The sequence below is a fragment of the Streptomyces sp. NPDC090798 genome (assembly GCF_044768965.1).
GTDB lineage: Bacteria > Actinomycetota > Actinomycetes > Streptomycetales > Streptomycetaceae > Streptomyces.
The window spans coordinates 171,601-228,699 of sequence record NZ_JBIVXA010000008.1 but is presented as its reverse complement, the minus strand read 5'-3'; the positions used below and the strand labels follow the sequence as shown (position 1 = coordinate 228,699).

General features: G+C 70.5%; 47 protein-coding genes and 1 pseudogene (2 of these 48 cut by a window edge). 12 read left to right on the top strand and 36 right to left on the bottom strand.

What is annotated here, in order from left to right:
- Positions 1-502 carry the start of an MFS transporter gene (locus tag ACIQTP_RS19685; RefSeq protein WP_403401323.1) on the bottom strand. The gene continues 821 nt to the left of window position 1, outside the view, so 502 of the gene's 1,323 nt are visible here — the first part of the coding sequence; its start codon is at positions 500-502; its stop codon lies beyond the left edge, outside the window.
- 1 nt (position 503) lies between these two features.
- Positions 504-1,394 carry an alkaline phosphatase family protein gene (locus ACIQTP_RS19680; protein WP_402037113.1) on the bottom strand — a complete coding sequence of 297 codons (891 nt, stop codon included), beginning with the start codon at positions 1,392-1,394 and terminating at the stop codon, positions 504-506.
- Positions 1,395-1,730: 336 nt separating this feature from the next.
- Here ACIQTP_RS19680 and ACIQTP_RS19675 point away from each other — a divergent pair, with 336 nt between their 5' ends.
- The gene (locus ACIQTP_RS19675; RefSeq protein WP_403401321.1) at positions 1,731-4,727 is read left to right on the top strand and encodes a bifunctional [glutamine synthetase] adenylyltransferase/[glutamine synthetase]-adenylyl-L-tyrosine phosphorylase; all 2,997 of its coding nucleotides are present in this window, start codon (positions 1,731-1,733) and stop codon (positions 4,725-4,727) included.
- 118 nt (positions 4,728-4,845) lie between these two features.
- Here the strand turns inward: ACIQTP_RS19675 and ACIQTP_RS19670 are convergent, their stop codons facing one another.
- The gene (locus ACIQTP_RS19670; protein ID WP_403401319.1) at positions 4,846-5,814 is read right to left on the bottom strand and encodes a DMT family transporter; all 969 of its coding nucleotides are present in this window, start codon (positions 5,812-5,814) and stop codon (positions 4,846-4,848) included.
- Positions 5,815-5,904: 90 nt separating this feature from the next.
- Here ACIQTP_RS19670 and ACIQTP_RS19665 point away from each other — a divergent pair, with 90 nt between their 5' ends.
- Complete coding sequence (locus ACIQTP_RS19665) at positions 5,905-6,792, top strand: LysR substrate-binding domain-containing protein (protein ID WP_403401587.1); 888 nt, start codon at positions 5,905-5,907, stop codon at positions 6,790-6,792.
- Positions 6,793-7,115: 323 nt separating this feature from the next.
- On the opposite strand, the gene ACIQTP_RS19660 is transcribed toward ACIQTP_RS19665, so the two are convergent.
- From ACIQTP_RS19660 to ACIQTP_RS19630, 7 genes are all read right to left on the bottom strand, one after another.
- Positions 7,116-7,976, bottom strand: coding sequence for a phosphatase PAP2 family protein (locus ACIQTP_RS19660; protein WP_403401317.1), 861 nt, complete (start codon positions 7,974-7,976; stop codon positions 7,116-7,118).
- A gap of 110 nt (positions 7,977-8,086) precedes the next feature.
- The gene (locus tag ACIQTP_RS19655) at positions 8,087-9,121 is read right to left on the bottom strand and encodes a LacI family DNA-binding transcriptional regulator (protein ID WP_095858125.1); all 1,035 of its coding nucleotides are present in this window, start codon (positions 9,119-9,121) and stop codon (positions 8,087-8,089) included.
- A gap of 25 nt (positions 9,122-9,146) precedes the next feature.
- Entirely contained in the window at positions 9,147-10,850 is a 1,704-nt protein-coding gene (locus tag ACIQTP_RS19650) for a glycoside hydrolase family 13 protein (RefSeq protein ID WP_403401315.1), read from the bottom strand.
- 77 nt (positions 10,851-10,927) lie between these two features.
- Positions 10,928-11,833: a sugar ABC transporter permease gene (locus tag ACIQTP_RS19645; RefSeq protein WP_403401313.1), complete on the bottom strand. Its 906-nt coding sequence runs from the start codon at positions 11,831-11,833 to the stop codon at positions 10,928-10,930.
- A gap of 12 nt (positions 11,834-11,845) precedes the next feature.
- Positions 11,846-12,850 carry a carbohydrate ABC transporter permease gene (locus tag ACIQTP_RS19640; protein ID WP_402037125.1) on the bottom strand — a complete coding sequence of 335 codons (1,005 nt, stop codon included), beginning with the start codon at positions 12,848-12,850 and terminating at the stop codon, positions 11,846-11,848.
- A 705-nt stretch (positions 12,851-13,555) separates the two neighbouring features.
- The gene (locus ACIQTP_RS19635) at positions 13,556-14,845 is read right to left on the bottom strand and encodes an extracellular solute-binding protein (RefSeq protein ID WP_402037127.1); all 1,290 of its coding nucleotides are present in this window, start codon (positions 14,843-14,845) and stop codon (positions 13,556-13,558) included.
- Positions 14,846-15,141: 296 nt separating this feature from the next.
- Positions 15,142-16,524 (bottom strand): alpha-amylase family protein, encoded by a 1,383-nt coding sequence (locus ACIQTP_RS19630; protein ID WP_403401585.1) that lies wholly within the window; start codon positions 16,522-16,524, stop codon positions 15,142-15,144.
- A gap of 705 nt (positions 16,525-17,229) precedes the next feature.
- On the opposite strand from ACIQTP_RS19630, the gene pulA reads away from it, so the two are divergent.
- The 3 genes from pulA (at position 17,230) to ACIQTP_RS19615 (ending at position 24,715) form a co-directional block, all read left to right on the top strand.
- Entirely contained in the window at positions 17,230-22,638 is a 5,409-nt protein-coding gene (pulA, locus tag ACIQTP_RS19625) for a pullulanase-type alpha-1,6-glucosidase (RefSeq protein WP_403401583.1), read from the top strand.
- A 69-nt stretch (positions 22,639-22,707) separates the two neighbouring features.
- Complete coding sequence (locus ACIQTP_RS19620; RefSeq protein ID WP_403401582.1) at positions 22,708-24,327, top strand: SpoIIE family protein phosphatase; 1,620 nt, start codon at positions 22,708-22,710, stop codon at positions 24,325-24,327.
- 28 nt (positions 24,328-24,355) lie between these two features.
- Positions 24,356-24,715 carry a 5-carboxymethyl-2-hydroxymuconate Delta-isomerase gene (locus tag ACIQTP_RS19615; RefSeq protein WP_060902023.1) on the top strand — a complete coding sequence of 120 codons (360 nt, stop codon included), beginning with the start codon at positions 24,356-24,358 and terminating at the stop codon, positions 24,713-24,715.
- Positions 24,716-24,727: 12 nt separating this feature from the next.
- Here the strand turns inward: ACIQTP_RS19615 and ACIQTP_RS19610 are convergent, their stop codons facing one another.
- The 5 genes from ACIQTP_RS19610 to ACIQTP_RS19590 all read right to left on the bottom strand — a co-directional run bounded on the left by ACIQTP_RS19610 (position 24,728) and on the right by ACIQTP_RS19590 (position 30,048).
- A complete protein-coding gene (locus ACIQTP_RS19610) occupies positions 24,728-25,429 on the bottom strand; it encodes a TetR/AcrR family transcriptional regulator (protein WP_403401310.1) in 702 nt (233 codons plus the stop codon).
- Between the two features lie 56 nt (positions 25,430-25,485).
- Positions 25,486-26,538, bottom strand: a complete 1,053-nt coding sequence (locus tag ACIQTP_RS19605; RefSeq protein ID WP_403401308.1) for a PDR/VanB family oxidoreductase — start codon at positions 26,536-26,538, stop codon at positions 25,486-25,488.
- Positions 26,535-27,452: a metal-dependent hydrolase gene (locus ACIQTP_RS19600; RefSeq protein WP_403401306.1), complete on the bottom strand. Its 918-nt coding sequence runs from the start codon at positions 27,450-27,452 to the stop codon at positions 26,535-26,537. Before ACIQTP_RS19600 ends, ACIQTP_RS19605 begins: the two co-directional genes overlap by 4 nt.
- Before the next feature lie 94 nt (positions 27,453-27,546).
- On the bottom strand, positions 27,547-29,463 hold the full coding sequence (locus ACIQTP_RS19595; RefSeq protein ID WP_403401304.1) for a hypothetical protein: 1,917 nt from the start codon (positions 29,461-29,463) through the stop codon (positions 27,547-27,549).
- Between the two features lie 48 nt (positions 29,464-29,511).
- The gene (locus ACIQTP_RS19590) at positions 29,512-30,048 is read right to left on the bottom strand and encodes a tetratricopeptide repeat protein (protein ID WP_403401580.1); all 537 of its coding nucleotides are present in this window, start codon (positions 30,046-30,048) and stop codon (positions 29,512-29,514) included.
- 134 nt (positions 30,049-30,182) lie between these two features.
- Here ACIQTP_RS19590 and ACIQTP_RS19585 point away from each other — a divergent pair, with 134 nt between their 5' ends.
- A complete protein-coding gene (locus ACIQTP_RS19585) occupies positions 30,183-30,662 on the top strand; it encodes a hypothetical protein (protein WP_402037143.1) in 480 nt (159 codons plus the stop codon).
- Between the two features lie 113 nt (positions 30,663-30,775).
- Here ACIQTP_RS19585 and ACIQTP_RS19580 read toward each other — a convergent pair whose 3' ends face one another.
- From ACIQTP_RS19580 to ACIQTP_RS19540, 9 genes are all read right to left on the bottom strand, one after another.
- On the bottom strand, positions 30,776-32,341 hold the full coding sequence (locus tag ACIQTP_RS19580) for a DUF1996 domain-containing protein (RefSeq protein WP_403401302.1): 1,566 nt from the start codon (positions 32,339-32,341) through the stop codon (positions 30,776-30,778).
- Positions 32,342-32,566: 225 nt separating this feature from the next.
- Entirely contained in the window at positions 32,567-33,223 is a 657-nt protein-coding gene (locus ACIQTP_RS19575; RefSeq protein WP_402037147.1) for a LuxR C-terminal-related transcriptional regulator, read from the bottom strand.
- Positions 33,208-34,476, bottom strand: coding sequence for a sensor histidine kinase (locus ACIQTP_RS19570; protein WP_403401578.1), 1,269 nt, complete (start codon positions 34,474-34,476; stop codon positions 33,208-33,210). The genes ACIQTP_RS19575 and ACIQTP_RS19570 overlap by 16 nt, the downstream gene beginning before the upstream one ends.
- Positions 34,477-34,582: 106 nt before the next feature.
- Positions 34,583-35,581: an NAD-dependent epimerase/dehydratase family protein gene (locus ACIQTP_RS19565; RefSeq protein ID WP_403401577.1), complete on the bottom strand. Its 999-nt coding sequence runs from the start codon at positions 35,579-35,581 to the stop codon at positions 34,583-34,585.
- A gap of 99 nt (positions 35,582-35,680) precedes the next feature.
- Positions 35,681-36,277, bottom strand: coding sequence for a winged helix-turn-helix domain-containing protein (locus tag ACIQTP_RS19560; RefSeq protein ID WP_403401300.1), 597 nt, complete (start codon positions 36,275-36,277; stop codon positions 35,681-35,683).
- A gap of 119 nt (positions 36,278-36,396) precedes the next feature.
- Complete coding sequence (locus ACIQTP_RS19555) at positions 36,397-36,519, bottom strand: hypothetical protein (protein WP_402037153.1); 123 nt, start codon at positions 36,517-36,519, stop codon at positions 36,397-36,399.
- A 201-nt stretch (positions 36,520-36,720) separates the two neighbouring features.
- On the bottom strand, positions 36,721-37,749 hold the full coding sequence (gene glnII, locus ACIQTP_RS19550) for a glutamine synthetase (RefSeq protein WP_054230805.1): 1,029 nt from the start codon (positions 37,747-37,749) through the stop codon (positions 36,721-36,723).
- A 482-nt stretch (positions 37,750-38,231) separates the two neighbouring features.
- Entirely contained in the window at positions 38,232-38,915 is a 684-nt protein-coding gene (locus ACIQTP_RS19545; RefSeq protein WP_403401298.1) for a hypothetical protein, read from the bottom strand.
- 189 nt (positions 38,916-39,104) lie between these two features.
- Complete coding sequence (locus tag ACIQTP_RS19540; RefSeq protein WP_403401296.1) at positions 39,105-39,464, bottom strand: arsenate reductase family protein; 360 nt, start codon at positions 39,462-39,464, stop codon at positions 39,105-39,107.
- Positions 39,465-39,628: 164 nt separating this feature from the next.
- Between ACIQTP_RS19540 and ACIQTP_RS19535 the strand changes: the two genes are divergently transcribed.
- Positions 39,629-39,937: a hypothetical protein gene (locus ACIQTP_RS19535; protein WP_402037160.1), complete on the top strand. Its 309-nt coding sequence runs from the start codon at positions 39,629-39,631 to the stop codon at positions 39,935-39,937.
- Between the two features lie 182 nt (positions 39,938-40,119).
- Here the strand turns inward: ACIQTP_RS19535 and ACIQTP_RS19530 are convergent, their stop codons facing one another.
- Entirely contained in the window at positions 40,120-41,349 is a 1,230-nt protein-coding gene (locus ACIQTP_RS19530; RefSeq protein ID WP_403401294.1) for a winged helix DNA-binding domain-containing protein, read from the bottom strand.
- Positions 41,350-41,546: 197 nt separating this feature from the next.
- Here ACIQTP_RS19530 and ACIQTP_RS19525 point away from each other — a divergent pair, with 197 nt between their 5' ends.
- Positions 41,547-41,993, top strand: a complete 447-nt coding sequence (locus ACIQTP_RS19525) for a hypothetical protein (RefSeq protein ID WP_403401292.1) — start codon at positions 41,547-41,549, stop codon at positions 41,991-41,993.
- 83 nt (positions 41,994-42,076) lie between these two features.
- On the opposite strand, the gene ACIQTP_RS19520 is transcribed toward ACIQTP_RS19525, so the two are convergent.
- The 3 genes from ACIQTP_RS19520 to htpX form a co-directional block, all read right to left on the bottom strand.
- Positions 42,077-43,726 (bottom strand): phosphotransferase, encoded by a 1,650-nt coding sequence (locus ACIQTP_RS19520; protein ID WP_403401290.1) that lies wholly within the window; start codon positions 43,724-43,726, stop codon positions 42,077-42,079.
- A 57-nt stretch (positions 43,727-43,783) separates the two neighbouring features.
- Complete coding sequence (locus tag ACIQTP_RS19515) at positions 43,784-44,368, bottom strand: hypothetical protein (protein ID WP_403401288.1); 585 nt, start codon at positions 44,366-44,368, stop codon at positions 43,784-43,786.
- Positions 44,369-44,447: 79 nt separating this feature from the next.
- Positions 44,448-45,371 carry a zinc metalloprotease HtpX gene (gene htpX / locus ACIQTP_RS19510; RefSeq protein WP_402037567.1) on the bottom strand — a complete coding sequence of 308 codons (924 nt, stop codon included), beginning with the start codon at positions 45,369-45,371 and terminating at the stop codon, positions 44,448-44,450.
- Between the two features lie 361 nt (positions 45,372-45,732).
- On the opposite strand from htpX, the gene ACIQTP_RS19505 reads away from it, so the two are divergent.
- Positions 45,733-46,056 carry a hypothetical protein gene (locus tag ACIQTP_RS19505; RefSeq protein WP_402037171.1) on the top strand — a complete coding sequence of 108 codons (324 nt, stop codon included), beginning with the start codon at positions 45,733-45,735 and terminating at the stop codon, positions 46,054-46,056.
- Between the two features lie 80 nt (positions 46,057-46,136).
- Here the strand turns inward: ACIQTP_RS19505 and glnA are convergent, their stop codons facing one another.
- A complete protein-coding gene (glnA, locus tag ACIQTP_RS19500) occupies positions 46,137-47,546 on the bottom strand; it encodes a type I glutamate--ammonia ligase (RefSeq protein ID WP_099923052.1) in 1,410 nt (469 codons plus the stop codon).
- A gap of 199 nt (positions 47,547-47,745) precedes the next feature.
- Here glnA and ACIQTP_RS19495 point away from each other — a divergent pair, with 199 nt between their 5' ends.
- On the top strand, positions 47,746-48,216 hold the full coding sequence (locus ACIQTP_RS19495) for an RDD family protein (protein WP_403401285.1): 471 nt from the start codon (positions 47,746-47,748) through the stop codon (positions 48,214-48,216).
- A 95-nt stretch (positions 48,217-48,311) separates the two neighbouring features.
- Here ACIQTP_RS19495 and ACIQTP_RS19490 read toward each other — a convergent pair whose 3' ends face one another.
- The 4 genes from ACIQTP_RS19490 to lipB all read right to left on the bottom strand — a co-directional run bounded on the left by ACIQTP_RS19490 (position 48,312) and on the right by lipB (position 51,645).
- Entirely contained in the window at positions 48,312-49,013 is a 702-nt protein-coding gene (locus tag ACIQTP_RS19490; protein ID WP_403401283.1) for a DUF4191 domain-containing protein, read from the bottom strand.
- A gap of 88 nt (positions 49,014-49,101) precedes the next feature.
- On the bottom strand, positions 49,102-49,299 hold the full coding sequence (locus tag ACIQTP_RS19485) for a hypothetical protein (RefSeq protein WP_054229278.1): 198 nt from the start codon (positions 49,297-49,299) through the stop codon (positions 49,102-49,104).
- A gap of 316 nt (positions 49,300-49,615) precedes the next feature.
- Positions 49,616-50,581 carry a lipoyl synthase gene (lipA, locus tag ACIQTP_RS19480; protein ID WP_054229279.1) on the bottom strand — a complete coding sequence of 322 codons (966 nt, stop codon included), beginning with the start codon at positions 50,579-50,581 and terminating at the stop codon, positions 49,616-49,618.
- A 266-nt stretch (positions 50,582-50,847) separates the two neighbouring features.
- Entirely contained in the window at positions 50,848-51,645 is a 798-nt protein-coding gene (gene lipB, locus ACIQTP_RS19475; RefSeq protein ID WP_403401281.1) for a lipoyl(octanoyl) transferase LipB, read from the bottom strand.
- Positions 51,646-51,947: 302 nt separating this feature from the next.
- Between lipB and ACIQTP_RS19470 the strand changes: the two genes are divergently transcribed.
- Positions 51,948-53,387 carry a regulator gene (locus ACIQTP_RS19470; RefSeq protein ID WP_403401279.1) on the top strand — a complete coding sequence of 480 codons (1,440 nt, stop codon included), beginning with the start codon at positions 51,948-51,950 and terminating at the stop codon, positions 53,385-53,387.
- 1 nt (position 53,388) lies between these two features.
- On the opposite strand, the pseudogene ACIQTP_RS19465 reads toward ACIQTP_RS19470, so the two are convergent.
- Positions 53,389-54,750, bottom strand: a pseudogene (locus tag ACIQTP_RS19465) (NAD(P)/FAD-dependent oxidoreductase); the annotation flags it as partial.
- Between the two features lie 326 nt (positions 54,751-55,076).
- Positions 55,077-56,003, bottom strand: a complete 927-nt coding sequence (locus ACIQTP_RS19460; RefSeq protein WP_403401277.1) for a TIGR01777 family oxidoreductase — start codon at positions 56,001-56,003, stop codon at positions 55,077-55,079.
- A 71-nt stretch (positions 56,004-56,074) separates the two neighbouring features.
- Between ACIQTP_RS19460 and ACIQTP_RS19455 the strand changes: the two genes are divergently transcribed.
- Complete coding sequence (locus ACIQTP_RS19455; RefSeq protein ID WP_403401275.1) at positions 56,075-56,563, top strand: GNAT family N-acetyltransferase; 489 nt, start codon at positions 56,075-56,077, stop codon at positions 56,561-56,563.
- On the opposite strand, the gene ACIQTP_RS19450 is transcribed toward ACIQTP_RS19455, so the two are convergent.
- Positions 56,564-57,099: the 3' portion of a MarP family serine protease gene (locus ACIQTP_RS19450; protein WP_403401273.1), read on the bottom strand. The gene runs 649 nt beyond the window's last position; 536 of the gene's 1,185 nt are visible here — the last part of the coding sequence; its start codon lies off the right edge, out of view — the gene reads right to left on this strand; the stop codon is at positions 56,564-56,566.

Here is a 57,099-nt window from a genome sequence, read left to right as displayed (position 1 = left end):
CCATCGCCCGGTGCACGCCGAACGCGCGCCCCCGTGTCTCCGGCGTGCTCGACAGCGAGATCAGCGCGTCGCGCGGGGCCGTGCGCAGGCCCTTCCCGGTGCGGTCGGCGGCCAGGATCAGGCCGATCGGGGTGAGCGTGTGGGCCAGGAGCAGCAGGGGCTTGCAGGCCGCCGAGAGGGCGTAGCCGAAGCCCGCCACCCACTTGTGGCGGCCGCCACCGCGGTCGGCCAGGTGGCCCCCGATCAGCCGGACGAGTGCCGAGAAGCCGTTGTAGATGCCGTCCAGGAGGCCGAAGCCCAGCGGTGACAGGCCGAGGCCCGTCACCAGGTACAGCGGCAGTACCGCCGTGACCATCTCCGACGAGACGTCGGTGATGAGACTGACCGCGCCGAGCGCCAGCACCGTGGGCGCGACCGCGGCACGGCGCCGTCCGGCACGAAGCCGGACGGCGCCTTCCGCGGACGCCGCACTCGTGGAGGCGCGGCTGTCCGCCACGTACATCTCAGGACGTCCAGATGCCGGTGATGTCCTTGCCGGAGGCGGCGTTGCCCGCGTGTGTCGACACGCCCTGCGAGTCCTCCAGGGTGCGCAGCAGGTCGTAGTGGTTGTAGGTGGTCGAGCTGGTGGATCCCGCGGTCACCTGCTGGCCGTAGAACACGGTCGGGATCTTGTTGCCGCTGAGCCGGTTGTCCTCGTCGAAGGTGACGACGAGCAGGCTGTTGTGGGTCTTGGCCCAGGTCGCGTACGCGCCCAGCTTGTTCTTCAGCCAGGTGTCACCGGTCGACACCGAGCAGTCGTGCATGTCGCTGCACAGGTTGGGGACCACGAAGGAGACCTGCGGAAGCGTCGTGTAGTCCGTCGGGAACTGGGTGAAGGTCTTCGCGGTCGACGTCGGTACGTTGCTGAAGCCGAACCACGGGTTGTGCTTCTGCGCGTAGTTGCCGCTGCTGCACGTCGTGGAGCCCTGGCTGGGCAGCGTCTCGTTGTAGCTCGCCCAGGTCCTGCCCGCCGCGATCACCTCGGAGGCGAGGTTCGGGGCGGAGGAGAAGCCGGGGGTGACACAGCTGTCGTCGGTGACGCCCTGGGTGGAGCCTGAGAAGAGGGCGTAGTAGTTGGGCTGGCTCGGGTGCGTCTCGGCGTACGACGAGGTGAGGTTGGCGCCGCCGGTCTTGAGCGAGTTGATGTACGGGGCGCTGGACGAGCCGATCACCTGGCTGTACGCGTGGTTCTCGAAGACCACGACGACCACGTGGTCCGGGGTCGGCACCCCGGCCGCGGCGTGCGCGGTGGTGGAGCCGCCGAGGCCGGTCCACAGGCCCACCGCGGCTGCGGTGAAGGCGAGGGCGGACGCCACGACGGCACGACTGCGGCGGTACACGGTTCTGCCGGACACTTCAGACCTCCGGTGGGGGGAAGGCGACGGTGGCGGTGCGGACAGAGCATGCACACGCCAACATTCCCCCTCCCCAAGCCACCCAACCGGCGGGATGAAGACCTGATGAACTACTTACCCTCCGGCCTGCCCGGTCGCCGCCACCCCGCTCGCCTTCTTACTTTTCCTGCTCTCCCTCGCTGCTCGCACGAGGCACCTCTACGAGGCACTCCAAGGACACCTCCTACGGAAGCCGATTACGGCGCGGGGCGCCACCGTGGGGACCGGGGTTAGGCTCAGGCTCGTACGACCTTGATCGGACCGGTCGTGCGACCTGATCCGACGGGAGGGCCCAGGATGATGGCGCCGGGGCGCAGGAGCAGCACCTTCACGCGACTGCTGCGACACGGCTTCACCGATCCGTCGGCCGCCGAGCGCCTCCTGGACGGCGCGGAGCTCGAGCCCGTACGGTCCGATCCGGTGCTCCTCGACGCGCTCGGCGCCACCGCCGATCCCGATCTCGCGCTGCTCGGGCTCGTCCGGCTCGTCGAGGCGCAGGACGGCCACATCGCCGAGCGGGAACTCCTCGACACCCTGATCGCGGCCAAACCGCTGCGCGACCGGCTGCTCGGCGTCCTCGGTGCCTCCGCCGCCCTCGCCGACCACCTCGCCCGGCACCCGAGCGACTGGCAGGAGCTCGTGACGTACGAGCCCCAGGACCTCCACCCCGGGGTACGGGAGTTCGAGCGGGGGCTGGCGCAGGCGACCGATCCCGTCGCCCTGCGCGTCGCCTACCGGCGCTGTCTGCTGTCCATCGCCGCACGTGACGTGTGCGGCACCACCGACCTCGCCCAGACCGCCGCCGAACTCGCCGACCTCGCCACGGCCACCCTGCGCGCCGCGCTCGCCATCGCCGGGAACGCCGCGCCCGACGACGCCGCGCTGTGCCGGCTCGCGGTGATCGCGATGGGGAAGTGCGGGGGGCACGAGCTGAACTACGTGTCCGACGTCGATGTCATCTTCGTGGGGGAGGCGGTGGAAGGGGCTGACGAGCGCAAGGCGCTGCAGGCCGCCACCCGGCTCGCCTCCCACATGATGCGGATCTGTTCCGAGACCACCGTCGAGGGCAGTATCTGGCCCGTCGACGCGAATCTGCGGCCCGAGGGGCGGAACGGGCCGCTTGTACGGACCTTGAGCAGTCACCTCGCCTATTACCAGCGGTGGGCCAAGACCTGGGAGTTCCAGGCCCTGTTGAAGGCTCGGCCCGTGGCCGGGGACCTCGAGCTCGGCGAGGAGTACGTGGCCACGCTGGCGCCCCTGGTGTGGCACGCCGCGGAGCGGGAGAACTTCGTCGCCGACGTACAGAAGATGCGGCGGCGGGTCGTGGAGAACATTCCCGTCGCCGAGATCGAGCGCGAGCTGAAGCTCGGACCGGGGGGACTGCGCGATGTCGAATTCGCCGTCCAGCTCCTCCAGTTGGTGCACGGGCGGGCCGACACCTCGCTGCGCAGCGGAACCACGCTGGACGCGTTGGGGGCGCTCGCGGCCGGTGGGTATGTCGGGCGGGCCGATGCCGTGCAGCTCGACGACTCCTATCGGTTCCTGCGGTCCATGGAGCACCGGATACAGCTCTACCGGCTGCGGCGGACTCATCTGGTGCCCGAGGACGATGCCGATCTGCGGCGCATCGGGCGCTCGCTCGGCCTTCGGGCCGATCCCGTCGTCGAGTTGAACCGTGAGTGGAAGCGGCACGCGGCTGTCGTACGGCGGCTGCACGAGAAGTTGTTCTACCGGCCGCTGCTGGACGCCGTGGCCCAACTCGCCCCGGGTGAGAGCCGGTTGAGTCCGACCGCAGCGCGGGAGCGGCTCGTCGCCCTCGGGTACGCCGATCCGGCCGCGGCGCTGCGGCATTTGGAGGCGCTGGCATCCGGGGTTTCACGGAAGGCCGCGATTCAGCGGACCTTGCTGCCCGTGCTGTTGGGGTGGTTCGCGGATTCCGCCGACCCTGACGCCGGGTTGCTGAACTTCCGCAAGGTCTCGGACGCCCTGGGCAAGACCCCCTGGTACCTGCGGCTGTTGAGGGACGAAGGGGCCGCGGCGGAGAACCTGGCGCGTGTGCTGTCGGCCGGGCGGCTCGCTCCCGACCTGTTGATGCGGGCGCCGGAGGCCGTCGCGCTGCTCGGCGACGGGGACGCGGGCGGCCTCGAACCGCGCAGCCGTGCCCATCTGGAGCAGGAGATCCTCGCCGCGGTGAGGCGGGCCGACGGGGGCGAGCAGGCGGTGACCGCCGCGCGTGGTGTGCGGCGGCGGGAGCTGTTCCGTACGGCCGCCGCGGACATCGTCGCCTCGTACGGCACCGAGGAGACACCCGCCGTCGCCGATCAGGGCGCGCTGGTGGATCAGGTGGGCGGGGCGGTGTCCGACCTGACGGCGGCGACGCTGGCGGGGACTCTGCGGGCGGTGGTGCGGGACAGATGGGGGGACACGCTGCCCACCCGGTTCGCCGTCATCGGGATGGGGCGGTTCGGGGGGCACGAGCTCGGTTACGGGTCCGATGCGGATGTGCTGTTCGTGCATGAGCCCCGGGAAGGTGTCGACGAGCAGGAGGCATCTCGGGCGGCCAACGCGGTGGTTTCGGAGATGCGGCGGTTGCTTCAGGTCTCCAGTGCGGATCCGCCCTTGCTGATCGACGCCGATCTGCGGCCCGAGGGGAAGTCCGGGCCTTTGGTGCGGACGCTGAACTCCTATGAGGCGTACTACCGGCGGTGGTCGCTGGTGTGGGAGTCGCAGGCCCTCCTACGGGCCGAGTTCGTCGCGGGGGACGAGGACCTGGGGCGGCGGTTCATCGAGCTGGCCGATCCGTTGCGGTATCCCGCGGAGGGGCTCGGTGACGACGCCGTACGGGAGATCCGGCGGCTGAAGGCCCGGATGGAGTCGGAACGGATGCCCCGCGGGGCCGATCCGACGCTGCACACCAAGCTGGGGCGGGGCGGGCTGTCCGACGTGGAGTGGACCGTGCAGCTGTTCCAGTTGCAGCACGGGTGGGCGGAGCCGGGGCTGCGGACCACTCGGACACGGGAGGCGCTGGGCGCGGCGTGCGCGGCGGGGCTGGTGTCCGGGGAGGACGCGGCCATCCTGGACGAGGCGTGGGTGCTGGCGACGCGGGTGCGCAACGCGGTGATGCTGGTGCGAGGGCGGGCCGGGGACACGTTTCCCTCCGACGGACGTGAACTCGCCGCGGTCGGGCGGTACTTGGGGTACGGGCCCGGTCATGTCGGCGACATGCTCGAGGACTATCGGCGGACCACTCGGCGGGCTCGGGCCGTGGTGGAGGTGCTGTTCTACGGGGCGTGAGCCTTGGGGGCCTGGGGCCTGGGGCTTTGGTTTTGGGGCCTTGGTTTTGGGGTTTGGGTGCCTGCGGCTCGGTGGGGGTGGCGGGGCCGTGCCGGTACGTCAGCCCGTCGCCGCCGGATCAGGCGTTGCCCTGTGGGGAGCCGCTTCCAGGCCCGGACGTGAGCGACGGGCTTTGACGTACCGGCACGGCCCCTTCCGTCCGGGTGCGGGTGCGGGTGGCTGCCACTCCGGCCAGGACCACCGCCATGCCCGCCAGGGTGCGGAGGCCGAGCGTCTCGTTCAGGACCAGGGCGCCGAGCGTCACCGAGACCACGGGGAGCAGGTAGCCGACCGTGGCCGCGCTGGTGGGGCCCTCTTCGGCGATCATGCGGTAGTTGAGGTAGAAGGTCAGGCCGGTGGAGAAGACGCCGAGGACGGTGACCGCCAGCAGAGCCGTGGTGTCGGGGTGGGACGGGGCCGCCGTGGGGAGGGCCAGGCTCGTCCAGGCCGTGGCCATGAGGAGTTGGGCCGCCGATACGGCCAGGGGGGCGCCGCGGGGGGTGAGGTGGCGGGCCATGTAGGTGAAGGCGATCGCATAGCTCGCCGCGGCGGCCAGGAGGGCTCCGGCACCCCAGCCGGCCAGGCCGTCGTGCTGCCAGGGGGCGAAGATCAGCAGGACGCCCGCGAAGCCGAGGAACAGGCCGGTCAGGCGGAGGGGGCGGAGGACGCGGTCCGTGCCGAGGACCGCGCCCAGAAGGAGCGACCAGAGGGGAGTGGTCGCGTTCATGACGCCCGCGATCCCGGAGTCGACCGTCTGCTCGCCGAGCGCGAGGAGGGCGAAGGGGATCGCGTTGCAGAACAGCGCCGCGACGGTCACATGGAGCCAGAGGGAGCGGGAGCGGGGGAGGCGCTGGTGCGCCCCGCGGGCCAGGAGCAGGAGGACCGCCGTGCCCAGGGCGCAGCGGGTGAGGGTGAGGTGGGCGGGGGACAGGCCGTGCTCCAGGGCCAGTTTGATCCAGAGGAAGCCGGAGCCCCAGAGGAGCGCCAAGGTGGCCATGCGGAGAGAGGAGCGGAGGGGGGAGGGCGAGGCGGTGACGGGGCTTGCCATGCGTCCTACCGTCCGTGGTTTTTGGATTGAGGACAAGTGAAGTGTTTTGCATGCACTGTTAAGGTGTGCTTCATGCTTGATGTGCGGCGTATGCAGGTGCTGAGGGCTGTGGTCAGCAGTGGGTCGGTGACGGCGGCCGCGGCGGATCTGGGGTACACGCCGTCCGCCGTCAGTCAGCAGATCGGGGCGCTGGAGAAGCAGGCGGGGACCGAGCTGCTGGAGCGGGTCGGGCGCGGGGTGCGGCCCACCGCGGCGGGGCTGCTGCTGACCGAGTACGCGGACGCCATCGGGCGGCAGGTCGCCGAGGCGGAGACCGCCCTCGCGGATCTGCGGGCGGGGAGGACGGGGCGGCTAGCGGTGCGGTACTTCGCCACGGCCGGGGCCGCGCTGGTCGCTCCCGCCGTTGCGCGGTTTCGGCGCGAACACCCCGGCGTGAGGGTGGAGTTGAAGCTGATCGATGTCGAGGATCCGCTGCCCGACGTGAAGGAGGGGCGGGCCGATCTCGCCCTCGTGGTGCGCGCCGACGGTACCGGTCCCGAGGGCTTACGGCTGGTGCGTCTGCTCGATGATCCGTACCGGGTCGTGCTGCCCAGGGAGCATCGGCTCGCGGGGCGGCGGCTGCTCGAACTGGCGGAACTGGCCGATGAGCCGTGGGTCGGGAGCGAGTGGCCGGGGCCCTGTCTCGACGCGCAGTTGGACGCCTGTGCGGCTGCCGGGTTCCGGCCCTCGTTCGCGGTGCAGAGCGAGGACTACGCCACCGCTCAGGGCTTCGTGGCGGCCGGGCTCGGAGTGAGCCTGATTCCCCGGCTCGGGCTGGGGAGCCGGCACCCCGGTGTGGTGGTGCGGAAGGTGCGCGCCCCCGAGCCGGTGCGGGTCCTTTACGCGGCGGTGCGGGAGGCGGCTCCCCGTGCCGCGGATCGGCCGGCGTTGCGTGGGCTGCTGGATGCGCTCCGGGGTGCGGCCCACCCCGAGCGGTAACCGCTCACGCCGCCTGCGCCCGATCCCGAGGCGTACACCGCCGCCGTACGGCATCTGCACGCCGCCGGGGTCCCTGCGGCCACCCACACCATCGGTGACGCGGCCGATCGGCCGGTTCGCGCGGCTCGGACTGGCCGAGCGCCCCGTACGACGTCCGGGGGATGCTCGTGACCGCCCGCGAGCCCCCTGGGGGCCGCTGCCGCCGGGGGCGGTCTCGGCGGGATGCAGGCGCTGGAGGGCGGTCACGAGGGGACTGGGACGGAGGCGGACAGCGAACGGGCCCGTCGGTGACCGACGGGCCCGTGCGACGACAGCTCCGGGTGTCAGGTCTCCAGCGGCACCAGGGGCGCGCCGCGCGTACCTGGAACCCAGCGGGGCAGGGCGTACGGCAGAGCGCCGTACCAGAGGCGGGCGACCGTGAAGCCGAAGGTCAGGCAGAGCATGCCGCCCACCGCGTCCAGCCAGAAGTGGTTGGCGGTGGAGACGATGACCAGCAGCGTGGCCGCCGGGTAGAGCAGGCCCAGGACGCGGACCCACGGCACCGAGGCCAGGGCGAAGATGGTCAGACCGCACCACAGGGACCAGCCGATGTGCATCGACGGCATCGCGGCGTACTGGTTCGACATGTGCTTGAGGTCCCCGGAGGCCATGGAACCCCACGTGTGGTGGACGACCACCGTGTCGACGAAGTCGCCGCCGTTCATCAGGCGGGGCGGGGCGAGCGGGAAGAAGTAGTAGCCGAGCAGGGCCACCGCCGTGGTGGCGAAGAGCGCGAGGCGTGCCGCCGCATACCGGCCGGGGTGGCTGTGATAGAGCCACACCAGGACACCGAGCGTCACGACGAAGTGCAGCGTCGCGTAGTAGTAGTTCATTCCGATGATCAGCCATGTCACCGAGTTCACGGCGTGGTTGACCGACTGCTCGACGGCGATCCCGAGGTGGTGCTCCATGCGCCACAGCCAGTCGGCGTTGCGCAGTGCCTCCTGCTTCTGCTCGGGCACGGCGTTGCGGATCAGCGAGTAGGTCCAGTAACTCACGGCGATGAGCAAGATCTCGAACCAGAAGCGGGGGCGACGCGGGGTGCGCAGCCGGCGCAGGAACGCCTTCCCCGCGTTCTCCTCCGCGACGGGGCGTGGAGCGGCCCGGTCCTGGCCTTCCAGTGTCGTCACGGTCGTCTCACCCATAGGCGCAAAGTCTGCCAGAAAAGCGTTCCGCGACCGATCATCCCCTGGTTGGGTCCTGGCCGCACGTTCTACGCCAGGAGGAGTCCTACGCGCAACGTATGCGCTCCTCCTCAAGGACGATTCCGGTCCCCAGGGGCCGAAGCGGTCGAACCGCGCACCACCAGCTCCGGCATGAACACGAACTCACTGTGCGGCGCCGGAGTTCCACCGATCTCCTCCAGCAACGTCCGCACGGCCGCCTGACCCATGGCCGGGACGGGCTTGCGGATCGTCGTCAGGGGCGGGTCGGTGAAGGCGATCAGAGGAGAGTCGTCGAAGCCGACGACCGATATGTCCTTCGGCACCTCCAGGCCCCGCTGACGCGCCGCCCGTATCGCGCCGAGAGCCATCATGTCGCTCGCGCAGACCACCGCCGTGCACGCCCGGTCCATGAGGGCGGTGGCCGCGGCCTGACCACCCTCCAGGGTGTACAACGAGTGCTGGACCAGTCGCTCCTCGATGTCGGCCGGGCTCAGCCCCAACTGCTCCTGCATCGTGCGCACGAAGCCCTCGATCTTCCGCTGCACGGGCACGAACCGCTTCGGACCCAGGGCGAGTCCGATGTTGGTGTGCCCGAGAGAGACGAGGTGTGTGACCGCGAGGGCCATCGCCGCGCGGTCGTCCGGGGAGATGAAGGGTGCCTGGACCTTCGGCGAGAAACCGTCGACCAGGACGAACGGGACGCCCTGGGCGCGCAGCTGCTCATAGCGCTGCATGTCCGCCGAGGTGTCGGCGTGCAGACCGGAGACGAAGATGATGCCGGCGACGCCCCGGTCCACCAGCATCTCCGTCAGCTCGTCCTCGGTGGAGCCGCCCGGCGTCTGGGTGGCGAGGACCGGGGTGTAGCCCTGACGGGTCAGGGCCTGGCCGATGACTTGCGCCAGGGCCGGAAATATGGGGTTCTCCAGCTCCGGAGTGATCAGACCCACCAGGCCCTCGCTGCGCTGCCGCAGCCGGACCGGGCGCTCGTAGCCCAGGACGTCCAGCGCGGCCAGGACGGACTGGCGGGTGGTCGCGGCGACGCCCGGCTTCCCGTTCAGGACGCGGCTGACAGTCGCCTCGCTGACCCCCGCCTGGGCTGCGATGTCGGCAAGCCGTGTGGTCACAGGATTGGACTGTACCGGTCGCATCTCAGACTGCCCACCAGACCGTTGAATCTGCGGGCAGTTCGGTCGTTTCGGTACCCGGCTCGACGTCCACGCTGGCGAGCAGCAGGGTGCCCGGGGTGGGCAGCGGGAGGGGGACCGCGGTGAGGTTCACCGTGCAGACGAAGGAGCCGTCGGCGGTGTCCCGGCGGAAGGCGAGGACCCCGTCGGGGGTCGGCAGCCAGGTCACCTGGCGGCCCGCGCCGAGCGCCGGGTGCTCGCGGCGCACCGCGAGCGCGCTGCGGTAGAACTCCAGCGTCGAGGTGGGGTCGCCCTCCTGCGCCTCGACCGTGAGGTTCTTCCAGGAGGCCGGCTGCGGCAGCCAGCTCGGGCCGCCCTCGACCGGGCCGAAGCCGAACGGCGCGACCTCGCCGGACCACGGCAGCGGCACCCGGCAGCCGTCGCGGGTGCCGTCCTGGCCCGCGCTGCGGAAGAACGCCGGGTCCTGGCGGACCTCGTCGGGCAGGTCGACGACCTCGGGCAGCCCGAGCTCCTCGCCCTGGTAGAGGTACGCCGAGCCGGGCAGTGCCAGCATGAGCAGGGTCGCCGCCCGGGCCCGGCGCAGACCACGCGCCTCGTCCCCTTCCGCGAGACGCGTGGAGTGCCGTACCACGTCGTGGTTGGACAGGACCCAGGTCGCGGGCGCGTGCACGGCGTTCATGGCGCCGAGCGAGCGGTCGATGACGTCGCGCAGGTCCGCCGCGTTCCATCCGGTGGTCAGATAGGAGAAGTTGAAGGCCTGGTGCAGCTCGTCCGGGCGCAGGTACAGCGCACTGCGCTCGACGGTCGGCGTCCACGCCTCGGCCACGGCGATCCGCCCGCCCGTCTCCCGCCCCCGCCCTTCCAAGGAAGGCCCTTCGGGCCCTGTCTCATTTCCGGTGTACTCGTCGAGGATCCGCCGCCAGCTGCGGTAGATCTCGTGCACGCCGTCCTGGTCGAAGTACGGCACGGACTCGGTGCCGAGCAGCTTGACCTGCTCGTCGTGGCCGATGTCGGGCAGACCCGCCGCCTTGACGAGGCCGTGGGCGACGTCGATGCGGAAGCCGTCGATGCCGAGGTCCAGCCAGAAGCGCAGGATGGAGCGGAACTCGTCGTGGACGGCCGGGTGGTCCCAGTTGAAGTCGGGCTGCTCGGGCGCGAACAGGTGCAGGTACCACTCGCCGTCCTCGACGCGGGTCCAGGCCGGGCCGCCGAAGATGGACTCCCAGTCGTTGGGGGGCAGTTCGCCGTTCTCACCCTTGCCGGCACGGAAGTGGAAGCGCTCCCGGATCGGCGAACCCGGGCCCTCGCGCAGCGCCTGCTTGAACCACTCGTGCTGGTCGGAGCAGTGGTTGGGCACCAGGTCGACGATCACCCGCAGCCCCAGCCCGTGCGCGTCCCGCACCAGGTCGTCGGCGTCCGTGAGGTTGCCGAACATCGGGTCCACCGCGCGGTAGTCGGCCACGTCGTAGCCCGCGTCCGCCTGCGGGGAGGCGTAGAAGGGGGACAGCCACACCGCGTCGACGCCGAGGTCCTTGAGGTACGGGAGCCGGGCCCGGACGCCGGGCAGGTCACCCATGCCGTCGCCGTTGCCGTCCGCGAAGCTGCGCGGATAGACCTGGTAGATGACCGCGTCGCGCCACCACTCCCGGCGCCCGGAGGCGGCGGAGGAGGCGTCGGTGGGGAGTGCGTCGGTGGCGTGCTGGGTCATGGATTCCCTTAGGGGTGCGGGGGGAACGACGGAGGCGCTTGCTGCGTACGAGGGGTCCGCTAAGTGCGGGCGGGCCGTCAGGATTTCGTGCCTCCGGCCGTCAGACCGGAGACCAGGCTGCGCTGCACCAGCATGAAGACGAGGGCCGCCGGAAGGGTGATGATGATCGCCGTGGCCGAGGTCCACGCCCAGTCGGGCCGCTGGTCCTGCGCGAAGGTGCGGATGCCGACGGCGAGCGTGTAGTGGTCGGACTGCATGAACTGCGTCGCGTACGCGACCTCGCCCCAGGCGGTGAGGAAGCTGTAGAACGCGGTCACGGCGAGGCCCGGCTTGGCCAGCGGCACGATCAGCCGCCAGAACGTGCCGAACGGGGTGAGCCCGTCCACCCGGCCCGCCTCGTCTATCTCCTTGGGGATGGTGTCGAAGTACCCCTTCATCATCCAGGCGCAGAACGGCACCGCCGTCGTCGCGTACGCCAGGATCAGACCGAGGTAGTTGTCCAGCAGGTTCAGCTCGGACATAAGGAGATAAAGCGGCACGATCAGCACGATACTGGGGAACATCTGCGTGACCAGGAAGGTCCACATCAGCTGCCTGCTGCCGGGGAACTTCATCCGGGACACCGCGTATCCGGCGGTCGCCGCGAGGAAGACGCCGAGCACGGTGGTGCCGCCCGCCACGACGACGGTGTTCAGGAACCACTTCGGCAGGTCCGTCTGGGACAGCACATCGCTGTAGTTGTGCAGGCTGAGGTGCGAGAACACCTCGCTCGGCTGCTGCCAGGCGTTCTTCGGGCCGAGCGAGATGAACAGGATCCACATCACCGGGAAGGCCGCGATCACCGTGGCGACGATCAGCGTGCCGTGCAGGGCGATCGAGGAGCCGAGGCTGCGCTCCTCGCGGCCGCGCGCCTTGCGGGGGGTGGCCACGGCGGACCGGCCGGGGGCGGCGGTCGCGGAGGACTCGTGGGTTGCTGCGGTCATGGCGAGGGCTCCTTACGCCTGCTCGGACTTCAGGGTGCTGCGGCGGTAGAAGGTCGAGAAGGCCAGCAGGAGGGCGAGGATGATGATCCCGTACGTCGCCGCGCCCGCGTAGTCCGAGATGCCGGTGAACGCCTTGCGGAAGGCGAAGGTGACGAGGATGTCGGCGTCGCCGCTCGTGTTGTTGCCCAGCAGCAGATAGATGACGTTGAACATGTTGAACGTCCAGATGCAGCCGAGCAGGATCACCGTGTTCGACACCGGGCGCAGACCGGGCAGCGTCACGTTGACGAAGCGCTGCCAGGGGGAGGCGCCGTCCATCTCGGCGGCCTCGTACAGCTCCCTGGGGATGGACTGGAGTCCGCCGAGCACCGCGACCATGTTGAAGGGGACGCCGATCCAGACGTTCACCATGATGACGGCGATCTTCTGGGCGAGCGGGGTGCCGAGCCAGTCCTGGGCCGGCAGGCCGAACGCGGTGATGATCTCGTTGAAGACGCCGTACTGGGAGTTGAGCATCAGCCGCCAGGCGAAGACGCCGATGAACGAGGGGACGGCCCAGGGCAGGATCAGCATGGCGCGGTAGAAACCGCGGAAGCGGACCTTGCGGTTGAGCAGCACCGCGAGGCCCATGCCGATGCCGACCTGGAGGGTCACGCAGGACACCGTCCAGATGACCGTCCACAGCAGACGCGGGTAGAAGTCGCTGTCCGCGCCCGACAGCACGTGCCAGTAGTTGTCGAGGCCGACGAACTTGTAGGTGGCCGGGCGGTGGAAGGCGCCGATGGTGGACGCCACGTTCGACTCGTTGGCGTCGGTCAGCGACTGGTAGATGCCGTACCCGAGCGGATACAGGACGAGGACGGTGAGGACGATGGCGACCGGGGTCACCATGGCCCAGGCGTACCAGTACTTGTCCCAGGACCGCCGGAGCGCCGAAACGCGCGGGGGGCGCGCGGCGTTCTTGCCGGGCGCTGGCTGGTCGGTCTTCTCGGTGCTCGCTGCGGTCGTCATCCTCATCGGCTCTTTCGCGGCGGAAATGCGGAGGTCTGGGGATCAGGAGATCTGGGGGTCCGGTGGTCCGGGGGCCCAGGTCCCCCGGGGATCCGGTGGGCCCGGTGATCCGGGGGTCCGGTCCCCCGGGGATCCGGTGGCCTGGTGGGCCTGGGATCCGGTGGACCCGTGGCCCGTGGCCCGTGGCCCGTGGTCCGTGGGCCCCGGGGTCCGGTGGTCTGGTGTGTCCGAGGGCCGGTGGTCTGTTGGATCCGGGGTCCGAGGGACGGGGGTCTGGTGGTCTGGTGGGCCTGAGATCCAGGGGTCCGGTGGGCCCGTGGTCCGTGGGCCCCGGGGTCCGGTGGTCTGGTGGATCCAGGGTCTGAGGGGCCGGGGCCCGGGGATCCGGTGGGGCCGGGGTCCGGAAGTCCGGGAGGGTGGTGGGACCGGGATCCGGTGGACCCCGGCCTGGGGATCCGGTGGACGTGGGGTCCGGGGAGTCCGGAGGTCTGGTCACCCCGGGGTCCAGGGGCCCGGGGCTGGTGGATCCGGGATCCCGGTCCGGGGGTCCGCTGGTCCGGGGGGTCTGGTGGACCCGGGGTCCGGGGGCCCGGTGATCCTGAGGGAACCGGTGACCGCAGCCCCGGGGGAGCCCCGTTCGGGGCGGCAGCGGGGAAAACGTTCCCCGGGGCTGCGCGTTCTTGGGTTACCGGTGGATCAGGGGTTGCCTGGTCAGCCGATGGTGTAGCCGGGCAGGAGCTTCTGGAACTCCTTGGCGGTGGCGTCGAGACCGGCCTTGACGTCCTCGCTGCCCTGCAGGATCTTCACGTAGTTCTGCGCGAGCGGCGTGAAGAGCGAGCCGACCTGCGGCAGCGCGACGCGCGGACGGGCGGTCTGCTCCAGGATCGGCTTGAAGCCGGCGATCTTGGCGTCCGCCGTGACCTCGGCCGTGTACGCCGACTTGCGGGTCGGCAGCGTACCGGTGCCCTTGGCGATCTCGACCTGGCTGTCGGTCGAGGTCATGAACTGGGTGAAGAGGTACCCGGCGTCCAGGTTCTTGGAGCCCTGGTAGACCGCGAGGTTGTGACCGCCGGTCGGCGCCTGGGCCTTGCCACCGGGGCCGGCCGGGACGGGCGCGTAGCCGAGGTTGGTCTCCTTGCCCTTGAAGGCGCTGCCGCTCAGGTCCTCGCTGACCGACCAGGGACCCTGGACCAGCATGGCGACCTTGCCGGTCTTGAACGCCGTCTGCATGTTCTGGTAGGCGTTGGCGTAGTCGACCTTCATCGACGCCTCGTCCTGGATCTTCTTCGCCGTGGTGATCGCGGTGACGGCGTTGGCGTCGGAGATGGTGATCTTCTTGGCCGAGGTGTCGGCCATGTCCGCGTTGTTGCTGTAGAGCAGCGGGAGCAGGAAGTACGAGTCCGGGTTGAGGTAGGTGCCGTACGCCCCGGTCTTCTTCTTGATGGTCTTAGAGTCCGAGATGAACTCGTCCCAGGTGGTCGGCGGCTGCGCGATGCCGGCCTTCTTCAGGAGGTCCTTGTTGTAGAGGAGACCCAGGGTGTCGGTGACCGAGGGGACGCCGTACGTCTTGCCGTTGTACTTGGCCGTGTTCAGCGGGCCCGAGTTGAAGTCCGAGGTGTCCTTCAGCGCGATCGTGCCGTCGAGAGGGGCGATGTAACCGAGCGAGGCGTACTCGGCCATCAGACCGACGTCGGTGCGGACGACGTCCGGGGCACCCTTGCCACTCTTCGCCGCCGACTTGAACTTCTGCTCGACGTCGCTGAACGGGACGCTCTGGTAGTTCACCTTGATCTTCGGGTACTTGGCCTCGAACTTCTTGATGAGAGCCTTGTACGTCGGGGCTTCGGTCGCCGCGTCCGATGTGTCCCAGTACGTGATCGTCCCGGAAATGTCGCCGGCGGCCTTCGGCTTGCTCGACGAGTTGTCGTCGGAACCACCGCAGGCGGTCGCGGTCAGCGCGATGACGGTCACCGCGGCGGCGATCGATATGCCACGTCGCATATGAACTCCTAGAAGAGGGTTTGCCCGGATCTTCCCTTGGGAGGACCGCGGGTGCCGTCTGTCCCATCGACGGCCGCCGGGCTGGGGAGGAAACTAACAGCGCTGCAAGTCCTTGCGAAAGACGTTGCAAGGAAATTTCCGCAAGATCCCGCAAGCGTGACGTTCCCGTTACCGCAAGGTGTCGCAAAGGGGTCGCAAAGAGGAAAGCGCCGTATCGGGTATGTCCGATACGGCGCTTTCGGTACGGCCTTCCGTGCGGCCTTCTCTACGCCCTCCGCGCGGCTCGCGGAGGCCGCTCAGCAGCTGGTCTTGCCCGCGTAGAGCGCCAGCGCCGTGTTCGCGCCGAGGGTCGCCGTGAACTGCCCGGAGCTGTTCACCGTGACGCTGGTGCTGCTTTGGACGTTGCAGTACGTCCCCGCCGCGAGGGATGTCTGATAGGTCCGGGTCAGCGAGCCAGACTCGTGGTTGATGGCCACGTACCCCTTGGCGCCGCGGCCGAAGGCGATCGCGTCGTTGCCGTCGTCCCACCAGTCGGTGACCGACTGGCCCCGGGTGGCGTTGCGGAAGGCGACCATCGACTTGATCTCCGGCCAGGCGTGCTGGCACTTCCAGCCGTCCTGCCAGCAGGCGTTGACCGTGCCCCCGTTGGGTGGCCCGGCGTCCACGTCCGACCACTCGTAGCCGGAGTTGATGTCCGGGGCACCGTACGGGTAGGCGAGCATGAAGACGTTGGCGAGGGTGTAGTTCGCCCCGTCCTTGTAGTTCAGGGTGGACCCGTTGCGCTCGGTGTCGTGGTTGTCGACGAAGACGCCCGCGACCGAGCTGCTCATATAGCCCCAGCCCTCGCCGTAGTTCTTCAGGTAGGCGAGGTTCTCGTTGTTGAAGACCCGCTTGAGGTCGTAGGCGTACCGGAACTCCTGCACGTCGCCGTTGCCGGTGTACTCGGTCGGCTGGACCGCCTCCCCGGCGCCGTAGATGACCTCCTGCTTCCAGTACACCGACGGATTGGTCAGCCGCGACTTGATGTTGGCGAGGTCGGTCGCCGGGATGTGCTTGGCCGCGTCGATGCGGAAGCCGTCCACGCCGTACCCGAGCAGGCTGTTCATGTATCCGGCGATGGTCTTGCGGACGTACTCCTCGCCGGTGTCCAGGTCGGCGAGCCCGACGAGCTCGCAGTTCTGGACGTTGGCGCGGTTGGTGTAGTCGCTGACCGTCGCCGTGCAGTCGTCCATGTCGTACGAGGAGTACAGGCCCGGGTAGTTGTACTTCGTGTACGAAGAGCCGCCGGTGCCGGTGCCGGAACCCGACGTCATATGGTTGATGACCGTGTCCGCCACGACCTTCACGCCTGCCGCGTGACAGGTGTTGATCATGTTCTGGAAGGCGGTCGCGTCACCGAGCCGCCCGGCGATCTTGTAGCTCACGGGCTGGTACGAGGTCCACCACTGCGAGCCCTGTATGTGCTCGGCGGGTGGTGAGACCTGGACGTAGCCGTAACCGGCCGGCCCCAGCGTGTTGGTGCATTCCTTGGCGACCGAGTCGAACTTCCACTCGAACAGAACGGCGGTGACGTCCTTGGTGCCCGGCGGGGAAGCCGCCGCGACACCCGGGGGGAGGGCCACCGAGACCGTCAGGGCCGCCGCGAGGGCGAACGAGGCGGCAAGTGTCTTCCTGGCCATGTTTCTTGCCATGTGGGTGCTCCTGCACTTCGTCGTGCGGGTGGGGGGAACGGAAGCTATCCGTTGGTTCGAGTTTCAGCAAGATGTCGAAAGAACTTCCAACATGTGTATTGACGCGGCCACTTGGCCGTGCCCACTCTCGCACCACGGCCAACTTGCGTCCCCGGCACCACAGTTGACCGCGCTCCCGCACCTCCGTCCCCCGCAAGGAGCAGCCTTCGTGCGCCGGATCGGATCCCGGGCGTCACCCCCGCCCGCAGCCGGACCGCCGGCCCTTCGGCGGAGCCGCCGTGCTGCCCGCCCGGGCCGTCCACGCCGCACGGTCGAACTGCTGACGTGCAAGGCCGCACGCAACGGCGGCACCCGGCGCGAAGTTCCCGCACCCGGCTCCTCCCGGCGCTGCTCGATCCGCGGGTTCGCCACCCTTGGCAGATGCCGAGGCGCCCCCGAACTCGGGCGGCTTCGTCACCGGCGCCAACCGCGGCAACAGCACCGGCTCGGGAACGGGTTGCGGCGTCAGCTGCACCCGGCGCTGAAAGTTCTTGCTCAGGGTTTCAAGACTCTTGCTGTAAAGCTTGCGTGGGCGATACCGTCGCGCCGGTCGCCCGGCATCGAGGCCGTGTCTCGGCTTGAAGCCGGTCCGGACGAGCTGTTCGAGCCGTAGCCGTACTGAGCCGTATTCACTAGGAGTTCACGCCTGTGGCCCTGATACCGAGATGGCCGGCGCCCGGGGCGCGCCGCCGTACCCCACCCCAGCGAAGAATCGCGGCCGTCGCCGTGGCCGCCCTCGCGGCGGCGTTCCTTCAGCCGATCGCGGCGCGGGCGCAGACCCCGCCCGCGCCGCCCTCGGACGCGAAGCTCGCCGCCGAACCGGCCCGGCACGACGACACGCGCGAGCAGTTCTACTTCGTGATGCCGGATCGTTTCGCCAATGGCGACACGTCCAACGACCGGGGCGGGCTGACCGGCTCGCGCCTCAGCACCGGGTACGACCCCACGGACAAGGGCTTCTACCAGGGCGGCGACCTGAAGGGGCTGACCGGCAAGCTCGACTACATCAAGAAGCTCGGCACCACCGCCATCTGGATGGCGCCGATCTTCAAGAACCAGCCCGTGCAGGGCGAGGGCAGCAACGCCTCGGCCGGGTACCACGGTTACTGGATCACCGACTTCACCCAGGTCGACCCGCACTTCGGCACCAACAAGGACCTCGCGACCCTCATCTCCAAGGCGCACGCCAAGGGCATGAAGGTCTTCTTCGACGTCATCACCAACCACACCGCCGACGTCGTCGACTATGAGCAGAAGTCCTACGACTACCTCTCCAAGGGGGCCTTCCCGTATCTGACCAAGGACGGGAAGCCCTTCGACGACGCCGACTACGCGGCGGCAGGCGCCGGGTTCCCGTCCGTGGGCACCGGATCCTTCCCCCGTACGCCCGTCGTGCCCGCCGCCAAGAAGAACGCCAAGGTGCCGTCCTGGCTCAACGACCCGACGATGTACCACAACCGCGGCGACTCCACCTATGCCGGCGAGTCCACCACCTACGGCGACTTCTCCGGCCTCGACGACCTGTGGACCGAGCGTCCCGAGGTCGTCAGCGGCATGGAGAAGATCTACGAGAAGTGGGTCAGGGACTTCGGCGTCGACGGCTTCCGGATCGACACCGTGAAGCACGTGGACATGGAGTTCTGGACGCAGTGGGCCACCGCGCTCGACAAGTACGCGGCCGAGCGGGGCCGGAAGAACTTCTTCATGTTCGGCGAGGTCTACTCCGCCGACACGTCGATCACCTCCCCGTACGTCACCCAGGGCCGGCTCGACGCCACTCTCGACTTCCCCTTCCAGGACGCGGCACGCTCGTACGCCTCCCAGGGCGGCAGCGCCAAGAAGCTCGCCTCGGTCTTCGGTGACGACTACAAGTACACGACCGACAAGGCCAACGCGTACGAGCAGGTCACCTTCCTCGGCAACCACGACATGGGCCGCATCGGGTACTTCCTGAACCAGGACAACCCGAAGGCCACCGACGCCGAGCTGGTGAAGAAGGACGAGCTCGCCAACGAGCTGATGTTCCTCAGCCGCGGCAACCCGGTCGTCTACTACGGCGACGAGCAGGGCTTCACCGGCGCGGGCGGCGACAAGGACGCCCGCCAGACGATGTTCGCCTCCAAGGTCGCCGACTACCTCGACGACGACGAGCTCGGCACCGACCGCACGCACGCGAGCGACGCCTACGACACGAGCGCACCGCTCTACAAGGAGATCGCCGCTCTCTCGAAGCTCCGCAAGGACAACCCGGCCCTCGCGGACGGGGTGCAGACCGAGCGGTACGCGGCCGACGGGGCGGGCATCTACGCCTTCTCCCGTACGGGCGGCAACAAGACCGAGTACCTCGTCGCCCTCAACAACGCGGTCGAGGCGAAGACGGCCACCTTCGCGACCGGCTCCGCCGACATGACCTTCCAGGGGATCTACGGGACCTCGTCCCGGCTGACGAGTGACGCGGACAAGAACGTCACCGTCACCGTCCCGGCCGGTTCCGCCGTCGTCCTCAAGGCGGCCCGCCCGCTCGGCGCCCCCGCCACGAAGCCCTCGCTCACCCTGAAGGCGCCGGACGCGGGCGCGACCGGCACCGTCGAGCTCGGCGCCGACGTCACCGGCGGTCAGCTCGACCGCGTCGTCTTCGCCGCCCAGGTCGGAGGCGGGAAGTGGCGGACGCTCGGCTCCGCCGACCACGCCCCGTACAAGGTCACCCAGGTCATCGGCAAGGACGTACCCGCAGGAACCGCCCTGCGCTACAAGGCGGTGGTCGTCGACTCGGCCGGGCGGACCGCGAGTGCGACGGCCACGAGCACCACCGGAACCCCGCCCGCCCCCGAAGTCCCCACCGCCTCCTCGCGCGACTACGCGATCGTCCACTACAAGCGCACCGACGGCGACTACACCGACTGGCGGCTGTACGCCTGGGGCGACCTCGCCGACGGCGAGTCGACGACCTGGCCCGCGGGACACGACTTCATCGGCCGGGACGCCTACGGGGCCTTCGCCTACGTGAAGCTGAAGCCGGGCGCCTCCAGCGTCGGCTTCCTCGTCATCGACAAGGACGGCAACAAGGACGTCTCCGCCGACCGCACGATCGACGTCACGAAGACCGGCGAGGTCTGGGTCGAGCAGGGCAAGGAGGCCGTACAGACCCAGCGGCCCGACTACCCGGCGCAGGACACGACCAAGGCCGTACTGCACTACCACCGCGCCGACGGTGACTACACCGGGTGGGGACTGCACGTCTGGACCGGGGCCGCGACGCCCACGGACTGGTCCAAGCCCCTTCAGCCGGTGAAGACCGACGCCTACGGCGCTGTCTTCGAGGTGCCGCTGACCGAGGGTGCGACCAGCCTCGGTTACATCCTCCACAAGGGCGACGAGAAGGACCTCCCGACCGACCAGTCGCTCGACCTCACCGCGAACGGCCACGAGGTGTGGATGGTGAACGGCCAGGAGAAGTACCTGCTCCCGCAGCCCGCGGGCAGCGCGGCCGCGCTCGACCTGACCACCTCCAAGGCGGTCTGGATCGACCGGAACACGGTCGCCTGGAACGGCTCCGAGGCCGCGGCCTCCACCCAGTTGCTGTACTCCCACGACGGCTCGATCGCCGTCAAGGACGGGACGCTGACCAGTGACGACGAGCGGTGGCTGCGCCTGACCAGGACCACTCTCACCGACGCCCAGAAGGCCGCGTTCCCGTACCTCAAGGACTACACCGCCTGGTCCGTCGACCCCCGCGACCGAGGCCGGGTGAAGAAGGCCCTGAACGGTCAGATCGTCGCCTCGCAACGGGCCGCCAACGGGGCCGTGCTCGCGGCGACCGGCGTCCAGATCGCCGGCGTACTGGACGATCTGTACGACGCGACCAAGGCACAGCTGGGCCCGACGTTCCGCGACGGGCGTCCCACGCTGGCCGTGTGGGCGCCGACCGCGCAGAGCGTGGCGCTGGAGCTCGGCGGCTCCACGGTCGCCATGAAGAGGAACGACACCACCGGCGTCTGGTCCGTCACCGGCGCGAAGTCCTGGCGGAACAAGCCCTACCGGTACGTCGTGAAGGTGTGGGCGCCCACCGTCCGCGAGATCGTCACCAACAAGGTCACCGACCCGTACTCGCTCGCCCTCACCACCGACTCCGAGCGCAGTCTCGTCGTCGACCTGAAGGACAAGTCCCTCGCCCCGAGCGGCTGGTCCTCCTTGAAGAAGCCCAAGGCCGTGCCGCTGCGGGACGCCCAGATCCAGGAGCTGCACATCCGGGACTTCTCGGTGGCGGACAAGACCGTCCCGGCGAAGGACCAGGGCACCTATCTCGCCTTCACCGACAAGAACAGCGACGGGTCCAGGCACCTGCGGGCCCTCGCCGCGTCGGGCACCTCGTACGTCCACCTCCTGCCCGCCTTCGACATCGCCACCATTCCCGAGAAGAAGTCCGACCAGGCGACCACCGGCTGCGACCTCGCCTCCTACGCCGCCGACTCCCAGCAGCAGCAGGAGTGCGTCGCCGCGATCGCCGCGAAGGACGCCTACAACTGGGGCTACGACCCGTACCACTACACGGTCCCGGAGGGCTCGTACGCGAGCGACCCGGACGGCACCGGCCGTACGGTCGAGTTCCGCAGGATGGTCAAGTCGCTGAACGAGGACGGCCTGCGGGTCGTCATGGACGTCGTCTACAACCACACCGCGGCCAGCGGGCAGGCGGACACGAGCGTGCTCGACAAGATCGTGCCCGGCTACTACCAGCGGCTCCTCGCCGACGGGTCCGTCGCCAACTCCACCTGCTGTGCGAACACGGCCACCGAGAACGCCATGATGGGCAAGCTGGTGGTGGACTCGATCGTCACCTGGGCCAAGGAGTACAAGGTCGACGGCTTCCGCTTCGACCTCATGGGACACCAGCCCAAGGCCAACATCCTCGCGGTCCGCAAGGCCCTCGACGCGCTGACCCCAGCGAAGGACGGGGTCGACGGCAAGAAGATCATCCTGTACGGGGAGGGCTGGAACTTCGGTGAGGTCGCCGACGACGCCCGTTTCGTGCAGGCCACCCAGAAGAACATGGCCGGGACGGGCATCGCGACCTTCTCCGACCGGGCACGCGACGCCGTACGCGGCGGCAGCCCCTTCGACTCCGACCCCGGCGTCCAGGGCTTCGCCTCCGGGCTGTACACCGACCCCAACTCCTCGACCGCAAACGGGACTTCGGCCGAGCAGAAGGCCCGGCTGCTGCACTACCAGGACCTCATCAAGATCGGGCTCAGCGGCAACCTCGCCACCTACCGCTTCACCGACACCGACGGCAAGGAGGTCAAGGGCTCCGAGGTCGACTACAACGGCCAGCCCGCCGGCTACGCCGCGGCACCGGGTGACGCCCTCGCGTACGCCGACGCGCACGACAACGAGTCCCTGTACGACGCGCTCACCTACAAGCTGCCCGCCGCGACCAGCGCGAGCGACCGGGCGCGGATGCAGGTCCTCGCCATGGCGACCGCCACCCTCTCCCAGGGGCCTTCGCTCTCCCAGGCGGGCTCCGACCTGCTGCGCTCCAAGTCCCTCGACCGCAACTCGTTCGACAGCGGCGACTGGTTCAACGCCATCCACTGGGACTGCCGGGACGGCAACGGCTTCGGACGCGGACTGCCGACGGCGGCCGACAACGCCTCCAAGTGGCCCTACGCCACACCCCTGTTGAGCACCGTCAAGGTGGGATGCCCGCAGATCGAGGGCAGCTCCGCCGCGTACCAGGATCTGCAACGGATCCGTACGACGGAGAACGTCTTCTCGCTGTCCACCGCCGGGCAGGTGCAGTCGAAGCTCTCCTTCCCGCTGTCCGGCAAGGACGAGACACCCGGCGTGATCACGATGGAGCTCGGCGACCTCGTCGTCGTCTTCAACGCGACACCGAAGACACAGGAGCAGACGGTCGGCGCCCTGGCCGGGACGGCGTACGCGCTGCACCCGGTGCAGGCGGCGGGCGCTGACCCTACCGTCAAATCCTCCTCTTACGAGGCGAAATCGGGCACGTTCGCCGTTCCGGGGCGCACTGTGGCGGTATTCTCCCGGACCTCCTGAAAGGGCATTATCTTGGTGGGGCAGACCTCGAACCCGGTCTGCCCCACCGGTGTGTCCAAGGGCGGGCAGATGGAAGTCAACGGCAAGGGGACGGACACGACCGTGCTGGTCGTGGACGACGTGGCGGCCAGCCGGTACGCCATGAGCGCGGTGCTGCGCCGCGCCGGTCACCAGGTCGTCCCGGCCGCCAGCGGCTCCGAGGCGCTCGTCGAACTCGACGTACGGCTGCGCAAGGGCACCCTGCCCGACGTGGCGCTCATCGATGTGGACCTGCCGGACATGAGCGGCTTCGAACTGTGCCGCCGGCTCAAGGCCCGGCCGCACATGGCCGGTCTGCCCGTCGTCCACTTCTCGGCCGCCGCCGTGGACGCGGGTGACCGCTGCCGAGGCCTCGACGTGGGCGGAGAGGCCTATCTGACGGTGCCCGCCGAGCCCGAGGAGATCGACGCGGTGGTCCGGGCCGCGGTGCGCGCCGCCCGCCTCAGGGCCGGCGACCAGGCGCTGGCACGGCGGCTGACCCGGCTGGCGGAGACGGTCGTCGCCATCCAGACGGCGCGCTCCCCGCAGGAACTCGCCGACGCGGCCGCCGACGGCGCCGCGCGGCTCACCCGCTCACCCGCCGCCGTCTTCGTCCTCGGCCCGGACGACGAGCTGCACCGCGGCACCTCACGGGACCGCACCTCGCTCGCGATGCCCGACGAGGGGGCTCACCGGACCGTGGCCGGTCTGCTCCGACGGCTCACCCGGGGGCAGTCGGGCGTCCAGATCACCACGGTGCCCGCGCCGCTGTGGCCGGCCGGGTTCTTCCGGCCGGGCGTGCAGCACGACGCCCGCCTGGCGCTGATCCCCATCCAGGAAGGCCGGGCCTCGGTGTGCCTCGCCACGCCCACCCGCGGGGTGCGCCGGGTCAACCCCGAGGACGAGGCACTGCTGGCCCGGCTCGCCGAGGCCACCGCGCTCGCCGCCGAGCCGCTGCTCATGTACCAGGTCGAACGGCACGTCGCCCTCACCCTCCAGCACAGCTTCCTGCCCCAGCCGCACCGGCTGCCCGAACTGCCGGGCGTCGACGTCGTGGTCCGGTACGTGCCGGCGTCCGAGGAGACCGAGATCGGCGGCGACTTCTACGCGGCCCTGCGCACCGGCGAGGGCGTGCTCACCGCGGTCGGTGACGTCGTCGGGCACTCGCTGGAGGCGGCCACCGTCATGGTCGAGATCAGGCACGCACTGCGCGCCTACAGCGTCGACGAGAGCGACCCGGCCGTACTGGCCGAGCGCCTCGACCGGATGCTCCAGCGCTACCACCCCGGCGTCACGACGACCGTCTGCCTGGTCCTGGTCGACCCCGCCACCGGACGCACCCGCATCGCCAACGCGGGCCACATCCCGCCGCTGATCATCCGGGACACCGGGGGCGCCGACTACTCCAAGGCCGCCGGCCCGCTGCTCGGTGTGGGTCTGCCCCACCCGCCGCCCACGGAGCTGGTCCTCGAACCCACCGACCGGCTCCTCATGGTCACCGACGGCCTGATCGAGACCCGGGGCACCGATCTGGCGGTCTCGATGGAGCACCTCCGCGCCGCCGCCACCGGCTCCCTGCCCGGCCTGGACGCCCTCTGCGACACCCTGCTCGACTGCTTCGGCCGGGACCGCGAGGACGACATCGCACTGCTGGCGCTGCGGCTAGGGTGACCGGGAAACCCTTAGAACAGGAGTGCCCATGCCGCAGATCACCGTCGACTACTCCTACTCGCTCGACGACGCCTTCGACCAGCGCGGCTTCGCGCTCGCGCTGCACCCGGTGGTCGTCGAGACGGCGGCCGCGCGCATCGAGGCGTGCAAGACGCGGTTCCGGTGCACCGACGAAGAGGTGGTGGGGGCGGGGGAGGACGGACATGCCATCGTGCACATCACGCTCGCCCTGCTCCCGGGCCGCACCGACGAGACCAAGGCCAGGCTCACCGAGGCCGTACTGGAGCTGCTGCGCAAGCACATCGAGCCCACCGACGGGGTCTCGACGGTGCATGCGTCCGCTGAGGTACGCGACCTCGACCCGTCGTACCGGAAGTACGAGGAGTAGAGGCCACCGGGCCTACGAGGCGGGTGGCGAGGCCAGCGCGATCAGCCGGACGGCGAGGTCGGTGAACGGCCCGTCGCCCGGGTCGCCCTTGAGCGCCCCGCGCAGCAGCGCGCCGAGCTCCTCGTCGTGCGTGGCGCTCACCGCCGCCAGCGCCGCGAAGTCCTGCACGAGCTGCACCTCGAGCTCGCCGCGCGGAATCCGCCGCCCGTCCAGCCAGATCAGCGCCGTCGACTCGACGAGCGAGATCCAGGAGCGGATCACCAGCTCCAGGCGGGCGGGCGGATCCGCGACCTTCAGATGCGACAGGATCTGGACGTAGGCGGCCTGCCGCACCGCGTCGACGAGCGCGTTGGTCTTCGAGGAGCCGACCGCGGGACCGCCGCGCATCAACGCCGCGAAACCGGGCCCGTGGTCGTCCACGAAGTCGAAGAAGCGGCGCATGACCCGCAGGAGCCGCGAGCCCAGCGGGCCCTCGTGCGGCTCCACGAACCGGCTCGCGAGATCGTCCGAGGCGCGCTGCAACGCCGCCTCGTACAGGCTGAGTTTGCCGGGGAAGTAGTGGTAGACCAACGGCCGTGAGATACCCGCGGCCGAGGCTATCTCGTCGATGGAGACCTCGTCGGGTGAGCGTCGGCTGAAGAGGTCGAGGGCGACGCCGATCAACTGCTGCCGCCGCTCCTCGACACCCATCCTGCGGCGTACCCCGGTTGTCATACGAACACCTTACCGATCGGATCCGGCCTCGAACGGGCCGGTCCGGCCATGGTCGTTCACATGTCCAACACGATGCGATCACCGCGCGCCCGTGAAACACAGAGCAGCATCGAGTCGCCACGCTCCGTGTCGGTGAGCAGCGCGTCGCGGTGCTCGATCTCCCCTTCCAGCACCCGCTGTTGGCAGGTCCCGCAGAATCCCTGCTCGCAGGAGTAGGCGGTGTCGGGCAGTTCGGCGCGTACCGCGGCGAGCACGGTGGTGCCGGCGGCGACGCTCACCGTACGTCCGCTGCGTCGCAGTTCGACCTCGAAGGCGCCGTTGCCCTCGGCGGAGGTGCTCGGCGTGAAGCGCTCCAGGTGCAGCGCCGCACCGTCGGGCAGCCGGCGTCCGACCGCCTCCATCAGCCCCTCGGGGCCACAGCAGTGGACGGCCGCGCCCTGCGGCACGTCCGCGAACAGCGCGTCGAGATCGGGCCGTCCGTCCTCGTCCTCGGCCACGACGGTGACCCGGCCACCGCGCAGCTTCCCGATCTCCTCCAGGAACGGCATCGACGCGCGCGTCCGGCCGCCGTACAGCAGCCGCCACTCCGCGCGGTCCTGGACCGCCCGCAGCATCGGCAGGATCGGCGTGATCCCGATGCCGCCCGCGACGAAGACGTACACGGGCGCCGGCGCGAGGGGGAACCGGTTGCGCGGCCCCCGCACCTCGACCTCCATGCCCTCCCGGAGCTGCTCGTGGACCTCGCGCGACCCGCCCCGTCCGTCCTCGACCAGCCGGGCCGCGACGGTGTACGACGCGGTGTCCTCCGGGTTTCCGCACAGCGAGTACTGCCGTACGAGCCCCGAGGGCAGGACGAGGTCGAGGTGGGCGCCGGGCTCCCAGCGCGGCAGGTCGTGCCCCTCCAGGCGCAGTTGTACGACCCCGTCGGCGACCCGCTCGTGCCGGGTGACCAGCAGCCGCGGCGCCCGGGAGCGCGGCCGGCCGGAGATCGGCTCCTCCAGGGCGGGCAGCGGCCACAGCGGCGAGGCCTCGATCCGGCGGCGCAGCGCCCGTCGGACGAGCAGGGCCGTACCGGCGACGGCGACGACGGTCCGCAGCCGGGGTGTCATACGGCTCCCCGCTCGGCAGCCGTCGCCGCTGTCGCCGCCGGTGACGAGGCGAGATAGGCGACCGCCTGCTCGGTCGACCCCTCCTGGGAGGGGTGGTAGGTGCGGCTGAGATAGCGGGGAATGGACTTGAGCATGTTGCCGGTCGACGGCAGTACGCCCCGCTTCCCGCTCCGGTAGAAGTCCTTGAAGCTCGCCCTGCCCGCCGTGAGGGTCGGGTCGTTCTCCATGAAGAACCGCGCCCCGCGCTGCCACAGGAAGACCAGGGCGGTGAAGGCCGTGGCCCAGGTCCGGGCGCGGCGCCGGTAGCTCCCGTCGACATGGAGGAACACCTCGAAGGCCACGGACCGGTGCTCGACCTCCTCGGCGCCGTGCCAGCGCATCAGGTCCAGCATGGTGGGATCGGCGCCGCGCCGGTCCAGCTCCTGCGCGTTGAGGATCCAGTCGCCGAGGAAGGCGGTGTAGTGCTCGATCGCCGCGATGATCGCGACGCGCTCCATCAGCCACCACTCGCGGGCCCTGCCGGGCGGCAGCGTGCGGTCGCCGAGCAGCTTCTCGAAGAACCAGTCGACCTGGTCGGTGTACGGCGTCGGGTCGAGCCCGAGTTGCCTGAGGTGGGGGAGTACCTCGTCGTGGGCCTGTGAGTGCATCGCCTCCTGCCCGATGAACCCGATGACGTCCGCGCGCAGCCGCTCGTCCCGGATGTGGGGCAGCACCTGCTTGTACACGTGCACGAACCAGCGCTCACCGGCCGGCAGCAGCAGGTGCAGCACGTTCATGGTGTGCGTGGCGAACGGTTCCCCCGGCACCCAGTGCAGCGGTGTGTCCTCCCAGGAGAACGACACCTTCCGTGCCTTGAGCGGTATCCGCTCGGACTCGACCGGCCGGGGCAGCCGGGCGGCATGCTTGTTAGACATGCCGTCAATGTACTGACGGGTAGGTGCCGGGAGAACCCCCGCGCGCCCACTTGTTGACGCGAAGGCCGGCCATGGGCAGTCCGGGGGACAGGACCTAGCGCAGTCCGTTGACCGCCCGTCCGTCCGTCAGGGTGCCCTTCAGCCCGGCCTGATCCCCCTGCTTCGTCCGTACGGCGAGCAGTGCGCCCCGGGCCGACCCGCTCACTCCGCCCGTCGTGCTGATCGAGGCGGTGTCCTTGCTGCCCGCCGCGAGGAGGTACCAGTCGCCCGTGCCCGACTTCCACAGCACGCCCGCCAGCACATGGGGGTCACGGCCGCCGCACGCGGGCGAGTTCTCGGCCTTCGCCGCGACCGCGCCGTACGCCCCGCCCGGGGTGTGGAACTGGGCCAGGACACGGGTGCCGTCGCCCCGCCAGGTGTCGGCCCGGGTGCACACCCAGGCGGCCTGCCCGCTCGCGTCGGGCAGCGGCTGCTGCGCGTACTGCCAGGCGTTCACGGACCGCACGCCCTGGGAGCGCACGGCGGCCAGGGAGCAGGCGAACGGCGCCCAGTTCCGCAGCGCCACCGGGCCCGCGGCCTCGTGGGGTGCCGCGGGCGGCCCCGAGGTGAGATGGGCCGGGATCAGCTCGCCGAGATCGGTCAGAAGGTGCGGGCCCGAGGCGTCGGTCACCTCCATGACGTTCCACGAGGTGCAGGTGCCGGTCGGAGCCGGGCCGGCCAGCGGCGTGCTGACACCGTCGGCAGAGAGGGTGAGGGGCGTCGGGCCCGCGGTCGGCTTCATCAGGTCGCGCTCGGCTGCCCTGGTCACCCAGGGGGCGGTCAGATAGCGGACGTTGCCGTCGGCCCGGCCCAGGACCAGCGCCTCCGCCTCGGCCCCGGTCGCGCCGTCGACCCGGGCGAAGTCGAGGGCCGCGCCACCCGTGCCGGCGCGCGGCTCGGCGTACCGGGCGATGCGCAGTCCGTCGTAGAAGAGCACCACGCGCGCCTGGTCCACGTCACCGGCGTAGAGCAGCTGCGGTGGTCCGGCCGGGGCGCCCGAGGGGGTGCCGGGCGTCGCCGAGACCTGCACGGAGTCGCCGGGCCGGGCCCAGACGGCGAGCGCGCGGCGCAGCAGCGCGGTGTCCCCGGCTAGGTTGCCGCGCGCGGGCCACACGGAGAAGTCGGTGCGCGCGGACGACCGCCACGCCGCCGGGGCGACCCGCGTCACCTTCCCGGGGTCGAGGGCGGCCTCCGCGGCCGGGTTCTGCGCGTACGACGGGGCGGCGGCGCCGTCGGGTCCCCAGCCGCCGCTGGGCAGGGCGAGCAGCGCGCCGCAGACGGCCGCCGCGACGCCGGCGGCGAGCGCGGCCTTCGTGTGCTGTCTGCGCCGCATCAGGTCGGTGGGCCGGGCGTGCAGGGAACAGGGGTCGAACTCGGGGGACAGGAGCAGGGCGTCCTTGGCCTCGACACAGCCCGCCTCCTTGAGCGCCGTGCCCGGGTCGTCGACGCCCGCCGCCGCCAGCACCTTGCGTACGTCGGGGTCGGGCAGCTTCTCCAGGCCGCGCAGGACGTACGCCGCGCGGGCGGGACTGGACAGGGCCGACAGCCGCTGGTCCAGCGCGAGTTCGTCGGCGCCGCCCGAGCGCGGGAAGAGCCTCAGGCCCCACACCTGGGGCAGCAGCGGAGGCAGTTGGGACCGCTTGGGCCAGGCCGCGCGCCGCAGCGGCACGCCCGCCTCCAGTGCCGTACGCACGACCTTGAGGCGTACGAGGGCGTAGCCGGGGTCGCCGTCGCGGCCGGTGGCCTGGGCCGGGATCAAGGTGGCGGTCGTGCGTGCCCGGGGCAGGGCGCGCTGGGTGAGGGCGTGCGCGGTCAGCACCCGTCGGTTGCGGCCGAGGCTCGGCGGCAGCACCAGATAGGCGAGCCGGACGAGCCGAGGATAGTGCTCGACGAGGGCGGCCTCGGCCTGCTCGACGTCGACGACCGGTCCTGGGGAGGCTGCGGAGCGCTGGGCTACATCCTGTGACTGCACGTTCAGCAAAACGAGCGAATCGGTGGATGGTCACCTGGCTCCGGAGACTTACTCCCCGGGTTGTACGAGCAGCCGCGCGTAGTTCGCCATCGACCGCTGATAGCGCGGCAGATGGGGCGCGAGGGCGGCGATCACCAGCGAGAGGCCCTCGCGTTCGCGGCCCAGGTCGGCGAGACAGAGCGCGAGAGTGGCGCGTACGGCATCGTCCAACTCGTCGGAGGGCGCGTCGAGTTCGGGGGCGAGGAGCTTGACGCCCTCCTCGGCCTGTCCGATGTTCCGCAGGGAGCTGGAGAGTTGGATCTTGGTGCGGCGGCCGCGGTAGCCGTCGAGGCCGCGGGCGAGCGCCTCCCGGTACAGCGGTACGGCCTGGTCCGAGTGGCCGGTGGAGTCCCAGGCGCAGGCCCGCTCGAAGGGGCCGACGGGGCTGTCCGCCGGCAGTTCGGCGACCAGCGCGTCGATCACCGCCCGGAAGTCCGCCGCGTCCGCTTCTTCATAGTCGTCGAACGTGGCCCAGGCCGCCGCCGTACGCTCTTCCCAGTCTTCGGTCACGGCCACACCTTCGCACACGCGTGCCCGTTGCGGCATCGGCATTCCCACAGGATGCCTTTCCGTCCCTAACGGGGGAGATTGAGCACTTGGCGCGCCGGAGCCGTATCGAAGGCCAGGGCCCTCGCCGGGGCTCTCGACGGCGTGGGCGCCGACAGGCACCGGAGGAACGTATGAGGTTGACACGCGAAAAGCTGAGCGGGCACGGCCTTGCGGTCGTCGCGGCCGCGGCCCTGCTGGCGCTGACCGGCTGCGGCGGGTCGGGCGGGGGAGGGACCAAGGCCGACTCGGCCGACCAGGTCCCGGCCACCGCGACCGGCAGTCTGGAGGATCTGGCGGCCGAGGTGAAGTGCAAGCCGGACATACAGACGGACGCCGACGAGATCCGCCAGGCGATCTGCAAGAACACCGACGGCAAGTTCGTCCTCGCGACCTTCGCCACCGATCGCGGGCAGCGCGAGTGGATCAACGACGCGAAGGACTACGGGGGGTTCTACCTCGTCGGCGCCAAGTGGGTCGCCGTCGCCGACCAGAAGGTGGTCACGGCGCTGCGCGGCCAGCTCGGCGGGACCTTGGAGGAGGGGGCCTCGCACCACTCGGGCGGTAGTGGTGGTGGGGGGACCGAGACCGCGCACTCCGGTCACAGCGGCTGACCGCGCAGGATCTGGGGAAGGCGAAGGCCGGCGGCGGGAGATCCCACCGCCGGCCTTCTCAGTACCGTGCTAGCTCTTCGGCGAAGCGACTACTGCCTTCGGTGAAGCGACTGCTACCTGCACTGCCGGCCGGTGTTGATGCAGTTGGCGATCTTGTTCGCCAGGCCACCGGTCGTGACGCTGATGAAGTCGTCGTGGTCGGTGGCCGACTTGTGGAGCTGCTCCGGGAAGCCGTCCACCGCGTACGCGTTCTTCACCACGCCGTTCTGGAGGGTCGGCGGCGCGATCTTGTAGACCAGGCGCATCGTCAGCTGCGGGATCGCCTTGAAGCCGTTGCCGCAGACGCCGCTCGCGGGGTCGGGGAAGGCCACGTGCGTGCGGTGGTTGGCGCTGTCGATGTTCTGGCCGTCCCAGCAGCTCTGGAAGGCGAACGTGCGGACCACGTTGCTGCCCTGCGGGCAGATCGGGTACTGCGACGTCAGCTGGACCTTGTTCTCGAAGCCGGTGCAGCTCCAGTGCGCGTTGGCGTTCGCGAGACCGTTGGTGGTGGTCTTGGCGTCACCGGTGATGATGCGCAGGAACTGGGGCATCGCGACGACCTTGCTGGCCGGGCTGCCGACGTACTTGATCTGGGCCTGTACGGGCGTCAGGATCTTGCCGACGTTGCCTTCCTTGCCACCGCCGTCCGCGTTCTGGTCGAAGTCCTGCGTGCCGTTCTGGAGACGGACCACGGGCCAGTAGTACGACGACAGGTCGTTCTTGTTCTGGCAGCTGGTCCCGCCCTGCAGGAACGTGTTGTTGCTGGAGAACGCGTTGACCTTCTGGTTGCCGACGTAGTCGTGCAGGTGGTGCGCGCCGTTGGTCACGCCGGGAGCCACGATCACGTTGTCGGTGTTGTGGTTCTTGTTCGCGTTCACACCGCACGCGGTGGTGAACGTACCCCTCGAGGCGTTGGCGGACTTCTGCGGCTTCCCCTGGACGTTCGGTGCGACCTTCGTGATGTCGACGAAGTCTGCGGCGACGGGACCGTTTCCGGCCTGACCGCCGATGTTGGCCGGCGCGCTCGCGCTCGGAGCCGCGCTGGCCGAGGCGCCGCCGTTGTTCTGCTGGCCGCCGTTGTTCTGACCGCCGTTGTTCTGGCCACCGTTGTTCTGGCCGTTGTTGTTCTGCCAGCCGTTGTTCTGGCCACCGGCGGTGGTCTGGGCCTGGTTGGCGGTGGTGCCGGTGCAGGCGGCGAGGCCGTCCAGCGTGGTCGGCGCGGCGGCGCCCACCCGGGTGAAGTCGATCTTGATTCGGCCGATGACCGCGGACCGCTTGTCCTTGAGCGGCGACAGGATCGCGTTCTGGACGAAGCCCGCGTCATTGGCCTGAGCCTGACGTGACGAGGCCAGCCGGGCGTAAGCCTCGGTGATCTGCTTGTCGAGCGTGGCCAGCTCCGCGTCGACGTTCGACTTGGCGTTGGCGGGCACGCTGGTCAGTTTCTGCCCGACATCGGGGCAGGAGATGGTGGCGACCTGAGCGGCGGCAGCCTTGGTGGTGTTCGGGCTCGAGTTGGACTCGTGCGCCGAGGCGTAGAAATTCGCCCAGATCAATCCGCCCCCACCGATCGCGAGCGCCGCGGATGCGGCAACCGCGCGAACAGCCAGCGGCGAACGTCGTTTGCGAGTGTTGCGTCCCATGGAACTCCTCTGACTTCCTTGCGGGGCATCGAGGCGCCCGACAGGAGTGAAGCGGCGTCCATCAGTACGCAGGTGACTCCTGAGGCGTTCAGGAACCCAGGAAAATCTTAGAAGTTCGTGAGGTCATTTCCGGCACAATAGGCTCAGAACCGCACGTTTTTCGGGGAGTTGATCTCGAAAAACAGGTTTGAACGATATTCAACGGCGTCGGCGAGTCCTTCTTCTTCACTGGCTGCCGTGGTCCAAATACGCCAGTACGGCGAGTACGCGCCGGTTGTCATCGTCGGAGACCTCCAGCCCCAGTTTGGTGAAGATGTTGGAGGTGTGCTTGGCGATCGCCCGTTCTGTGACGACGAGTTGGGCCGCGATCGCGGTGTTCGAGCGCCCCTGCGCCATCAGGTCGAGCACCTCCAGCTCGCGCGGGGTCAGCCGCCCGAGCGGCTGCGCGGTGTGTGAACGCCGCGCCAGCAGCTGCTGGATCACCTGCGGATCCATCGCGGTCCCGCCCGCGGCGACCCGCCGTACGGCGTCGATGAACTGCTCCACGTCGAACACCCGGTCCTTGAGCAGATAGCCGACCCCGCCCGTGCCGTCCGCGAGCAACTCCCGTGCGTACAACTGCTCCACGTGCTGTGAGAGCACGAGCACCGGCAGCCCCGGCCGCTCCCGACGGGCCTGGAGCGCGCACTGCAGCCCCTCGTCCGTGTGCGAGGGCGGCAGCCGTACGTCGACCACGGCGACGTCCGGCGCCAACTCGGCCAGTGCCCGGGTGAGTTCGGGTCCGCTCTCGACGGCGGCGGCGATCTCGAAGTCGTACGCCTCGAGCATCCGGACCAGTCCGTCACGCAGCAGGAACAGGTCTTCGGCTAGGACAACGCGCAAGGGATCTCCATGGTGACCATGGTGGGACCGCCCGCGGGGCTGCTGACGGCCAGGACGCCGTCGAATGTACCGAGCCGCCGCTCGACGCCGGTGAGCCCCGAGCCCGCGCCGACCCGGGCGCCGCCCTCCCCGTCGTCGGTGACGGTGATGCGGAGCATTCCGTCCCTGTGCTGGAGGTCGACCCACAGGCGCCCGGCGCCGGAGTGCTTGACCGCGTTGGTCAGCACCTCGCTGACGGCGAAGTACGCGGCGGACTCGACGGGCGCGTCGGCGCGGCCGTCCATGTCGACGTCCACCTCGCTCAAGAGGGGCAGCCGCAGCACCAACGCCCGTACCGCGTCGCCGAGTCCACGCTCGGCGAGCACGGGGGGATGAATGCCCCGCACGAGGTCGCGCAGCTCGGTGAGCGCCTCGGCGGAGGACCGGCGGGCCTGGGCGAGCAGCTGCCGGGCCTTGGCCGGGTCCTTCTCGATGAGGACGTCGACGGTCCCCAGGTCCATCCCCATGGCGACCAGTCGCGCCTGCGCCCCGTCGTGCAAGTCCCTCTCGATGCGGCGGAGTTCGGCCGCCGATGTGTCCACGGCGGTGCGCCGGGTCTCGGTGAGGACGCGGACCCGTTCGGCGAGTTCGCCGTCGCCGGAGGCGAGGACGGAGCGGGTGAGAAGGAAATGGACCCGCAGGAGGGCGGGGGTGAGGACGTAGGAGGCGACGAGGAGCGCCGCGCCCAGTGCCCCGGCGAGGAGGGCGGAGCCCTGTCCCGACACCGGCACGAAGCCGTACCACCACCCCACGTGCGTGCCGTCCGTGAAGACCCGCCACAGGCCGGCCGCCAGCGCGAAGCCTTCCAGGGGGTAGAAGAGGAGGGCGGCGGGCAGCAGCGCGGTCACGAACCCGGCGGTCATGTCGACCAGCAGCCAGCCGAGGTCGCGCCAGGTCGCCGGGTCTCCCAGCATGCGCGAGCAGCGCGTCCACGGGGGCGTGTCCGCGGGCAGGCTCCTGTACGTGGACGGAATCCGTATCCCGCACCACTCGGCGGCGGTGATCCGCCGGCGGTCCGCGAAGGCCCGTACGCCGGTCAGGACCCAAGGGGTCGTGACGATCCCCACCCCCGCCGGCACGAGCAGGATCGACACGACGGACAGCACGAAGAGCACAAGCGCTCCGGTGAACCCCCCGACGGCCAGCATCAGTCCCCGTCCCCCGGCGAGCAGTACCTCAGGCCCGCGCGCACGTATGCCCTTGCCGCTCCCCATCTCCATACCGCCAGTCTCACCGACCCGCGCCGCGGGGTCACTGGGCCGAGCACCAGGGCGGGGGTGGTGCCAGGTGCACCCCGGGGGGTGAGAACCTGGGGTGGGGTTACTGGGTGAGTACCTTTGTCTCCAGGTGTGGGGGGAGGCCCACCGGGGGGCGGTTCGGGCGTTGGGGGGCCACCCCGCCGATGCCCTGGAGCCAGGTCCACGTGTCCGCGACCGTCTCCGAGACGGGCCGGCACCGCAGCCCCGTCGCCACCGCACGGGAGACATCCGCCCGATGAAGAGCGTCATGCATGTCGCTCCCCACCGGCACCCACACCGGCAACTGCGTCCACGGCTGAATCCCGGCGTCGAGGACCACGGAAGGCTCGGTCCAACGGAGTTCCGCCCGCGCCCCGGCGACCCGGACGCACGCGTCGAGCAGCTCTCCCATCGTCGTATGCCCCTGCGGACTCATCAGGTTGTACGCCCCGCTCACCCCCGCATCCGCCGCCCCGAGGATCCACTCCGCGAGATCACGGACATCGACGTACTGGAGGGGCAGAGACCGCGGGCCGGGCGCGAGTACGGGACCGCCCCGGGCGACCCGGTTCAACCACCACGGCAGGCGCCCGATGTTCTCGTACGGCCCGAGGATCAGCCCGGACCGCACGAGCAACGAGCGCTCCGCACCGAACGCGGACACGGCGGCCAGCTCGCCGCCCAGTTTGTCCCGCGCGTAGTCGGTCTGTTCCGCGTCCTCGGACGCCCCTGCCACGAGCGGCGCGTCCTCGGCGTAGTCGGCGGGCGGAGCCCACGCGTAGACCGAGCAGCTCGACACGTACACGTACCGCCCGGCCCGGTCGGCCAACAGCCGTGCCGTGTCGCGAACGGCCCGCGGCGCCGCCGACCAGGTGTCGACGACGACATCCCACTCACCCTCGCCCCCACCCGCGGCGGAGGCGAGCGCCGCGAGCCCGTCGGGGGCGGTGCGGTCACCCAGCAGGGACCGCACCCCGGCGGGCGGTTCGCGGCGCCCGCGGTGGAAGACGGTCACCTCCCAGCCACGGCCGAGCGCCGCCTCCACCACGGCCCGCCCCGCGAAGTCCGTACCGCCCAGCATCAGTAGTTTCTTGGGTGTCATACGGACGACTCTGCCCGCACCGCCCACCGGACGGAACGGGAATCTGCTGACAGAAGAGTTCCTGAGCGGCGGGGTGGCTCAACGCCCCGTCGGAGGCGCGAACTTGTACCCCACCCGCCGTACCGTCTGGATCGCCTGCCGGTGCTGCGCCCCGAGCTTGCGCCGCAACCGCGCGACGTGGACGTCGACGGTCCGCCCGTCGCCCACGTGCCCGTAGCCCCACACGGTGGTGACCAGCTGGTCGCGGGTGTGCACCCGGTGCGGATGCGCGACGAGGTGCGCGAGCAGCTCGAACTCCAGGTAGGTGAGGTCGAGCGGCCGACCGTCGACCTCGGCGGTGCGCTGCACGGGGTCGATGCGGACGAGCGGGTCGCCCCCGACGGCGGTGTCGATGGGGGCGTCGATGGGGGCCGGGGAGTCCGGGACGGCCACCGGCAGCAGGGGCTGCTGGTCGGCCGGTACGAGGACCAGGTAGCCGATCATCGGCGGCTGGCCGGGGAGTACGGGCAGGGTGTGCGGGGGAGCGGGCAGCCAGGTGGCGCCCGGCGGCAGGAAGTCCGCGACGTCGACCACCTCGTCCCGGTGGACGGCACGGAGTCGGTGCCGCGCGGGGACGGGGGCGGGTGCCGGTGCGGAAGTGGTCGCGACGGACGAGAAGGAACGAGTGGTCGCCATGAGAGGTCAGCTCTTTCGCGCGAGAAGTTCGTCGGGAAGGTCGACGACCGCGAGTTCGTGGTCGGGGCCGTCGGGGACGTACGTCGTGCGCGCTGGCCGAAGGCCGGGGGTGTACGGCTTTAGAGGGCCGGCGCGTTCGTCGCGCGGCAACACACCCGGTCGAAGTCGTGATGCTGACGGGAAGGCCAGAAGGGCTCCAGGTCGGTGCGACCCGTCGCGGTGTACTTCTGGAAGCTGGCCATGCCCCCATTGAAGCAGACACCGGAGCCGAGCAGGAGAGTCCTCTCACAGGTCGGACGCGTCCTTGGCGTGAACTTGACGCCGTACGACGGGGCTGACCTCGTACGGCGAGGAATGACCTCGTACGACGAGGCTGAGGTCGCGCGACGAGAGGAGGCGCCCACCGTCACGGTGAGCGCCTCCTCGTTCGCGTGTGGGGCGGATCAGACCTGGCCGGCCTTCTCCAGGGCGGAGCAGCAGGTGTCGACGAGCAGGCGCGTGACGACGTACGGGTCGACGTTGGCGTTCGGGCGGCGGTCCTCGATGTAACCCTTGCCGTCCTTCTCGACCTGCCACGGGATGCGGACCGAGGCGCCACGGTTGGAGACGCCGTAGGAGTACTCGTTCCACGGGGCGGTCTCGTGCAGACCGGTCAGGCGGTCGTCGATGCCGGCGCCGTAGTTCTTGACGTGGTCGAGCGGCTTCGAGCCCTCGCCCAGCGACTCGCACGCGGTGATGATCGCGTCGTAGCCCTCGCGCATCGCCTTGGTGGAGAAGTTGGTGTGCGCGCCGGCGCCGTTCCAGTCGCCCTTTACCGGCTTGGGGTCGAGGGTCGCGGAGATGTTGAAGTCCTCGGCGGTGCGGTAGAGCAGCCAGCGGGCCACCCACAGCTGGTCGGAGACCTCCAGCGGCGCCAGCGGGCCGACCTGGAACTCCCACTGGCCGGGCATGACCTCGGCGTTGATGCCGGAGATGCCGAGGCCCGCCTTGAGGCAGTTCTCGAGGTGCGCCTCGACGACGTCACGGCCGAAGATCTCGTCCGCGCCGACGCCGCAGTAGTAGCCGCCCTGCGGGGCCGGGAAGCCGCCGACGGGGAAGCCGAGCGGGCGCTCCCCGTCGAAGAAGGTGTACTCCTGCTCGATACCGAAGATCGGCTCCTGCGCGGCGAACTTCTCCGCCACCTCGGCCAGCGCGGCACGGGTGTTGGACTCGTGCGGCGTCATGTCGATGTTCAGGACCTCGCACATCACGAGGACGTCGTCGCCGCCGCGGATCGGGTCCGGGAAGGTGGCGACGGGCTTGAGTACGCGGTCCGAGGCGTGACCCTCGGCCTGGTTCGTGGAAGACCCGTCGAAGCCCCAGATCGGCAGCTCGGCACCCTTGGCGTCGTCGCCCAGTATCTTCGTCTTGGAACGGAGCTTGGCCGTCGGCTCGGTGCCGTCGATCCAGATGTACTCAGCCTTGAAGGTCACGGGCCACATCCTTCGGGGTGTGTCTTTGGGCGCACTGCGGGTGCTGCGGCGCTGCGGCACCGGGGCGCCGCGGTAATGCCCGGCAGCCTGTCAACAGGCGATTTCCCGATCATTGCTCGAATGTGAACCCCGTGTTACCTGGTGTCTCTGTGCTGCGACTCACTCGCCGAGAGCGATTCGCGACCGCTATCAGCGGGCTGCCCGTGAAGCCCGCGAGCACGCACGTCGGCGCACCGTGATCCTCCCGGTCCCGGTGGCGGCGGCTCGTATGCGATGGGTTTGCGGGCGCGCACCGGGCTCCGTGACCGCCGGGTGCGGTGCCGAACTCGCTCCACGTGCCGGTCCCGCTGTTCGTGGCCGCGAACAGCAGGACGCTCGGCCCGCTCCGGGCGGCGGTCCGGGCCGCGGGGCTGCTGCCGTACGCGGCCCGGCCGGTACCGCCGTCCGGTCGGCGGAGTTCCTCAGTCGTCAGGCGTGGGCGCTCACCCCACCTTCTCGATCCGGGCCCGGCGGATCAGGAACTTGCCCGGCTCCCGGACCTGCTCGAAGGCCGCGTTGTTGAGCAGTACGCAGCTGCCCGACACCGAGGTGACCTGCACGGTCGTGGACTTGTTGTTGTCCAGGTTCGTGACCTTGAGCTTGGTCCCGGCCGGGAACTGGTTGCTGGACGCGGCCGGGGCGCCGGCCTCGCCCGAGAGGGTGACGGTCGAGCCGTTGCAGACCTGCTGGCCGGTGGCGGCGCCACCACCACCCGTCCCCTGCGCGGGTGCGGTGGTCTGCTGCTGCGCGGGCGTGGTCGTCACCGGCTGGGCGGACTGCGCGGGCTGCGTGGTCTGGGAGCCCTGAGCCGACTCCCCAACCGCACAACCGGACGCCTTCTGCTGCACCTTGATCTGCGCGATGACCGCCTCGCGGTTGGCGATCCGCGCCGCCGACTGTGCGTCGGGATTGGCCCGTTGGCCGTCGATGAACTTCTGGTTGTTGCCGAGGGCGGTGGTGAGCCCCTGGCAGACCGTCGAGTTCGCGGCGGACAGGGTCCTGGCGTCATGGCTCTGCGCCGCGTTCGAGGTGGCCGCCATGGCGAAGGCGCCACCTCCGGCCACGGCCGCTGCACCGACCAGCAGCGCGACCTTCTTCTTGGCACTGAGAGTCCTCTTACGCGACATGCGCGCCTCCTGTCCCCGGCCGCCTCGTGCGGCGGCCGGATGCGATCCGTGTGCCGCTATGTACGAGGTGCCGAACAGGGTTACTCAATGGTGAGCACGAGTCAGTGAAGTGGCCTGAGTCACATGGGGAGTTGGTCGGTGAGTTGGTGGGAGCGTCGCTGGGGCGCAGGGACGCCGGGAAAGCCTCTCCTACCGGGCCAGGGCGTCCCGAACCGCTTCCTCGGTGCGTGCCACGACGGCCGTCCCGTCGTCCGCCGTGATGATCGGGCGCTGGATGAGCTTCGGGTGCTCGGCCAGTGCCTTGATCCACCGCCCGCGCGAACCGTCGTCGCGCGCCCACGACTTCAGGTCGAGCTCCTTGGCGAGGGCCTCCTGCGTCCGGGTGATGTCCCACGGTTCGAGGCCCAGCCGCTCCAGTACGTCCTGGATCTCGTCCTCCGTGGGCACGTCCTCCAGGTAGCGGCGGACGGTGTACTCCGCACCCTCCGCGTCGAGCAGGCTGATGGCGCTGCGGCACTTCGAACAGGCCGGATTGATCCAGATCTCCATGCCGCACACGTTACGCGAGACCCCCTTTTCCACCGGCGTCACGCCACCCCCAAAGGCCCTGTGGCCAGGGGCGTTTGTCAGTGCCGGGCGGTAGAATAGAAGCAGTGTTCGAGGGTGTCGCCGGGGGGTCCGGATGGCGCCCTGACCGCGACAGGAGGATGCCTGTGCCCGCTGCCGCACTGAAGCCGCTGCCCACTCAGTCCACGTCCAAGAGGGCGGTCCTGATGGACCTGCCGTACGAGCCCGTGGCGAAGCGCCCGTTGCCGCCGGGGCGGCCTCGCGAGTGGTACGTCACGCACAACCGCCGGCTCAAGGCGATGCGTCTCGCGATCGCTCTGCTCGACTCCGGTGTGTACGTTCCGAATCAGGCCCGCAACGAGAAGATCCGCAGTACCGCGGAGGAGATCGGTGTTCATCCGCCGTCGGACACCACGTGCCACATGGTGCGCGCGCTGATGCGTTACGCGCGCTGAGCGCCGGGGGCGGCCGGGACGACGTTCCTCGCCCCGGCCGCCCCGCCGGACGGGCTGAAGATGTGAACCGGCGCCGACAAGAGCGCCCCGTCAGGGGCGCGGGGAACCGCGCGATCAGCCCCCGCCGGTCCGCAGTCGGACAACACACTGGGGGCTTGGGCGAAGCCCCGCCCCCTCCGGACCTACCCCGTCGTCAGTTCCTTCTCCAGGGGGGTTCGGAAGCGCGGGGTGACGCGGGTCGGGCCCAGCCAGGCCCGTAGGCGGGCGGCCTCCGCCTCGATAGCGGCCAGTGCCTCCCGCCCCACCCCGGCAGGGTCCAGCACCCGCCACACCAGGGCTCCGTCGCCCCGCTGCGCCCACCCCCCGACCACCCGCCCGTCCCACCACACCGTCGGCCCGACATTCCCACTGCCGTCGAAGAGGGCGGGGCGCAGGGCGGGGGAGAGGTACCAGTCCCGTTCCTGCCAGCCCATGGCCGTCGGATCGAGCCCGGGGAGGAGCGCGGCCCACGGCACGGCGGGGCCGCGCACGGGGGCGGTGTCGTCGGCGGTCACATATCCGGTGGCTCCGTCGTCGAGCGACACGGCCACCGCCCCGATCGCGGCCAGCGCCCGCCGTACATCGGTGACCTTCCACCCCGTCCACCACTTGAGGTCGGCCTCGGTGGCGGGCCCGCACACCGCGAGCCAGCGGCGCAGCAGCTCGGACTGCGCCTCGGAGGGCGGGAGTTCGGGATGCGGCGGCGCCACGGCCCAGCGGAACCGGGTCGACGTCCAGGACCCCAGCGGGCGCCCACGCACCACCCGCCCCTCGACCCCGAGCACCCGCATCAGCCGGGACGACACCGTGTGCGCGCTCTCGTAACTCCGCCCCGCGCCGTAGGTGAACTGCTCCCTCAACCGCGGCTCGTCCTCGGTGAGTTCGTTCACCGTGGCCTGCCCGCGCCGCGCCAGCGCGGCGAGCGCGGACGCCTCCACCTCGGTGAGCCACTCCTCGGTCAGCCGTCCGTCGCTGCCGCCCACCATGTCCTTGATCAGCCCGGTCCGGGCCTTCGCGGCGATCGCGAGCCCCGTCGAGGCGTGCACCACCGCGGCCAGCTCGGTGGGGAACACGAACACGGTGTGCCGCATGCCGTGCATCCGTACCAGCGTCCGGTCCTCGTACAGCGCCCGGTCGAGCTCCGCCACCGTCTTCCCGGCGTCCGCGAGCCGCGCGCCCACCGCCAGGTACACCGTCGCCGGATCGGTCCCGTGCAGTGCGACCAGGGACCCGGCGACCTCCTCGGGGCTCGCCGCGCGCGCCGTCCCCGCGAGCCGGTGCCGCAGGGCGAGCCGGGCCCGCCGCTCCGCCAGTGCGATGTGCCGCCGCTCCTCGCCCACGCCGTCTCCCTCTCGTAGCTGCCGTCCCCGCATCCTCTCGCGCCTCACCCGATCGGCGCCCCCGCCATGCGTACGCCCTGCTCACGGCCTTGACTGGAACGGGAATCCGCAGCGGAACGTCGGGAGACGACATGGCGCGGCACGCGAGGCAAGGGATACGCGAGACAGACGGGGTGCGCGGGGTGAGCGGGATACGAGCGCCCGGTGTAGGACGGACCGGCCCGGGGGCCGTGGCTGCCGTGCTCCTCCTGGCCCTCGGCGCCTCCCTGGCCGGCTGTTCGCACGGCACCACCCCGTCCGACGTGGCCTCTGCCGCCTCCTCCCTCGCGTCCCAGGCGGGCGGCACCCTCGCCTCCGCGACCGCCGAGGCCGGGCGGAAGTTCGGCGAGTTCAAGAACGGCCTGGACGCCAGGGGCGAGGTGAAGCTCGGCGACCAGGTGACCATCGACTCCGCGGGCCGGGCCGCCGTCAAGGTCACCGCCACCAACCCGACGTCCAAGGCGAAGAGGTACGCGGTCCAGGTCGACTTCCGCGACAAGGGTGGCAACCTCCTCGACACGGTCGTCGTCACCCTGAACGACGTCCCGGCGGGCGCCGCCAAGGCCGCCACCGCCCGCAGCAACCGCGCCCTCTCCGGAGACGTCACCGCCGCCGTGGCCCGCGCCGTACGGACCTGACGCCCGCGAACGCGCCTCCCGCTCCGGCGACCGTCTCGCGGTCGCGATCGCAGCCGCAGTCACAGTCGCAGTCGCCGATGGCTTCAGCCGTACAGCTCGAACAGCCCGGTCACATACGCCGTCAGCCGTTCGCCCAGCAGTTCGGGGGTCAGGTCCGTGCGCCCCAGGTCCCGCCACGGCACCGCGAGCTTCTCGGCGTCGGGGGAGTAGGCCAGCGCGTCCAGCAGCCGCCAGTACAAGTGCTCCTCGGCGTCGGCCGGTCGGCGTCCCCCGTGTGCCTCGTACCGCGCGCGGAACCCCAGGCCGTACGCCTGCCCGTGCAGCAGCGCGAGGGCCGTGGAGCAGTGGGCCACGTCCAGGTCGGCGGGCCCCCACGAGGTCTCCACCCAGTCGACCACCCCGCTGATCCGCAGGGTGTCGCCCGCGCCGGTGAAGAGCACGTTGCCGGGATGGAAGTCCCGGTGCAGGAAACACCCTTCGTACGCCGGCGGTTCGCGCCGGATCACGTCCACGGCCCGCTCCCACAGCGGGCCCCGGGGCGCACGGACTCGTTCGGGCGAGGTCCATGCCTGGTAGGGGCGCGGGCGGTCGGCCGGAACCACCGCGTGAATACGGGCCAGTTGGCCGGCCAGCAGGTCGATGCGCCGGTCCAGGTCCTCCTCGTCGACCCGTACCCCGCCCGGCAGCGCGGACATCAACAGCGAGGGGTGGTCGCAGTGTTCGCCTGCGGCGTCGACGGCGTGGAGCTCGGGCGTGGGCAGGTCCTCGTACGGGGCGAGCAGGGTGAGGACGGACGCCTCGCGGGCCAGCAGGCCGGGCGCGGGACGGCGGAAGAAGGGCTTCACGAACGACCGCAGCACCAGCCCCGTACCGTCGTCGAGGGTGAGCCGGCGCATCTGGGAGCTCCAGCCGCCGCGCAGGACCGTGGACTCCCGTACGTTCCTGCCGGCCGGAAGCTGCTTGGCCACCCAGCCGCGGGTCGCGGTCCACCCCCGCTCACCCAGTCCCACGAGTACGGCGTCCACGAACCACGCCCGGTCGGCGGGATGTTCGCGCAGCCACAGGCCCAGCATGTGGTCGGCGTCGGGGAATTCGAGCCGGGTGAACTGGGCGCGGGCGGCGAGCGCGTCCGTCACGGCCTCGGTGACGGCGGGCGGGATGACGGCGTCCGTACCGGGTACGGCGAGGACCGCACGGCCCTCGTACCCGCGCAGCACATCGAGCGCGGGAGCCTGCCGCCAGCTGTCCGGCGCCCGGATGATCTCGCTGAAGCGCCCTCCCCCACTCTCCCCGAACGGAACCTGCCAGGCCTCGGCGCCGTACACCGCGGGCGCGCACAGGCCCAGCGCCACCACGCGCCGCCCGTAGTGCCCGGCGAGATCGGCCACCGTCTGGCCGCTCATGCTGAAACCGACGAGAATCAGCGGACCCTCCGCCGGGACCGACGCATCGATGACGGAGACGGCCTGCTCGAAGCGTCGGCGCAGGCTCAGGTCCTTGAGTTCGCCCGAACTCTCGCCGTGTCCGGAGAAGTCGAGGGCGAGGCCCCGGCAGCCGCGTGCCACGAACTCCTCCAGCAGCGGCAGCAGTCGCTCCTTGGTGCCGAGGCCCGCGCCGTGCAGCAGGACGACCGTCGCCGTGGCGCCGCGGTCGTCGCCATGGCCGTCGTCACCGCCGCCGCTGACGCAGCTCAGTCGTTCACCGTCGTGGTCGTGTGCGAAGGAGGCGATCATCCCCCCATTTACCCACGCCCGCCTTTCCACTCTCCACGTACCGACGGCCCGGCCAGGTCACAGACCCGGGGCGCCCCAGATCGGGAACCAGCGGCTGAGGTCATGCTCGATCCGCAGATCGTCCGCGAGCGCGGCCTTGACCTGCAGTTCCAGCGCGTTGTCGCGTCGTTGGGACTGGCCGGCCAGCGGTGCGAAGGGATAGAAGGTGCCGCGCTTGTAGAGATAGACGAGCCCGAGCCGTCGCTGCCCGGTGTCCTGGAAGCCGGCCACGGAACAGAGCAGTTGCGGTCCGAAGCCGCTGCCCTCCAGCGCGCTGTTGACCGCGTGCAGATCACTGACCAGCGCGGGCAGATCGTCGGGTTCCCGCCGCGAGACCAGCCACGAGTACCCGTATTCGTCCCGGCTGACCTCCACCGGGGGACCCGTGCGTTCGGCGTCCGCGTCGAGCAGTTCCTGCACCTCCTGGTGAGCCTGGGCGAAGGCCCCGCCCTCGACGCTCGCGAAACACACCGCGCCCGTCCCGGTCGGGGTGAACCCGGCGGCGGCCTGCAGGGTGACGGCCGCCGACGGGAGCCCGAAGAGCTGGTCGAGATCGGGCGCGACGGCCTTGGTGCGCCCGAGCAGGATGTCCAGGAACCCCATGCAGTCGGCTGCCTTTCCGGAAGGGACGAAGGACCATGGCCCAGGATGGGCAGGACGGGACAGGAAGCGGCAGGAAGAGTCAGGTGGTGCTCTCCGGAGTCGCCGCCTCACCCAGCTCCGCCGAGATCCTGCCCAGTTGTTCGAGCCGTTGCTCCAGGCTGGGGTGGGTCGAGAAGAGCTTCGCGATCCCCGGTTCGGCACCGAAGGCCGGCGTGAAGTAGAACGCGTTGAACGCCTGCGCCGTCCGCAGGTCCTTGGTCGGGATCCGCGCGATGTCCCCGGAGACCTTCGTCAGCGCGGACGCCAGCGCCGAGGGCCGGCCGGTGAGCAGGGCGGCGGACCGGTCGGCGGCCAGCTCGCGGTACCGGGACAGGGCCCGGATGAGCAGGAAGCTGATCGCGTACACGGCCGCGGAGACGGCCATCACCGCCATGAAGATCGCCACGGTGTTCTGGTCCTTGCGGCCACGCCCGCCGAAGAGCTGCGAGTAGAAGGCGAACCGCACGATCAGCCCGGCGATCACCCCGAGGAACGAGGCCACGGTGATCACGGCGACATCCTTGTGCGCCACGTGCGACAGCTCGTGCGCGAGGACACCCTCCAGCTCGTCGGGCTCCAGCCGCCGCAGCAGCCCGGTGGTCACGCAGAGGACCGCGTGATCGGCGTTCCGCCCGGTCGCGAACGCGTTCGGCATGTCGATGTCCGACACGGCGACCAGCGGCTTCGGCATGTCGGCGACGGCACACAGCCGGTCGACGACCCCGTGCAGCTGCGGATACTCCTCACGCTCCACGATCCGGCCGTGCATCGCGTAGAGCGCGATCCGGTCGGAGAACCAGTACTGCGCGCCGAGCAGCAGGGCCGCGACGACCACGACCAGCACCCAGGACTTCAGCAGCACGATCAACGCGGCGACGAAGGCCACGTACAGCAATCCGAGCAGGAACAGCGTGACCGTCATGCGTACGGTCAACCGCGGATCGCTCCGAAACCGGCTCTGCATCTGCATCACCCCCGCAGTAAGGCACTCGTCCCGCTGTCCAGTGTGCACCTGCGGATGCCCATGAAGCGGTTCCGAACAGCCCTAGGAGGTGCAAAGGCAGCCTGTGGGATTTCCGTGCGAGATCTGGGGAATTCCGCCCAAGATGCTGAGTGGTCGATCGCCGACTAGCCTTTATTCGCGACCAGCTCTTCATGAAAAGAGCCGCGGTCGGAGTACGCCCGCCGCACACGTCGGCGGTTTGAACGTACTCCCCGTACTCGGGCGAGCACCGCGCCGGACCGTCTCCGCCGCGGTCACGGCCATCTGCCATCCGTCTCGTGCCTCCGAAAGACCGCACGAGGGGTGCAAGGAGGATTCATCCATGAAGGCACAACGTGCGAGGCGCTTCTTCGCGGTATCCGCCATCGGCGTTCTGATGGCCGGCGGCGCCGCGATCGGCGCAGCAGGTACGGCCTCGGCAGCTGCCCCGGCCCATTCCCCGACCCAAGTCACCACCTATGGCTGTTCCAACTGGGGCGGCCGTGGCTTCGGGGGCAACTGTGGCTTCGGCTTCAACAACGGCTTCAACAGCGGCTTCAACCGTTTCGGCTTCAACAACGGTTTCGGCTTCAACAACGGCTTCGGCTTCAACAACGGCTTCAGCAACGGCTTCGGTGGTGGAGTCGTAGTCGTCGTGGTGCCCTGACGGACCACGGCCGAGGGCCGCCACCTGTACGCACAGGGGGCGGCCCTCAGTTTTTCAGGCGTCTTTCGGCGTCGTGATCTTTAGACGTCGTAGTACAGCTCGAACTCGTGCGGGTGCGGACGCAGCTGCAGCGGCGCGATCTCGTTCGTGCGCTTGTAGTCGATCCACGTCTCGATCAGGTCGGACGTGAAGACGTCGCCCGCGAGCAGGAACTCGTGGTCGGCCTCGAGACGGTCGAGGACGGCCGGGAGCGAGGTCGGGACCTGCGCGACACCCGCGTGCTCCTCGGGGGCCAGCTCGTAGAGGTCCTTGTCGATCGGCTCGGCCGGCTCGACCTTGTTCTTGATGCCGTCGAGGCCCGCGAGCAGCAGCGCCGAGAAGGCCAGGTACGGGTTGCCGGAGGAGTCGGGCGCACGGAACTCGACGCGCTTGGCCTTCGGGTTCGAACCGGTGATCGGGATACGCATGGCCGCGGAGCGGTTGCGCTGCGAGTACACCAGGTTGACCGGGGCCTCGAAGCCGGGGACCAGACGGTGGTACGAGTTCACCGTCGGGTTCGTGAAGGCGAGGAGCGACGGGGCGTGCTTGAGGATGCCGCCGATGTAGTAGCGGGCGGTGTCCGAGAGGCCCGCGTAGCCCGCCTCGTCGTAGAACAGCGGGTCGCCGTTGGCCCACAGCGACTGGTGGACGTGCATGCCCGAGCCGTTGTCACCGAAGATCGGCTTCGGCATGAAGGTCGCGGTCTTGCCGTTGCGCCAGGCGACGTTCTTCACGATGTACTTGAAGAGCTGGAGGTCGTCGGCCGCGGCGAGCAGCGTGTTGAACTTGTAGTTGATCTCGGCCTGGCCGGCGGTGCCCACCTCGTGGTGCTGGCGCTCGACCTGGAGGCCGGACTTCGCCAGCTCCAGGGAGATCTCGGCACGCAGGTCGGCGAAGTGGTCGACCGGCGGGGTCGGGAAGTAGCCGCCCTTGTAGCGGACCTTGTAACCACGGTTGTCCTCGAGGGCACCGGTGTTCCAGGCGCCGGCCTCGGAGTCGATGTGGTAGAAGGCCTCGTTCGACTTGGTGTCGAAGCGCACGCTGTCGAAGACGTAGAACTCGGCCTCGGGGCCGAAGTACGCGGTGTCGGCGATGCCGGTCGACGCGAGGTAGGCCTCGGCCTTCTTCGCCACGTTGCGCGGGTCGCGGGAGTACTGCTCGCCCGTGATCGGGTCGTGGATGAAGAAGTTGATGTTGACCGTCTTGTCGCGGCGGAAGGGGTCGACGCGCGCGGTGGAGAGGTCGGCGCGGAGCGCCATGTCGGACTCGTGGATGGCCTGGAAACCGCGGATCGAGGAACCGTCGAACGCGAGCTCCTCGGCCGGGTCGAAGGCCTCGGCCGGAATCGTGAAGTGCTGCATCACGCCCGGCAGGTCGCAGAAGCGGACGTCGACGAACTTGACGTCCTCGTCCGCGATGAACTTCTTGGCCTCGTCGGCGTTCTGGAACATCCAGCTCCTCCTACTCCCGCCCACAGTGGACCGGGGTGGTAGTTCGTTCGTGCGGCCAGTGCGGTGGCACACGCTGGAGCCGACCATAGGGATGGGGGATTTCTCCAGCGTGACCCATTTGTTTCGCCCAAGTTAACCGACCTGGGGCAGCCGGGCCCCTCCTGTCCGCATGCCAAAACGGGCGCAGTACCGTGGACGGGTGGACAACAGGCAAGCAATCGGATCGTGGCTCTCCGGACCCCGCGCGGCCCTGGAGGACGCCGGTGCCGACCTCGGATACCGGGGCGAACAGCTGGGTCTGCCGGAACAGGGTCCCGGCTCCATCGCCCGCCCCGGCCGCAGGCTGGGCGCCCTCGCCATCGACTGGGCCCTGTGCCTGTTGATCGCATACGGACTGCTCACCCACGGCTACAAGCCGGGGGCGACGGGCAACTGGGCCCTGCTCGTCTTCTTCGTCCTGGGCGTCCTGACCGTCGGCACGGTCGGCTTCACCCCGGGCAAGCGCCTCCTGGGCCTGCGGATCGTCCCCGAGGGCGGCGGCCGTCTCGGCCCGCTGCGCGCCCTGCTGCGCACCGCCCTGCTGTGCGTGGCCATCCCCGCCCTGATCTGGGACCGCGACGGCCGCGGCCTGCACGACCGCATGGCCCGCACGATCGAGGTCCGGGTCTAGGGCACCTGGCAACCAGGTACCAGGCCGTACGACGATGGGGGCGCCCGGAGTGATCCGGGCGCCCCCATCGTCGTAACTCTGCTCAGAGGAGTGTGTCAGCGGGCCTTCGGTCCGCCGCGCGGCATCCGCATGCCCTTGGGCATCGGACCCTTCGGAAGGGGCATGTTGCTCATCAGGTCGCCCATCGCGCGCAACCGGTCGTTGGTCGCGGTGACCTGGGGACCGGTCAGGACGCGCGGCAGCTTCAGCATCGTCGTGCGGAGCTTCTTGAGCTCCACCTGACCCTCGCCGGAGCCCACGAGCACGTCGTGCACGGGCACATCGGCGACGATCCGCGCCATCTTCCTCTTCTCGGCCGCCAGCAGGCTCTTCACCCGGTTCGGGTTGCCCTCGGCCACCAGCACGATGCCGGCCTTGCCGACCGCGCGGTGCACCACGTCCTGGCTGCGGTTCATCGCCACCGCCGGAGTCGTGGTCCAGCCCCGGCCGATGTTGTCCAGCACGGCCGCTGCCGCGCCGGGCTGGCCCTCCATCTGTCCGAACGCGGCTCGCTCGGCCCTGCGCCCGAAGACGATCGCCGTCGCGAGGAAGGCGAGCAGAAGGCCGAGAATGCCCAGATAGTACGGGTGGTCGATCAAGAGGCCGATCGCGAGGAAGACACCGAAGGTGACGATTCCGACTGCCGCGAGTACAAGACCGATCTTGGAGTCGGCCTTGCGAGTCATCTTGTAGGTCAGAGCGATCTGCTTGAGTCGCCCGGGGTTCGCAGCGTCCGCTGCAGTTTCCTTCCTCGCCATGCCACGAAGTCTACGTGGCCCGACAAGCGCCGACGACGGCAGTGCCCGGGCGGGCGGCGGCAGTGCCCGCACGGGGGTCCGGCGACGGCTACGAACGCGTCGCCACGGACTCCAGCACGCGCTGCGCCTCGACCCGGTCCTTGGCGCGGCGGCGGTCCTCCAGGACGGAGGTCCAGGCGTTGCGGCGGGCGGTGCGCTGACCGCTGCTCATGAGCAGCGACTCGACGGCACGGAGTGCATCGGTGAACGACGGGATGGCGGTGGCGCGTACGGGCGCGGCCTGCATGATGGAGGTCCCCCCTCGGGATGACGGCTCTGGACGGGGCGGTACGTGGCGTAAGACCAGGGTCACTGATTGGTGTTACCAGGGCGTGACCGACCGGTCAAACACCAATGAAGCCTTGATGCGGCGGGCCTCCAGCCAGACGCCGTCCTGACGCCTGTCCCCATCTGCGTGGACGGTCGGCAGCGCGGTGAATTGGCCACATTGTGAGGGGAGTTGCTTGTGCGCCGATTCACACGCGAGCGGTGGCACTCAGTGCCACCGCTCGCGTTGTAGGGCGTTTCATATTGTGTCGCCCGCACTGCTCCGTACGGGTGTTTCAGACCGCCTGCGAGGCGACGTAGGCTCCGCGCTTCTCGATGGCCATCTGGTACAGCCGGCCGGCGCGGTACGAGGAGCGCACCAGCGGGCCCGACATGACACCGGAGAAGCCGATCTGCTCGGCCTCCTCCTTCAGCTCCACGAACTCGTGCGGCTTGACCCAGCGCTCCACGGGGTGGTGGCGCACGGAGGGACGCAGGTACTGCGTGATGGTCACCAGCTCGCAGCCCGCCTCGTGCAGCTGCGTGAGGGCCTCGCTGACCTCCTCGCGGGTCTCGCCCATGCCGAGGATGAGGTTCGACTTCGTGACCAGACCGTAGTCGCGCGCCTCGGTGATGACCTTCAGCGAGCGCTCGTAGCGGAAGCCGGGGCGGATGCGCTTGAAGATCCGGGGGACCGTCTCGACGTTGTGCGCGAAGACCTCCGGGCGGGACGAGAAGACCTCGGCGAGCTGGGCGGGCTCGGCGTTGAAGTCGGGGGCGAGGAGTTCGACCTTGGTGCGGCCGGCCTCGCGCTCCGCCGTCTGCCGGTGGATCTGGCGGACCGTCTCGGCGTACAGCCACGCCCCGCCGTCCTCGAGGTCGTCGCGGGCGACGCCGGTGATGGTGGCGTAGTTCAGGTCCATCGTGACCACGGACTCGCCCACGCGACGGGGCTCGTCGCGGTCGAGTGCCTCCGGCTTGCCCGTGTCGATCTGGCAGAAGTCGCAGCGCCGGGTGCACTGGTCGCCGCCGATCAGGAACGTGGCCTCGCGGTCTTCCCAGCACTCGTAGATGTTGGGGCAGCCCGCCTCCTGGCAGACCGTGTGCAGGCCCTCACTCTTCACGAGGTTCTGCATCTTCGTGTACTCGGGGCCCATTTTCGCCCGGGTCTTGATCCACTCGGGCTTGCGCTCGATGGGGGTCTGGGCGTTCCGGACCTCAAGGCGCAGCATTTTGCGTCCGTCGGGTGCGACTGCGGACACATCGGCTCCCTGTAGCTTCGATTCTTCGGCGTACACCAGGGTACGCCCGTACGGTTCTCGGCCCCCGCGGTGGGCAACCTTGCGGACCGGGGGTGCATTCCCGGGGCTTCATCGCCCCCGCCGCCCCTACCCGTCCCATCCATGGGGGCTGCCGCCCCCAGACCCCCGCATCGGCCTGAACGGCCTCGTCCTCACACGCCGGACAGGCTGAAACGAGGGCGAGCCGAGGCTTCAGGGGCGCGGGGAACGCCCGCAGGCGGCATCCGTCAGGCCGAGGCCCGTTCGACCTCGCGGGGGCGCAGGTCGGCGTTCTCCAGGACGTCGCGGAGGTGCTTCTCGGCGACCGGCAGGACCTCGGCGATGGTGACCTCGCGTCCCAGCTCGTACGCCAGGGACGTCACCCCCGCGTCCCGGATCCCGCACGGGATGATCTTGTCGAAGGAGGATGTGTCCGGATTCACGTTCAGGGCGAAGCCGTGCATCGTGACGCCCTTGGCGACCCGGATCCCCATGGCGCAGATCTTCCGGTCCTCGCGCCGCTGCCCGGCGTTGGAGGGCGCGTACTCGGGCCCGTTCAGACGGGGGTCGAACTCCTCGTCCGTCAGCCGCGGGTCGAAGTCGAGGGAGAGCCCGCCGAGGGAGGGGCGCGAGGCGACGGGGTCGCCCAGGACCCAGACGCCCGCCCGGCCCTCCACCCGGCTGGTCTCGACTCCGAACTCGGCGCAGACCCGGATCATGGCCTCTTCGAGCCGCCGCAGGTGCGCCACCACGTCCACCGGGCGCGGCAGCTTCTGGATCGGGTAGCCCACGAGCTGCCCGGGCCCGTGCCAGGTGATCTTGCCGCCGCGGTCCACGTCGACCACGGGCGTGCCGTCGAGGGGCCGTTCGCTGTCCGCCGTACGCCGGCCCGCCGTGTAGACCGGCGGGTGCTCCAGGAGCAGACAGGTGTCGGGGACCTCGTCCAGGAAACGGGCGGCATGCACGCGGCGCTGCTCGTCCCAGGCCTCTTGGTACTCCACGGCCTCGGCACCGAATCCCATGCGGACGAACCGCAACTCACTCACGGCAAGCGCCTCCCTAGAAGCCTCAGAACCTTCAGAACCTGTGGTGTGGCAACCGGCGGGCCCGTTGTGCGGCAGGCGAAAGAACCTTTCGTCAGGTACGTAACGCGCCCACGCCACTGTACGTCCGGGCCGCTCGCGTCAGCTCAGCGGCCAATCCTCACACGATCGGATGAATGTATGTCGAAGCCTGCGATCAGGCGCTTACTCTCCGCTACATTCGCGCCGTCCACGAGGCCATAAGGGCTGCTCACAGGCAATCCGGGCACCCAGTGATGCCCGGAAGGCAGGAGACCGCACCGCAGATGACGGAACGACCCGCGCAGCGCACTCCCAATCGCCAGCTCGCCGCGCTCATCGCAGAAGCGGGGTTCTCCAACGCAGGTCTCGCCCGCCGCGTTGACCAGCTCGGCCTCGAACACGGACTTGACCTGAGATATGACAAGACATCGGTGACGCGGTGGCTGCGCGGGCAGCAGCCCCGTGGCACCACACCCGCCCTCATCGCCGAGGTGTTCACACGGCGCCTCGGCCGCCGCCTCACCGCGCAGGACCTCGGGCTCGACGCCTGCGCGCCCGTCTACGCGGGCCTCGAGTTCGCCGCGACCCCGGAGGAGGCCGTCGACATCGTCAGCGGGCTGTGGCGCAAGGACTCCGGCAGCCACGCCGAGCTCCGCAAGATCGCGTTCACCCCGGCGGGACTCGTCGTCCCCAGCCGCGACTGGCTGATCGGACGGGCCGACGACCGGGTGAGCCGCGGCGACCCGGCCGCCGCACGCATCCCCGCCCAGGGGCGCCCCGCGGTCCCCCGCCAGCGCAGCCAGACCGAACGCGGCCCCGGCCAGAAGGTCACGGGCGGGGACATCGCCGCCCTGCGCTCGGTGGGCGAACTGTTCCGCGCCCTCGACCACGCCTACGGCGGCGGCCACGCCCGCCAGGCCCTGGTCCGCTACCTGGAGCACGAGGCCGAGCCCATGCTGCGCGGCGCGTACGGCGAGCAGACCGGGCGGCGCCTGTTCGCGGCCGCCGCCGACCTGACCCGCCTCGCCGGCTGGACCTCGTACGACATCGCCGCGCACGGGCTCGCGCAGCGCTACTTCGTGCAGGCGCTGCGGCTGTCGCAGGCGGCCGGTGACCGGGCGTACGGCGCGTACGTCCTGGTCACCATGAGCCGGCAGGCGGTCTACCTCGGCCACGGGCGCGAGGCCGTGCAGCTCGCCCGGGTCGCGCAGCAGGGCGTCGGTTCGTCCGTACCGCCCGTCGTCCAGGCGCTGCTGCACTCCGTGGAGGCGCGCGGGCACGGCGTACTCGGGGAGGTGCGGGCCTGCACGGCGTCGCTGGTGCGCGCCGAGCGGGCCCTCGAATCCGCCCGGCCGGGGGACGAGGCCCCGCTCTGGGCGCGGTTCTTCGACGAGGCGCAGCTCGCCGACGAGTTCGGGCACTGCCACCGTGATCTGCAGCAGTACCGGGCCGCGGCGCAGCACGCCGAGCGCTCGCTGCAGTTGCGGGCGCCCGGCTTCGCGCGCAGCCGGCTGTTCTGCCGGGTGGTGCTCGCCTCGGCACGGCTCGGGCTCGGGGAGCTCGACCAGGCCTGCCTGCTGGGCGCCGAGGCCGCGGGGCAGGCGGCGGAGATGCGGTCGGTCCGGGCCGTCGAGTACGTACGGGACTTCGAGCGGCGGCTCGAACCGTACCGGGACGCGGCACCCGTACGGGGCTACCGGGATCGGGTGGCGGCCCTGGGCTGACTCAGGCCGCCGTTTCCACCGGATGCTCCTCCGTCGTGGCCGGACGGGCGCCCAGGTCCGTCATGAGGGCGTGGGCGGCCCGGCGGCCCGAATGCAGGGCGCCCTGGACCGTCCCGGTGTCCCGGTGGTCCCCGCAGACGTACAGGCCCGCCAGGAGGCGTACAGGGCGGCGCAGGTCGTGCGGCGGGGGCATCGCGGGGACCGCGTCACGGGTGTGGTGGACCGCGAGGAGTTCCCAGCGCGTCGTCGACGTGCCGTAGAGGCGGGCCAGTTGGGCGCGGACCGCGGTGTCCAGGTGGGCGGCGGCCGGGGGAGTGCCCAGCACCGTCGAGGAGACGAGCGCCCGGCCGGCGGGGGCGCGGGACGGGTCGACCTGGCTGATGACCGCCGTCTGTGCCACCGGGCCGCTGCGGTCGGCGTCCAGCAGCAGGGACGGGTCGGTCAACGGGGGCTCGTCCGTGGTGTGGTGCAGGACCGTCACCGGATGGAAGGCCGGGACGCGCAGACCGGGCAGCAGCCGGGCCGCGGCGCGGGCTCCGGTCGCCAGCAGGATGGCCCGGCAGGTGAGTTCGCCGTGGTCCTTCGTCGTCACGGTGGTCGTGGAGACCGCGGTGACCTCGACGCCGGTGTGGACGGTGCCCGGGGGCAGGGAGGCCGCGAGGAGCTCCGGCAGGGTGTCCGCGCCGCCCTCCGGCAGACACAGCCGGCCCGACGCGAACGCATGCAGGGCCAGGTCGGCGGCGCGGCTGGAGGTGGCGAGGGCCGGGTCGCACAGGAGTGCGGCGAGCAGGGGGCGCAGAAAGCCGTCGACCGTACGGGGCGGCAGACCACGGGTGGTCAGCGCCTGCGCGGTGGGGAGGTCCGGGCGGGTGAGCAGGCGTTCGGGTGGTGTGACGGCGAGGCGGGCGAGGGCGGTGGCCAGGCGGGTCTGGTCGAGGTGGCCGCCGAGAGGGCCGGGGCGGGAGGCCTGGCTCCGGGGGAGACGGGGGGCGCTTGCGAGGGCGCGCGCGGCGGTGAGTGCGCCCCTTGCGCTCCGGGGGATGGTGGGGGCGGCGGCGCGGTGGTGGCGGCCGTCGCTGTGCAGCAGCACGCCCGGCGAGAACGGGCGCAGGGCCAGGGCGTTCAGGCCCGGGGTGCGGTGCAGTTCGGGGTACGAGGTGGACAGGAGCCGGCCGATCCGGTCGAGCCGGAAGCCGTCCACCTTCTCCGTCGCCATGCGGCCGCCCACGGTGGGGGCGGCCTCCAGAACCTTCGTCGTGAGGCCCGCCCTGGTCAGGTGCTGGGCGGCCGCGAGTCCCGCGGCTCCGGCCCCGACGATGACGACGTCCACGTCCGCCTTGCTTACGGGCTCTAGCACGTACCCCTCCTCGAGGTTGCGCGGCCGGTGGGAACGTCATGCCCCCAACGGGCCCTGGGGATACCCGAGTTCGGCTCGAGGGTAGGTGCGTCGGGGGCCGCGGACAGTCGCGCGTCGGGCGTGCACGGTCGCATGGGGGTGCACGGTCTCTTCGGCTGCGGGCGCGTGGGGGCCTGGCGCGCCGTTCCCCGCGCCCCTGACGGGGCGCCGGCGCGCGTCTTCCAGCCCGTCCGGCGTTTGAGGACGAGGCCGTTCAGGCCGAGCGGGGGTCTGAGGGCGGAGCCCCCACGTGGGGATGGGACGGGTAGGGGCGGCGGGGGCGAAAACCGTTGTCAGTGCAGCGCCGCTCGCAACGCCCCCTCGATCGACGGGAAGGCGAAGGTGAAGCCGGAGGACAGCAGACGGGTGGGGTGGACGCGCTGGCTGCCCAGGATGTCGCCGGACATGTCGCCGAGGGCGAGGCGCAGGAGGGGAGCCGGGGTGGGGAAGACGGTGGGCCGGTGCAGGACGCGCCCCATCGCCTCGGTGATCTCCCGGTTGGTGAGCGGCGTCGGCGCGGTGAGGTTCACCGGCCCGGACAGCGACGACGTGTCGATGAGATGCCGGATCGCGGCCACCTCGTCATGGAGGGAGATGTAGCTCCAGTACTGGCGGCCGTCCCCCATCCGCCCCCCGAGCCCCGCCCTGAAGAGCGGAAACAGCTTCCCCCACGCCCCGCCCTCACGGGCCACCACCAGCCCCGTACGGGCGAAGACGGTACGGACGCCCGCCTCCTGGGCCGGCGCCGCCGCCCCCTCCCAGGCCACGCACACGGAGGGAAGGAACCCCTCCCCGGGCGGCGCCGACTCGTCCACCACCCGGTCGCCCGTCTCGCCGTAGAACCCGATCGCACTCCCGTTGACGAACACCCCCGGCCGCTCGTCGAGAGAGGCCACCGCCGCGGCCAGCGTCGCCGTCCCCCGCACCCGGCTGTCCAGGATCTGCCGCTTGTACGCCTCCGTCCACCGCCGCGAGGCGACCCCCGCCCCCGCGAGATTGACCACCGCCGCGCACCCGGCGAGCCCCGCGGCGTCCATCCGCCGCCCGTCCGGATCCCACCGCACCTCGTCCTTCCCGCGGGGCGCACGCCGTACGAGGCGGACCACCTCGTGTCCGTCCGCGGTCAGGGAGCGCGTCAGCGCCGAACCGATCAGGCCGGACGCGCCGGCGATCGCGATACGGGACCTACGGGAATCCGCAGCGAGCGGTGAGTCGTTCATGCGCCCATCCTGCCGCGCGCGCCGGAAAAGCGCGGGACGGGACTCCACTGCCCCGCCGTAAAGTGACCTTCATGCCGGTACCGCACATACGCATCGCCACCCTCGACGACGAGGACGCGCTCGGCCGTCTCGACCGCGCCACCTGGTCCACCCTGCACGCCGTCCAGCCGCGCCCCCAGCCGCCGTACGAACCCTTCTACAACGAGCGGTTCGGCCCCTGGGACCACCACGTCGCCGAACTCGACGGCGTCCTCGTCGGCTACATCCGGCTGGGCTATCCCACGCCCCTCGCCTGCAACTCCCACGTCCGGCAGATCCAGGGACTCGCCATCGCGGAGGAGGCGCGGCGCGCCGGAGTCGGGCGGGCGCTGCTGCGGGCGGTGCTGGACGAGGCGCGACGGCAGGGCGCCCGGCGGATCACGCTGCGCGTCCTCGGGCACAACGCCCCGGCACGGAAGCTGTACGAGTCCGAGGGCTTCGCGGTGGAGGGCGTCCTGCCCGAGGAGTTCCTGCTCGACGGCGAGTACGTCGACGACGTGTTCATGGGCCGCTCTCTGTGATCACGAGGTGATCAGGTCGCCCGTGTCCACCGGTGTCGTCGCGGCCGCCGCGCGCCGGGCGTCGCCCGCGACCTCGTCGGCCGTCAGGACGTAACCCGTCTCGTCGTCCGAGGTCGAGCGGGCGAACACGACGCCGTACACCCTGCCGTCGGTGGTGAGGAGCGGGCCGCCGGAGTTGCCGGGGCGGACGGTGGAGCGGATCGAGTAGATCTCCCGGGTGACCATGCTCGAGTTGTAGATGTTCTGGCCCCGCGCGTTGATCCTGTTGGCGACCGTGGCCGCCTGGAGATCCAGCCCGCCGTCCTGCGGATAGCCCGCGACGACCGCCGAGTCGCCGCGCTTGGCGTTGTCGTCGAAGCGCAGGAGGGGGACCCTGAGGTCCGGGACGTACAGGACCGCGACGTCCTTGCGCGGGTCGAAGAACACCACCCGCGCCGGGTACACGCGGCCCACACCGCCCACCCGCACGGTCGGGTTGTCGATGCCCGCCACCACGTGGGCGTTGGTCATCACGTGCTGCGCCGCGTACGCGAACC

Excerpts from the sequence above, each read along its gene's own strand:
- ACIQTP_RS19585 (WP_402037143.1), top strand. The coding sequence starts at position 30,183 with ATGAGGTTGACACGCGAAAAGCTGAGCGGGCACGGCCTTGCGGTCGTC.
- ACIQTP_RS19590 (WP_403401580.1), bottom strand. The coding sequence starts at position 30,048 with ATGCCGCAACGGGCACGCGTGTGCGAAGGTGTGGCCGTGACCGAAGAC.
- ACIQTP_RS19650 (WP_403401315.1), bottom strand. The coding sequence starts at position 10,850 with ATGACCCAGCACGCCACCGACGCACTCCCCACCGACGCCTCCTCCGCC.
- ACIQTP_RS19470 (WP_403401279.1), top strand. The coding sequence starts at position 51,948 with ATGACGGAACGACCCGCGCAGCGCACTCCCAATCGCCAGCTCGCCGCG.
- ACIQTP_RS19545 (WP_403401298.1), bottom strand. The coding sequence starts at position 38,915 with ATGTCGCGTAAGAGGACTCTCAGTGCCAAGAAGAAGGTCGCGCTGCTG.
- ACIQTP_RS19660 (WP_403401317.1), bottom strand. The coding sequence starts at position 7,976 with ATGGGTGAGACGACCGTGACGACACTGGAAGGCCAGGACCGGGCCGCT.
- ACIQTP_RS19630 (WP_403401585.1), bottom strand. The coding sequence starts at position 16,524 with ATGGCCAGGAAGACACTTGCCGCCTCGTTCGCCCTCGCGGCGGCCCTG.
- htpX (WP_402037567.1), bottom strand. The coding sequence starts at position 45,371 with ATGCAGAGCCGGTTTCGGAGCGATCCGCGGTTGACCGTACGCATGACG.
- ACIQTP_RS19455 (WP_403401275.1), top strand. The coding sequence starts at position 56,075 with ATGCCGGTACCGCACATACGCATCGCCACCCTCGACGACGAGGACGCG.
- ACIQTP_RS19645 (WP_403401313.1), bottom strand. The coding sequence starts at position 11,833 with ATGACCGCAGCAACCCACGAGTCCTCCGCGACCGCCGCCCCCGGCCGG.
- ACIQTP_RS19675 (WP_403401321.1), top strand. The coding sequence starts at position 1,731 with ATGATGGCGCCGGGGCGCAGGAGCAGCACCTTCACGCGACTGCTGCGA.
- ACIQTP_RS19520 (WP_403401290.1), bottom strand. The coding sequence starts at position 43,726 with ATGATCGCCTCCTTCGCACACGACCACGACGGTGAACGACTGAGCTGC.
- ACIQTP_RS19515 (WP_403401288.1), bottom strand. The coding sequence starts at position 44,368 with ATGGGGTTCCTGGACATCCTGCTCGGGCGCACCAAGGCCGTCGCGCCC.
- ACIQTP_RS19640 (WP_402037125.1), bottom strand. The coding sequence starts at position 12,850 with ATGAGGATGACGACCGCAGCGAGCACCGAGAAGACCGACCAGCCAGCG.
- ACIQTP_RS19615 (WP_060902023.1), top strand. The coding sequence starts at position 24,356 with ATGCCGCAGATCACCGTCGACTACTCCTACTCGCTCGACGACGCCTTC.
- ACIQTP_RS19620 (WP_403401582.1), top strand. The coding sequence starts at position 22,708 with ATGGAAGTCAACGGCAAGGGGACGGACACGACCGTGCTGGTCGTGGAC.
- ACIQTP_RS19605 (WP_403401308.1), bottom strand. The coding sequence starts at position 26,538 with ATGACACCCCGGCTGCGGACCGTCGTCGCCGTCGCCGGTACGGCCCTG.
- ACIQTP_RS19560 (WP_403401300.1), bottom strand. The coding sequence starts at position 36,277 with ATGGCGACCACTCGTTCCTTCTCGTCCGTCGCGACCACTTCCGCACCG.
- ACIQTP_RS19635 (WP_402037127.1), bottom strand. The coding sequence starts at position 14,845 with ATGCGACGTGGCATATCGATCGCCGCCGCGGTGACCGTCATCGCGCTG.
- ACIQTP_RS19665 (WP_403401587.1), top strand. The coding sequence starts at position 5,905 with ATGCAGGTGCTGAGGGCTGTGGTCAGCAGTGGGTCGGTGACGGCGGCC.
- ACIQTP_RS19505 (WP_402037171.1), top strand. The coding sequence starts at position 45,733 with ATGAAGGCACAACGTGCGAGGCGCTTCTTCGCGGTATCCGCCATCGGC.
- ACIQTP_RS19540 (WP_403401296.1), bottom strand. The coding sequence starts at position 39,464 with ATGGAGATCTGGATCAATCCGGCCTGTTCGAAGTGCCGCAGCGCCATC.
- ACIQTP_RS19490 (WP_403401283.1), bottom strand. The coding sequence starts at position 49,013 with ATGGCGAGGAAGGAAACTGCAGCGGACGCTGCGAACCCCGGGCGACTC.
- glnA (WP_099923052.1), bottom strand. The coding sequence starts at position 47,546 with ATGTTCCAGAACGCCGACGAGGCCAAGAAGTTCATCGCGGACGAGGAC.
- ACIQTP_RS19600 (WP_403401306.1), bottom strand. The coding sequence starts at position 27,452 with ATGTCTAACAAGCATGCCGCCCGGCTGCCCCGGCCGGTCGAGTCCGAG.
- ACIQTP_RS19530 (WP_403401294.1), bottom strand. The coding sequence starts at position 41,349 with ATGCGGGGACGGCAGCTACGAGAGGGAGACGGCGTGGGCGAGGAGCGG.
- ACIQTP_RS19460 (WP_403401277.1), bottom strand. The coding sequence starts at position 56,003 with ATGAACGACTCACCGCTCGCTGCGGATTCCCGTAGGTCCCGTATCGCG.
- ACIQTP_RS19570 (WP_403401578.1), bottom strand. The coding sequence starts at position 34,476 with ATGGGGAGCGGCAAGGGCATACGTGCGCGCGGGCCTGAGGTACTGCTC.
- ACIQTP_RS19580 (WP_403401302.1), bottom strand. The coding sequence starts at position 32,341 with ATGGGACGCAACACTCGCAAACGACGTTCGCCGCTGGCTGTTCGCGCG.
- ACIQTP_RS19670 (WP_403401319.1), bottom strand. The coding sequence starts at position 5,814 with ATGGCAAGCCCCGTCACCGCCTCGCCCTCCCCCCTCCGCTCCTCTCTC.
- ACIQTP_RS19485 (WP_054229278.1), bottom strand. The coding sequence starts at position 49,299 with ATGCAGGCCGCGCCCGTACGCGCCACCGCCATCCCGTCGTTCACCGAT.
- ACIQTP_RS19555 (WP_402037153.1), bottom strand. The coding sequence starts at position 36,519 with ATGGCCAGCTTCCAGAAGTACACCGCGACGGGTCGCACCGACCTGGAG.
- ACIQTP_RS19565 (WP_403401577.1), bottom strand. The coding sequence starts at position 35,581 with ATGCTGGGCGGTACGGACTTCGCGGGGCGGGCCGTGGTGGAGGCGGCG.
- ACIQTP_RS19610 (WP_403401310.1), bottom strand. The coding sequence starts at position 25,429 with ATGACAACCGGGGTACGCCGCAGGATGGGTGTCGAGGAGCGGCGGCAG.